Annotated in this window: 51 protein-coding genes and 2 tRNA genes; 30 read left to right on the top strand and 23 right to left on the bottom strand. The window is 70.6% G+C overall.

Annotated elements, in window-relative coordinates:
• Positions 1-592 precede the first annotated feature (592 nt).
• From ACFQ6X_RS28525 to ACFQ6X_RS28505, 5 genes are read left to right on the top strand one after another with little or no spacing between them, the layout of a single operon-like run.
• On the top strand, positions 593-2,638 hold the full coding sequence (locus ACFQ6X_RS28525; protein ID WP_383185539.1) for an ATP-binding protein: 2,046 nt from the start codon (positions 593-595) through the stop codon (positions 2,636-2,638).
• Positions 2,635-3,069: a roadblock/LC7 domain-containing protein gene (locus ACFQ6X_RS28520; protein WP_329205269.1), complete on the top strand. Its 435-nt coding sequence runs from the start codon at positions 2,635-2,637 to the stop codon at positions 3,067-3,069. The genes ACFQ6X_RS28525 and ACFQ6X_RS28520 overlap by 4 nt, the downstream gene beginning before the upstream one ends.
• Before the next feature lie 2 nt (positions 3,070-3,071).
• Positions 3,072-3,443, top strand: coding sequence for a DUF742 domain-containing protein (locus tag ACFQ6X_RS28515; protein ID WP_099175472.1), 372 nt, complete (start codon positions 3,072-3,074; stop codon positions 3,441-3,443).
• On the top strand, positions 3,421-4,041 hold the full coding sequence (locus ACFQ6X_RS28510) for an ATP/GTP-binding protein (RefSeq protein ID WP_383185537.1): 621 nt from the start codon (positions 3,421-3,423) through the stop codon (positions 4,039-4,041). Before ACFQ6X_RS28515 ends, ACFQ6X_RS28510 begins: the two co-directional genes overlap by 23 nt.
• Positions 4,038-4,619 carry a GAF domain-containing protein gene (locus ACFQ6X_RS28505; RefSeq protein ID WP_383185535.1) on the top strand — a complete coding sequence of 194 codons (582 nt, stop codon included), beginning with the start codon at positions 4,038-4,040 and terminating at the stop codon, positions 4,617-4,619. The genes ACFQ6X_RS28510 and ACFQ6X_RS28505 overlap by 4 nt, the downstream gene beginning before the upstream one ends.
• Before the next feature lie 9 nt (positions 4,620-4,628).
• Here ACFQ6X_RS28505 and ACFQ6X_RS28500 read toward each other — a convergent pair whose 3' ends face one another.
• Positions 4,629-5,654 (bottom strand): LacI family DNA-binding transcriptional regulator, encoded by a 1,026-nt coding sequence (locus tag ACFQ6X_RS28500; protein WP_383185534.1) that lies wholly within the window; start codon positions 5,652-5,654, stop codon positions 4,629-4,631.
• 243 nt (positions 5,655-5,897) lie between these two features.
• Between ACFQ6X_RS28500 and ACFQ6X_RS28495 the strand changes: the two genes are divergently transcribed.
• From ACFQ6X_RS28495 to ACFQ6X_RS28485, 3 genes are read left to right on the top strand one after another with little or no spacing between them, the layout of a single operon-like run.
• A complete protein-coding gene (locus ACFQ6X_RS28495) occupies positions 5,898-6,761 on the top strand; it encodes an ABC transporter permease (protein WP_329205264.1) in 864 nt (287 codons plus the stop codon).
• Positions 6,762-6,786: 25 nt separating this feature from the next.
• Positions 6,787-7,806: an ABC transporter substrate-binding protein gene (locus tag ACFQ6X_RS28490; RefSeq protein ID WP_383185532.1), complete on the top strand. Its 1,020-nt coding sequence runs from the start codon at positions 6,787-6,789 to the stop codon at positions 7,804-7,806.
• Positions 7,803-8,636 (top strand): ABC transporter ATP-binding protein, encoded by an 834-nt coding sequence (locus ACFQ6X_RS28485; protein WP_383185530.1) that lies wholly within the window; start codon positions 7,803-7,805, stop codon positions 8,634-8,636. The genes ACFQ6X_RS28490 and ACFQ6X_RS28485 overlap by 4 nt, the downstream gene beginning before the upstream one ends.
• A 74-nt stretch (positions 8,637-8,710) precedes the next feature.
• Here ACFQ6X_RS28485 and ACFQ6X_RS28480 read toward each other — a convergent pair whose 3' ends face one another.
• Positions 8,711-9,430 carry a TetR/AcrR family transcriptional regulator gene (locus tag ACFQ6X_RS28480; protein WP_383185528.1) on the bottom strand — a complete coding sequence of 240 codons (720 nt, stop codon included), beginning with the start codon at positions 9,428-9,430 and terminating at the stop codon, positions 8,711-8,713.
• 149 nt (positions 9,431-9,579) lie between these two features.
• On the opposite strand from ACFQ6X_RS28480, the gene ACFQ6X_RS28475 reads away from it, so the two are divergent.
• Positions 9,580-10,527: an NAD-dependent epimerase/dehydratase family protein gene (locus ACFQ6X_RS28475; RefSeq protein ID WP_383185526.1), complete on the top strand. Its 948-nt coding sequence runs from the start codon at positions 9,580-9,582 to the stop codon at positions 10,525-10,527.
• Positions 10,528-10,583: 56 nt separating this feature from the next.
• Here the strand turns inward: ACFQ6X_RS28475 and ACFQ6X_RS28470 are convergent, their stop codons facing one another.
• Both ACFQ6X_RS28470 and ACFQ6X_RS28465 read right to left on the bottom strand, forming a co-directional pair.
• Complete coding sequence (locus ACFQ6X_RS28470; RefSeq protein ID WP_383185524.1) at positions 10,584-11,441, bottom strand: sugar phosphate isomerase/epimerase family protein; 858 nt, start codon at positions 11,439-11,441, stop codon at positions 10,584-10,586.
• A gap of 4 nt (positions 11,442-11,445) precedes the next feature.
• Complete coding sequence (locus tag ACFQ6X_RS28465; protein WP_383185522.1) at positions 11,446-14,943, bottom strand: ThuA domain-containing protein; 3,498 nt, start codon at positions 14,941-14,943, stop codon at positions 11,446-11,448.
• Between the two features lie 198 nt (positions 14,944-15,141).
• Here ACFQ6X_RS28465 and ACFQ6X_RS28460 point away from each other — a divergent pair, with 198 nt between their 5' ends.
• Positions 15,142-15,513 carry an MmcQ/YjbR family DNA-binding protein gene (locus ACFQ6X_RS28460; RefSeq protein ID WP_383185520.1) on the top strand — a complete coding sequence of 124 codons (372 nt, stop codon included), beginning with the start codon at positions 15,142-15,144 and terminating at the stop codon, positions 15,511-15,513.
• A gap of 7 nt (positions 15,514-15,520) precedes the next feature.
• On the opposite strand, the gene ACFQ6X_RS28455 is transcribed toward ACFQ6X_RS28460, so the two are convergent.
• On the bottom strand, positions 15,521-16,420 hold the full coding sequence (locus tag ACFQ6X_RS28455) for a transketolase family protein (RefSeq protein WP_383185518.1): 900 nt from the start codon (positions 16,418-16,420) through the stop codon (positions 15,521-15,523).
• 62 nt (positions 16,421-16,482) lie between these two features.
• On the bottom strand, positions 16,483-17,187 hold the full coding sequence (locus ACFQ6X_RS28450) for a transketolase (protein WP_383185516.1): 705 nt from the start codon (positions 17,185-17,187) through the stop codon (positions 16,483-16,485).
• A gap of 128 nt (positions 17,188-17,315) precedes the next feature.
• On the opposite strand from ACFQ6X_RS28450, the gene ACFQ6X_RS28445 reads away from it, so the two are divergent.
• Positions 17,316-17,389 (top strand) — tRNA-Pro (locus ACFQ6X_RS28445).
• 121 nt (positions 17,390-17,510) lie between these two features.
• Here ACFQ6X_RS28445 and ACFQ6X_RS28440 read toward each other — a convergent pair.
• Positions 17,511-17,921, bottom strand: a complete 411-nt coding sequence (locus ACFQ6X_RS28440; RefSeq protein ID WP_383185514.1) for an ATP-binding protein — start codon at positions 17,919-17,921, stop codon at positions 17,511-17,513.
• A gap of 143 nt (positions 17,922-18,064) precedes the next feature.
• A complete protein-coding gene (locus tag ACFQ6X_RS28435) occupies positions 18,065-18,421 on the bottom strand; it encodes a hypothetical protein (protein ID WP_383185512.1) in 357 nt (118 codons plus the stop codon).
• Between the two features lie 269 nt (positions 18,422-18,690).
• On the opposite strand from ACFQ6X_RS28435, the gene ACFQ6X_RS28430 reads away from it, so the two are divergent.
• Together ACFQ6X_RS28430 and ACFQ6X_RS28425 are read left to right on the top strand one after the other, a co-directional pair.
• Complete coding sequence (locus tag ACFQ6X_RS28430; RefSeq protein WP_383185510.1) at positions 18,691-18,846, top strand: hypothetical protein; 156 nt, start codon at positions 18,691-18,693, stop codon at positions 18,844-18,846.
• Positions 18,847-19,005: 159 nt separating this feature from the next.
• Complete coding sequence (locus ACFQ6X_RS28425) at positions 19,006-20,010, top strand: YdcF family protein (protein WP_383185508.1); 1,005 nt, start codon at positions 19,006-19,008, stop codon at positions 20,008-20,010.
• A 104-nt stretch (positions 20,011-20,114) separates the two neighbouring features.
• Here the strand turns inward: ACFQ6X_RS28425 and ACFQ6X_RS28420 are convergent, their stop codons facing one another.
• The gene (locus tag ACFQ6X_RS28420) at positions 20,115-21,014 is read right to left on the bottom strand and encodes a DUF2510 domain-containing protein (RefSeq protein ID WP_383185506.1); all 900 of its coding nucleotides are present in this window, start codon (positions 21,012-21,014) and stop codon (positions 20,115-20,117) included.
• Between the two features lie 553 nt (positions 21,015-21,567).
• Between ACFQ6X_RS28420 and ACFQ6X_RS28415 the strand changes: the two genes are divergently transcribed.
• From ACFQ6X_RS28415 to ACFQ6X_RS28385, 7 genes are all read left to right on the top strand, one after another.
• A complete protein-coding gene (locus ACFQ6X_RS28415; RefSeq protein WP_383185504.1) occupies positions 21,568-22,851 on the top strand; it encodes an ATP-binding protein in 1,284 nt (427 codons plus the stop codon).
• Positions 22,848-23,252, top strand: a complete 405-nt coding sequence (locus tag ACFQ6X_RS28410; protein WP_329205238.1) for a roadblock/LC7 domain-containing protein — start codon at positions 22,848-22,850, stop codon at positions 23,250-23,252. Before ACFQ6X_RS28415 ends, ACFQ6X_RS28410 begins: the two co-directional genes overlap by 4 nt.
• Entirely contained in the window at positions 23,249-23,635 is a 387-nt protein-coding gene (locus tag ACFQ6X_RS28405; RefSeq protein ID WP_383185502.1) for a DUF742 domain-containing protein, read from the top strand. The genes ACFQ6X_RS28410 and ACFQ6X_RS28405 overlap by 4 nt, the downstream gene beginning before the upstream one ends.
• Positions 23,616-24,209, top strand: a complete 594-nt coding sequence (locus ACFQ6X_RS28400; RefSeq protein WP_383185501.1) for an ATP/GTP-binding protein — start codon at positions 23,616-23,618, stop codon at positions 24,207-24,209. The genes ACFQ6X_RS28405 and ACFQ6X_RS28400 overlap by 20 nt, the downstream gene beginning before the upstream one ends.
• Positions 24,206-25,663 (top strand): cytochrome P450, encoded by a 1,458-nt coding sequence (locus ACFQ6X_RS28395; RefSeq protein WP_383185499.1) that lies wholly within the window; start codon positions 24,206-24,208, stop codon positions 25,661-25,663. Before ACFQ6X_RS28400 ends, ACFQ6X_RS28395 begins: the two co-directional genes overlap by 4 nt.
• Complete coding sequence (locus tag ACFQ6X_RS28390; protein ID WP_383185497.1) at positions 25,660-26,757, top strand: cytochrome P450; 1,098 nt, start codon at positions 25,660-25,662, stop codon at positions 26,755-26,757. The genes ACFQ6X_RS28395 and ACFQ6X_RS28390 overlap by 4 nt, the downstream gene beginning before the upstream one ends.
• Positions 26,758-26,918: 161 nt before the next feature.
• On the top strand, positions 26,919-27,641 hold the full coding sequence (locus ACFQ6X_RS28385; protein ID WP_383185495.1) for a FadR/GntR family transcriptional regulator: 723 nt from the start codon (positions 26,919-26,921) through the stop codon (positions 27,639-27,641).
• An 87-nt stretch (positions 27,642-27,728) separates the two neighbouring features.
• On the opposite strand, the gene ACFQ6X_RS28380 is transcribed toward ACFQ6X_RS28385, so the two are convergent.
• A complete protein-coding gene (locus ACFQ6X_RS28380; protein ID WP_383185493.1) occupies positions 27,729-28,922 on the bottom strand; it encodes a PP2C family protein-serine/threonine phosphatase in 1,194 nt (397 codons plus the stop codon).
• Positions 28,923-29,179: 257 nt separating this feature from the next.
• Between ACFQ6X_RS28380 and ACFQ6X_RS28375 the strand changes: the two genes are divergently transcribed.
• From ACFQ6X_RS28375 to ACFQ6X_RS28365, 3 genes are read left to right on the top strand one after another with little or no spacing between them, the layout of a single operon-like run.
• Positions 29,180-29,947: a (Fe-S)-binding protein gene (locus ACFQ6X_RS28375; protein ID WP_383185491.1), complete on the top strand. Its 768-nt coding sequence runs from the start codon at positions 29,180-29,182 to the stop codon at positions 29,945-29,947.
• Positions 29,944-31,488, top strand: a complete 1,545-nt coding sequence (locus ACFQ6X_RS28370; protein ID WP_383185489.1) for a lactate utilization protein B — start codon at positions 29,944-29,946, stop codon at positions 31,486-31,488. Before ACFQ6X_RS28375 ends, ACFQ6X_RS28370 begins: the two co-directional genes overlap by 4 nt.
• Positions 31,485-32,120, top strand: coding sequence for a lactate utilization protein C (locus ACFQ6X_RS28365; protein ID WP_383185488.1), 636 nt, complete (start codon positions 31,485-31,487; stop codon positions 32,118-32,120). Before ACFQ6X_RS28370 ends, ACFQ6X_RS28365 begins: the two co-directional genes overlap by 4 nt.
• Here ACFQ6X_RS28365 and ACFQ6X_RS28360 read toward each other — a convergent pair.
• The 6 genes from ACFQ6X_RS28360 to ACFQ6X_RS28335 all read right to left on the bottom strand — a co-directional run bounded on the left by ACFQ6X_RS28360 (position 32,117) and on the right by ACFQ6X_RS28335 (position 39,619).
• Complete coding sequence (locus ACFQ6X_RS28360) at positions 32,117-34,021, bottom strand: DUF2264 domain-containing protein (protein ID WP_383185486.1); 1,905 nt, start codon at positions 34,019-34,021, stop codon at positions 32,117-32,119. The two genes, ACFQ6X_RS28365 and ACFQ6X_RS28360, sit on opposite strands and share 4 nt — an antisense overlap.
• Positions 34,018-35,046: a hydroxyacid dehydrogenase gene (locus ACFQ6X_RS28355; RefSeq protein ID WP_383185484.1), complete on the bottom strand. Its 1,029-nt coding sequence runs from the start codon at positions 35,044-35,046 to the stop codon at positions 34,018-34,020. Before ACFQ6X_RS28355 ends, ACFQ6X_RS28360 begins: the two co-directional genes overlap by 4 nt.
• A gap of 37 nt (positions 35,047-35,083) precedes the next feature.
• On the bottom strand, positions 35,084-35,959 hold the full coding sequence (locus ACFQ6X_RS28350) for a carbohydrate ABC transporter permease (protein ID WP_329205216.1): 876 nt from the start codon (positions 35,957-35,959) through the stop codon (positions 35,084-35,086).
• Positions 35,956-36,957, bottom strand: coding sequence for a carbohydrate ABC transporter permease (locus ACFQ6X_RS28345; protein ID WP_383185482.1), 1,002 nt, complete (start codon positions 36,955-36,957; stop codon positions 35,956-35,958). Before ACFQ6X_RS28345 ends, ACFQ6X_RS28350 begins: the two co-directional genes overlap by 4 nt.
• A 46-nt stretch (positions 36,958-37,003) precedes the next feature.
• Positions 37,004-38,368 (bottom strand): ABC transporter substrate-binding protein, encoded by a 1,365-nt coding sequence (locus ACFQ6X_RS28340; protein WP_383185480.1) that lies wholly within the window; start codon positions 38,366-38,368, stop codon positions 37,004-37,006.
• Positions 38,369-38,470: 102 nt separating this feature from the next.
• Positions 38,471-39,619: a substrate-binding domain-containing protein gene (locus ACFQ6X_RS28335; protein WP_383185478.1), complete on the bottom strand. Its 1,149-nt coding sequence runs from the start codon at positions 39,617-39,619 to the stop codon at positions 38,471-38,473.
• 156 nt (positions 39,620-39,775) lie between these two features.
• Here ACFQ6X_RS28335 and ACFQ6X_RS28330 point away from each other — a divergent pair, with 156 nt between their 5' ends.
• The gene (locus ACFQ6X_RS28330; RefSeq protein ID WP_383185476.1) at positions 39,776-40,579 is read left to right on the top strand and encodes a sulfite exporter TauE/SafE family protein; all 804 of its coding nucleotides are present in this window, start codon (positions 39,776-39,778) and stop codon (positions 40,577-40,579) included.
• A 26-nt stretch (positions 40,580-40,605) separates the two neighbouring features.
• Here the strand turns inward: ACFQ6X_RS28330 and ACFQ6X_RS28325 are convergent, their stop codons facing one another.
• Positions 40,606-42,135 carry an amino acid permease gene (locus ACFQ6X_RS28325; protein WP_383185474.1) on the bottom strand — a complete coding sequence of 510 codons (1,530 nt, stop codon included), beginning with the start codon at positions 42,133-42,135 and terminating at the stop codon, positions 40,606-40,608.
• A gap of 75 nt (positions 42,136-42,210) precedes the next feature.
• On the bottom strand, positions 42,211-43,218 hold the full coding sequence (locus ACFQ6X_RS28320; RefSeq protein WP_383185472.1) for a hypothetical protein: 1,008 nt from the start codon (positions 43,216-43,218) through the stop codon (positions 42,211-42,213).
• 370 nt (positions 43,219-43,588) lie between these two features.
• On the opposite strand from ACFQ6X_RS28320, the gene ACFQ6X_RS28315 reads away from it, so the two are divergent.
• The 3 genes from ACFQ6X_RS28315 to ACFQ6X_RS28305 are packed head-to-tail and all read left to right on the top strand — an operon-like array spanning position 43,589 to position 47,660.
• Positions 43,589-45,022 carry an FGGY family carbohydrate kinase gene (locus tag ACFQ6X_RS28315; protein WP_383185470.1) on the top strand — a complete coding sequence of 478 codons (1,434 nt, stop codon included), beginning with the start codon at positions 43,589-43,591 and terminating at the stop codon, positions 45,020-45,022.
• Entirely contained in the window at positions 45,019-46,440 is a 1,422-nt protein-coding gene (locus tag ACFQ6X_RS28310) for an NAD(P)/FAD-dependent oxidoreductase (RefSeq protein ID WP_383185468.1), read from the top strand. The genes ACFQ6X_RS28315 and ACFQ6X_RS28310 overlap by 4 nt, the downstream gene beginning before the upstream one ends.
• Complete coding sequence (locus ACFQ6X_RS28305; RefSeq protein ID WP_383185466.1) at positions 46,437-47,660, top strand: FAD-dependent oxidoreductase; 1,224 nt, start codon at positions 46,437-46,439, stop codon at positions 47,658-47,660. The genes ACFQ6X_RS28310 and ACFQ6X_RS28305 overlap by 4 nt, the downstream gene beginning before the upstream one ends.
• Before the next feature lie 15 nt (positions 47,661-47,675).
• Here ACFQ6X_RS28305 and ACFQ6X_RS28300 read toward each other — a convergent pair whose 3' ends face one another.
• The 3 genes from ACFQ6X_RS28300 to ACFQ6X_RS28290 form a co-directional block, all read right to left on the bottom strand.
• On the bottom strand, positions 47,676-48,071 hold the full coding sequence (locus ACFQ6X_RS28300; protein ID WP_383185464.1) for a hypothetical protein: 396 nt from the start codon (positions 48,069-48,071) through the stop codon (positions 47,676-47,678).
• A 62-nt stretch (positions 48,072-48,133) separates the two neighbouring features.
• Complete coding sequence (locus ACFQ6X_RS28295) at positions 48,134-48,556, bottom strand: DUF350 domain-containing protein (protein ID WP_329205196.1); 423 nt, start codon at positions 48,554-48,556, stop codon at positions 48,134-48,136.
• Positions 48,557-48,652: 96 nt separating this feature from the next.
• Positions 48,653-49,207 carry a DUF309 domain-containing protein gene (locus tag ACFQ6X_RS28290; RefSeq protein WP_383185462.1) on the bottom strand — a complete coding sequence of 185 codons (555 nt, stop codon included), beginning with the start codon at positions 49,205-49,207 and terminating at the stop codon, positions 48,653-48,655.
• 106 nt (positions 49,208-49,313) lie between these two features.
• On the opposite strand from ACFQ6X_RS28290, the gene ACFQ6X_RS28285 reads away from it, so the two are divergent.
• Complete coding sequence (locus ACFQ6X_RS28285; RefSeq protein ID WP_383185461.1) at positions 49,314-51,971, top strand: ATP-binding protein; 2,658 nt, start codon at positions 49,314-49,316, stop codon at positions 51,969-51,971.
• A gap of 50 nt (positions 51,972-52,021) precedes the next feature.
• A tRNA-Pro gene (locus ACFQ6X_RS28280) sits at positions 52,022-52,095 on the top strand.
• Between the two features lie 96 nt (positions 52,096-52,191).
• Here ACFQ6X_RS28280 and ACFQ6X_RS28275 read toward each other — a convergent pair.
• Positions 52,192-53,184, bottom strand: a complete 993-nt coding sequence (locus tag ACFQ6X_RS28275) for a tyrosine-type recombinase/integrase (RefSeq protein WP_383185459.1) — start codon at positions 53,182-53,184, stop codon at positions 52,192-52,194.
• Positions 53,185-53,402: 218 nt separating this feature from the next.
• On the bottom strand, positions 53,403-53,927 hold the full coding sequence (locus ACFQ6X_RS28270) for a PadR family transcriptional regulator (RefSeq protein ID WP_383185457.1): 525 nt from the start codon (positions 53,925-53,927) through the stop codon (positions 53,403-53,405).
• 110 nt (positions 53,928-54,037) lie between these two features.
• Here ACFQ6X_RS28270 and ACFQ6X_RS28265 point away from each other — a divergent pair, with 110 nt between their 5' ends.
• Positions 54,038-55,426: an MATE family efflux transporter gene (locus ACFQ6X_RS28265; RefSeq protein WP_383185455.1), complete on the top strand. Its 1,389-nt coding sequence runs from the start codon at positions 54,038-54,040 to the stop codon at positions 55,424-55,426.
• Positions 55,427-55,491 lie beyond the last annotated feature (65 nt).

Below are 55,491 nucleotides of genomic sequence, written 5' to 3'. Positions count from 1 at the left end.
AGGTGGTGCGGGAGGTGTCGGCCCGTGCCATGCGCGGCCGTCGGCCGGGGGGACCCGGCCGACGGCCGACCGAGATCCACGTCCCGTGGCCGGAGGGTCGCCGCGGCGCTCCGGTGGGGGTGCCGTGCTTCCGGATTCCGGCATGACACTCCTTCTCCGCTCGTAGCCATGAGCCGGAGCGTGGCGCAGGACCTGAAGCCCCGTCGAATGATCGACGGGGCTTCAGGCGTGTCCCGGACGACTCCCGGACGCCCGGCGGTGCGGCAGACATGGGTGCCCGGTCACGTGTGTGGTCCGACCACGTATCCCGCCGGTCGAATAGGGGAGCGGGTTTCGAGGCCGGGACCGGGCGTGTTCGCGGATGGATATCGGCCGCACGTGCGAGCCCTCATACCAGAGCGGGATGCCTGACGGGCAAGTTCGACAACTGCACGGCGGACACGGGCGATACGCGACTACCGTGTGTTGCCGGTGATCAACGGTGGGCTCATATCGGTCGGGCCTGTCCAGCCGTTGACCCAGGCCTGCCCGACCACCGTAGGTGTCACCACATGAATGCCGATTCCTGGTGCCCCACGTACCGAGGACGATGATGTCTCAACTTCGCGCACCCACCGCGCGACCGGAACGCCGCGAGGGCGGACGGCACGGCCGTCCGGGTGGCCGTTCGGGTAGCCGATCGCACTCGGCCGCGAGCAGGCCGCGCGCCGCGCAGCCCGCCCCCGACGCCCGCATGCGACCACAGCTGCTGCGGACGGCCGTGCTGCCCGCCGTCGCCGCCGTGCTGAGCGGGGCAGCGGCCGTCATCTTCACCATCCGGTCCTCCGGCGTGCGCCCGTCCGGCAGTCTCCTGGCGGCGCTCGGCGGATCCGGGGCGCTGGCCGTCGCCGCCGTGGCGGCGGCCTTCCTCGGCGCGAACCGCGTCGTCACCGGGGTCCTCGACCGCTGCCTCGCACTCCGGCGCGCCAGCGCGCAGAGCGACGCCGATCTGCAGCGGCTCGTGGAGCAGCTCCGCAACGGCGAACCCGTGCCCGCCCGGCGGACGCCGTCCCCCGCCGCTCCCGACGCCGACGCCTTCGACCTGCTCGCCCAGGAACTCGGCCGCTCGCAGGACGGGGCCGTCGCGGCCGTCGTCCAGGCTTCGCAGCTCTTCAACAGCACGGGGAACGAACAGAAGGTCGAGGTCTTCGTCAACCTGGCCAGACGACTGCAGTCCCTCGTGCACCGGGAGATCCAGATCCTCGACGAGCTGGAACACGAGGTCGAGGACCCCGACCTGCTCAAGGGCCTCTTCCACGTCGACCACCTCGCCACCCGTATCCGCAGGCACGCCGAGAACCTCGCGGTTCTCGGCGGCGCCGTTTCGCGGCGCCAGTGGAGCAATCCGGTGACCATGACCGAGGTGCTGCGCTCGGCGATCGCGGAGGTCGAGCAGTACCCGCGGGTCAAACTGGTGCCGCCCATCGACGGCACCCTGCGCGGACACGCTGTCGCCGACGTGATCCACCTGCTGGCCGAACTCGTGGAGAACGCCACCGTGTTCTCCGCCCCGCACACCCAGGTCCTGCTCCGCGCCCAGCGGGTCACCGCGGGGCTCGCCCTGGAGGTCGAGGACCGCGGGCTGGGCATGCCGGGCCCCGAGCAGAAGCGGATGAACGCGCTGCTCGCCGACCCCGACCAGGTCAATGTCGCCCACCTGCTCCAGGACGGCAGGATCGGGCTGTTCGTCGTCGCGTCCCTGGCCCGCAGACACGGAATCGCCGTACGCCTGCAGAGCAACATCTACGGCGGCACGCAGGCGGTACTCGTGCTGCCGCAGGTACTTCTTGGCATCGACGACGAGACCGCGGCGCGGGAAGGCGGCGCCCCGGTTCCGCCGCTCGGAGCCGTACACCGGCCCCCCGCCCAGGACGCGGCCCCGCTGCCCCCGGCGGCGGCCCAGCACCCACTGCCACAGGCCGCCCAGGCCGCCCAGCCCCCACTGCCCCAGGCGGCTCCGGCCCCACCGCGGCTGGACCAGCCGCCCCGGCAGACACGGCGCGCAGGAGAGGGGCCTCCGCTGCCGCTCCGTGCCGAGCGGGTCGACGGCCCGAATCCCGCCGCGTCCCCGCCCGGCACAAGCCCCTTGCGGGACAGCGACGCACATACCGGAGTGGCGGCCCCGCACCGGGACCGCGCGGTGGCGGCCACGCGTGCCCCCGGTGCCGTCGGCGATGCACCGGGCCGTCCCCAACTCCCCAGGCGCAGCAACCAGGAGCACCTGGTGCCGCAACTGAGGGAGGCCCCCGTCCCCCGTACCGAGGACGAGGACGTCCTGCACGACCCGGGCCTGATGGCCGCCTTCCGGCGCGGGGTCGACCTCGCCGAGGCCCAGTCGGCCGAGGACCCCGAGCCCGTACCCGCCCACGACCCCGCCGACGGCTCCCCGCCGCGCGCGACGCCGGACACCCGGCCCGTGACGACGCCAGGTCACTTCCCGTCCGTCGGTGCGCAGCGGACCCACGCCCCTGCCCCGCTGCCGGTCCGCGGCCTCACGGCGACGCAGGCCGGTGCCGAACCGCCCGCGGAGGGCTTCCTGGGCCTCCAACTGCCCGATTCGGATCCACGAACCGAGAACACCTTCAAGGAGTCACCATGACGAGCGACATGCCGTCCGGTCAGGTCTCGGACCTCGACTGGCTGCTGAGCGGGCTGGTCCAGCGCGTGCCCTACACGCGCAGCGCGGTCCTGCTCTCGGCCGACGGCCTGGTGAAATCCGTCCACGGCATGGACGCCGACAGCGCCGACCACATGGCGGCCCTGGCCGCGGGTCTGTACTCCCTCGGCCGCAGCGCCGGCGCCCGGTTCGGTGACAACGGCGATGTGCGGCAGGTCGTGGTCGAGCTCGACTCGACGCTCCTGTTCGTCTCGACCGCCGGATCCGGAACCTGTCTCGCCGTCCTCTCCGGCCGTGAGGCGGATGCCGCCGTGCTCGGCTACGAGATGGCCATGCTGGTCAAGAGCGTCCGCCCGTACCTGGCGACCCCGCTCCGGCAGACCGCCGGGGCACCGTTCACCCCGGGGCTGTGAGAGTGCCGGCCCCGCAGGACGGGCCGTTGCTCGACGACGCGGCCGGCCGGCTCATCCGCCCGTACACCGTGAGCAACGGCCGCACGCGGCCGACCACCGTGCTCGATCTGCTGTCCCTGGTGATGGCGACGGGGAGCGAGCCGCAGGTACACCTCGGCCCCGAGCACACCGTGGCGCTGGAGCTGTGCGGCGGCCCGACCTCCGTGGCCGAGATCGCCGCGCATCTCCGGCTGCCCGCCGTCATCACCAAGGTGCTCCTGTCCGACCTGGTCGACTGCGGCGCGGTCACCGCGCACGCCCCCGCATTCCATGACATGCCCACCGACCGATCCCTGCTGGAGGCAGTGCTCGATGGTCTACGACGACAGCTCTGACAGCACCCGAGGCTCCGAATACTTTCCCGTGGCCCTCAAGGTCCTGGTCGCGGGGGGTTTCGGCGTCGGCAAGACGACGTTCGTGGGCGCCGTCAGCGAGATCGCGCCGCTGAGCACCGAGGAGTTACTGACCCAGGTCAGCGTGGGGACCGACAATCTCGAGGGCATCGAGTCCAAGACGGCCACCACGGTGGCCATGGACTTCGGCCGGATCACGCTGTCCGACCAGCATGTGCTCTACCTCTTCGGCACGCCCGGCCAGGAGCGGTTCTGGTTCATGTGGGACGAACTCTCCAAGGGCGCGCTGGGAGCTGTCGTGCTGGCCGACACACGCCGGCTCGCCGAGTGCTTCGCCGCTGTCGACTTCTTCGAGCGGCGAGGCATCGGATTCGTCGTCGCGGTCAACGAGTTCGACGGTGCCTACCGCTACGAACCCGACGAGGTGCGGTCCGCACTCGACCTCGGACCCGAGGTGCCGGTTGTGCTCTGCGACGCCAGGATCGCCAGCTCGGGCACCGGGGCGCTCGTCACCCTGGTCCAGCACCTCATCAACGCCACCGCCCCGGCGCCGCTCTCCGGTTTCGGGGCCCGTACGTGATCCCTTACGGGACCGAACGGCCGCTGCTCACACCGGTCGACCGGGACGGGCCCGCCAGGGTCGCACGGCTGCGCAGGCTCGGGCTGGGGGAGCGCACAGACACGACGTTCGACAGCTTCGACGCCTTCGCCGACAGGGTGGCCGAAGTGACAGCGACGCCGTTCTCGATGGTCAACTTCATCGATGAGAACCGGCAGTTCTTCGCCGGGCTGCACACCCCGGCCGGCAACGGAAAGGGGTCCGGCCTCGGTGCGGTCGCAGCAGGCAGTGGCCGCAGGATCCGCCATCTCGCCAGGGACCACGGCTACTGCCCGCACGTCCTCGTACGGCGCAAGGCCCTCGTGCTGGAGGACGTCTGCGACTACCCGCGCTTCGCCGGCAATCCGGTCGTCGACGACATGGGGATCCGCTCCTACCTCGGAGCTCCGCTGATCGACCGCACGGGGATCGCGCTCGGCACGGTCTGCGCCGTCGACACCGTGCCGCGCCCCTGGGGCCGGGCGGGGCTGGACACCATCAAGCTGCTGGCGCGCGAACTCGTCGGTCAGATCGACCGCAGGGAGGGCGCCCGCGGCTGAACCGGCCGGTCACCCCGCCGGCGGCCGGCCCGTACTGGCACGCAGGACGACCTCGCCCTCGACGCGGACCACCCGCGAACGGTGCTGCCAGCCCCCCGGTTCGCGCAGCGCCAGCGCGATCACGCTCTCGCCCATCGCGGTGAGCGGCAGCGCCACCGTCGTGAGCGGCGGCGACAGTTCCCGTACGAGGGGGATGTCGTCGAACCCCGCCAACGACACGTCCCCCGGTACCTCCAGCCCCTCCTCCCGGAGCGCGGCCAGCGCACCGACGGCCATCACATCGGTCACCGCGAACACACACGTCGGCCTCGGCCCTTCGCGGGCGAGCAGCCGGCGCGCGGCCTCATGGCCGCCCTCCCGGGTGAACGCGCCCTCCACGACCACCTCGAGAGCGATACCCGCCTCCGCGAGCCCCTCCCGGAATCCCGCGAGCCGGTCGGAGACCGTCGTCAGCGACGGAGGTCCGGTGAGCACCGCGAAACTCCTGTGCCCGAGCGCCACCAGCGACCGTGCGAGCGCGGCCGCACCCGCACGGTTCTCCGGCTGCACGGTGTCCACCCGCAGACTGCGGTGCCGGCTGACCACGGCGACCCGGCCGCCGACGCGTACGTAGGGTGCCAGTTCGGCGTCCATGGCGCGCTCCCACGCCCGGTCCTGGAAGCCGGAGCCGATCAGCAGGATCGCCCGGGCCCGCTGGGCCCGCAGCATGGACACGTACGCGATCTCCCGGGACGGTTCACGGAAGGTCGAGGCCAGCATCACCAGGAGGCCCTGCTCGGCAGCCGCCCGCATCACGCCGCTGGCCACCCCGGCGAAGTACGGGTCGCTGACGTCGTGACAGATGACGCCCACCGTACGGTTGCTGCCGGCGCCGGCCAGAACCTGGGCGTGGGCGTTCGGGATGTAGCCGAGCCGGCCGGCCGCGGAGCGCACCCGCTCCCGCAGGTCGTCACGGACCCGGGTGGTGCCGTTGAGCGCACGCGACGCGGTGGCGAGCGAGACCCCGGCCTCGCGGGCCACGGCGTCGAGGGTCACATGCGCCGTTCGTACGCGGTCCGGCGGAACCGGCCGGTCCGGTGCTTCCCGTTCACTCAACTCGACCCCCGAGGGTGCGGTGGTGGCAGAGCCCCGAACTTCGGGACGACCTATTGACCCTGCGCGCCATGAGTCATTAGCGTGGCCAGACCTTACCAGAAAGCGCTTTCTGAAAGCGCCTTCTCAGGCACCTGAAAATTACCCGGCAATCCCCAACCCGCCTACGAATGCAGGGAGTTTGCAGTGAGCCAGAGCGCTTTGGCCAAGAGCCCCGCAGAGATCGCGGGAGTCACCCGGCGAGCGGGGCCCTCCGTGGGGGAGCGGCTCGCCCGCGCGGCCGAGCAGAGCTGGCGTCCGGTCGCGCTGCTGCTGGCGTGCTTCGCCGTCTGGTGGGTGATCGCGGCGGCCGAGCTCGTGGAGCCGTATCTCGTACCGTCACCCGGCGCGACGCTCGACGTGCTGACCGGCAAGACGAGTTACCTGTGGCAGCACACCTGGGTGACCACCTACGAGACGCTGCTCGGCTTCCTCATCGCGGTGGCTGTCGGCGTACTGGCTGCCGTGATCATGGTCTACTCGTCGACCGTCGAGCGGACGCTCTATCCGATCCTGCTCTTCGCGCAGGTCGTCCCCAAGATCGCGATCGCCCCGCTGTTCGTCGTCTGGCTGGGATTCGGTATCGCGCCGAAGATCCTCATCGCTGTCCTCATCGCCTTCTTCCCTGTGGTGATCTCCATGGTCACCGGGCTCAAGGCGGTCGACCCGGAGATGCTCCAGCTGTCGGCGACCATGGGCGCCAAACCCTGGCAGACCTTCGTGAAGATCCGCTTCCCGGCCTCGCTGCCGCACCTCTTCTCGGGGCTCAAGGTCGCGGTCACGCTGGCCGTGACCGGCGCGGTCGTCGGCGAGTTCGTCGGCGCCAACGAAGGACTCGGCTACGTCATCCTCCAGGCCAACGGCAATCTCGACACCCCGATGCTGTTCGCCGGGCTGCTCGTGATGTCCCTGATCGGCGTCGTGCTCTTCGTCGCCGTCGAGATCGCCGAGAAACTCCTGCTCCCGTGGCACGCCAGCCGCAGGGAAACCTCTGCCACCACCTCGTACTGACCTCGTCGTGAGAAGGGCCAAGCCCATGCATGCGCGCAGACTCCTGATCGGTGTCGTCCCCCTTGTCCTGATGGTCACCGCCTGCGGCGGGAACGATCCGGCGACCACCACCAGCGACTCCGGCAAGAAGCTCGACCAGGTCACGCTGACACTCAACTGGTATCCGTACGGCGAGCACGCGCCGTTCTACTACGGCAAGCAGCAGAAGATCTTCGAGAAGCACGGCATCGACCTGAAGATCCAGGCCGGCCAGGGTTCGCAGAAGACGGTGCAGGCGACCGCCGCCGGGCAGACCGACTTCGGCTGGGCCGACACCCCTGCCCTGCTCGCCGGGGTCGACAGCGGCGTCAAGGTGAAGAGCCTCGGTGTCTTCCTCCAGACCACCCCCGCCTCGGTGCAGTCCTTCGACGCCAAGGGCATCAAGACGCCCGCGGATCTGAAGGGCACAACCATCGCCGGCACCGCGGGTGACGCACTGTCGAAGACCTTCCCGATCTTCCTGAAGAAGAACGGGCTGAGCGATTCGGACGTCAAGGTCCAGAACACCGACCCGGCGGGCAAGATCGCCGCGGTGATCTCCGGGAAGACCGACGGTCTGCTCGGATATGCGAGCGACCAGGGCCCCACCATGCAGCACAAGGCCGCCAAGCCCGTGTCCTATCTGCGCTTCTCCGAGCACGGGCTGAACTTCTACTCCAACGGCCTGCTCGCCGGTCAGAAGATCCTCGCGTCCCAGCCCGATCTCGCCAAGCGCATGGTGCAGGCGGTCAGCGAGTCCTGGGCCGCGGCGGAGAAGGCTCCGGAGCCCGCCGTCAGCTCGATGGAGGGTGCCTCGGAGCAACTGCCGCCGAAGACCGTCCTGGCGGAGCAGTTCGCCACGACGCTCACCCTGCTGCACACCGCCTCGACCCAGGGCAAGGCGCCCGGAGTCAACACCGACGCCGACTGGCAGCAGACCGTCGACGTCTTCGCCGAGGCGGGAATGGTCAGCAAGCCCAAGGCCGTGTCGGACTACTGGGACCAGAAGTCGGCGCTGAAGGGATGACGATGTCGAAGGAGGACGCGAGGACGCGACAGCGGGCGACCGACGGAGCCGCGCAGGGCACCCCTGCCGTCGGACTGACCGACGTCTCGGTCAGGTTCCGCGGCAGGGACCGCGACGTCACGGCGGTCCAGGGGGTGTCGCTCGATGTGGCGCCGGGCGAGTTCGTCGCCGTCGTGGGCCCCTCGGGATGCGGCAAGTCGACCCTGCTCAAGCTGGTCGCCGGACTGCTGAGCCCGTCCGCGGGTGACGTCCGGGTCGGCGGGGAGCAGGTCAAGGGGCCGCGCCACGACATCGGTTACGTGTTCCAGCGCGCCGCTCTCCTCGAATGGCGCTCCGCGCTCCGCAACATCCTGCTCCAGGCCGAGATCAGGAAGATGGCTCCGGCCGTGGCACGCGAGCGGGCGGACGACCTGATCCGGATGACGGGCCTCGGCGGCTTCGAGAACGCGTACCCCCACGAGCTGTCCGGGGGGATGCAGCAACGGGTGGCCCTGTGCCGGGCCCTGCTCCACGAACCGCCGGTGCTGCTGATGGACGAACCGTTCGGCGCGCTGGACGCACTGACGCGCGAGCAGATGAACATGGAGCTCAACCGGATCTGGCGGGAGACCGGAACCACCGTGATCCTGGTGACGCACTCGATCTCCGAGGCGGTCTACCTGGCCGACAGAGTGGTGGTGATGAGTCCGCGTCCGGGCACCGTCGCCGAGATCATCGAGGTGGGTCTGCCCGCCGAGCGCGAGTACAGCGAGACCCTCGGGCGCCCGGAGTTCCACGCGGCGGCCACGCACATCCGCGATCTGCTGGGCGCGGCCTCGGCGCACGACTGACACGGAGCGCCGGGCCGGGGGAGCACCCTGGTCCGGCGCCCGCACGTGCCTGCGGCCCTGCCCCGGACACCGGTTCAGGACAGCGCGAACGCGTCCGCCAGCACACCCATCTGCGCGGTGAGCAGGGTGTCGCCGTGATGCCCCATACCGGCGAACTGGCCCGCCGCCTCCAGTCCCACCGAGCCGTGCAGCTGGGCCCATACGAGCACGGCGCCCGCCAGCGCGCGCGCAGGCGTGTCCCCGGCCGCGTCCGCCGCGTACTCGGCGACCCAGGCGCCCACCGCCTCGTCGGTCGCGAGCCAGGCCGCCATCTCCGCCACCAGCGCGGTCACCTCCGCCCCCGGATCCCCTTCCGCGAAGACCGCCAGGAACGGCCCGAGGACCGCGCGTGCCCGGTCCCGCGTGTCGTCCGGGGCCACATAGCCGGGTACCGGTGCGCCCTGGATCAGCAGATAGCGGTGCGGCTCGGCCACCGCCCAGGCCCGGTAGGCCGTGGCGAGCGTCCGCAGCCGCTCGCGCGGGCCCTGCGCGGCGGCCGAGGCCTCGGCCGCCGCGCCTGCGACGGCCGTCGCGGCGTCGTCGTACGCATCCCTGATCAGGGCGCTCAGCAGATCGTCACGGCTGGCGAAGTACCGGTAGAGCGCCGGGCCCGACAGTCCCATCTCCTTGGCGATGCGGGTCAGTGCGAGCGCGCCGACACCTGACTCGGCCAGCTGCCGCAGGGCCGTTTCCTTGATCTCCGACCGGGTCTGCTCCCGGTACCTCGCGCGCGGGCCCTGCTGGGCTGAGGCCATCCCCGGCTCCTCGATCCTCGTCGACTGCTATCTGCACTCACGTTCGTTACGGAGTCTAACAAGAGGGATTGTGATTCATCATCGCAGGAGTTACAGTCTCTAACAGTTGCAAGAAGTCGTAGCAGTCCATCGAGGCGAAGGAGCCCACCATGACCGCCGTATCCGACCTCCACACCGTGCTCGGCGCCGGACCGGCCGGCAGCGCACTGGCCCGCGAGCTCGTCACGCGGGGCCACCGGGTCCGGCTGGTCGACCGGTCCGGGACGGGCCCCGAGACGGAGGGCGTCGACCGGTTCGCCGCCGACGTGGCCACCGCGCGAGGCGCCCGCGCCGCCGTGGAGGGCGCGGCCGTCGTCTACCACTGCGTCAACGTCGGCTACCACCTCCAGGTCGAGGTCATGCCGCGGATCCAGGAAGCCGTCGTCGCCGCCGTCGAGGCGACCGGCGCCCGCCTGGTCGTTCTCGACACGCTCTACCCCTACGGACGGACGCACGGAGCCGTGATGACCGAGGACACCCCGTGGAACGCGACCACCCGCAAGGGCGTGATGCGCGCCGAGCTGGACGCCCGCTACCTCGCGGCGCACGACGAGGGCCGTATCCGTGTCGTGCTGGGCCGGTCCGCCGACTTCGTGGGCCCCGGCGTCCTCAACTCCACGCTGGGCGGCGCCGTCTTCCCCGCCGCGCTCACCGGGGGAGAGGTCCCGGCACTCGGCGACATCGATCTGCCGCACAGCTACACGTACATCGGGGATGTCGCCGCGGGACTCGCCACCCTCGGCGAGAATCCGGACGGTGACGGACGGGTCTGGCACCTGCCCACCGCTCCGGCGCTCACGACCCGGCAGATCCTCGCCATGACCGAGGAGCGCGTCGGCCGCCCCCTGAACATCACGGTCGTCGGCGAACCCCGTCCGTTCGGCCCGTTCGACGAGGTCTTCATGGCGGAGTACGCCGAGATGTTCTACCAGCACACCGAGGGGCAGACGCTCGACTCCTCGGCGATCGAGGAGGCGTACGGGCTGGTCCCGACGCCGCTCCCGGAAGCCCTGGACGCCACCCTCGCCTGGTACGGGGAGCTGCTCGCCGCTCACTGAGAACGCGGACCGGCCCCGGGGGTGAACGCTCCCCCCGGGCCGGTCCGCGCCGCGCCTCAGTACCGCAGTCGCGACAGATACGTATAGCTGGCAAGAGCCGAGGCGAACGGGTCAGCCGGCGCGTCGTGCTCCACCAGCCACTGCTTCACCCCGCCCCGCCGCGCCGTGTCGAACATCGCCGGGAAGTCCAGCACGCCCGACCCGACATCCTCGAAGCCCCCGTCGGGCGCCATGTCCTTCACATGGAGTGCGGGGAAACGCCTGGGATGGCGTACGAAGAGCTCACCGGGAGCCGAGGCCCCGCCGTTCGCCGCCCAGTACAGGTCCAGCTCGAATCCGACCAGTTCGGGATCGGTCTCGGCGAGCAGGATGTCGTACAGGCTCACCCCGTCCACGACCTCGTGATCGCTGCCGTGATTGTGGTAGAGCAGCTTCAGACCGGCCTCGCGCGCGACCTGTCCCACTCTGTTGAACTCCCGGGCCACTTCCCGGTATCCGGCCGGCGAGTGCAGGGATCCCGGCAGGCTGGGCACCACGATCCACCGGCCGCCGAGCGTGTGGATGTCCTCCAGCGCCTGCGGCAGCCCCGCTCCCTTCACGATGTCGTACGCGACGTGTTCGAGGACTGCCTCGAGCCCGGTCCCGTCGAGCATGCGGCGGATGTCAGCCGCACTGTTGCCGTGCCGCCCGCTCACCCCGACCGTGGCGTAGCCGATCTCGGCGAGCCGCTCCAGGGTGCCCCCGAAGTCCGTGGCCAGCGGTGTACGCATCGTGTACAGGTGCATACCGATGCCGGACGGGGGGATCCGCCTGCGGCAGCCGGACGGTGCGGCCGACGCCGTCCCCGTACCCACTGCCGCGGCTGCGGCGACGCCCAGGGCCGAACCGAGAAACGCTCTCCGTGTGCCGTTCATGCCGTCACTGACCTCCACTCACGTCGATCCGGACCGATCCGGTGCTGGTGTCGCCCTTGTCGTCGGTCACCGTCAGATGGGCGGTGTACGCACCCGCGCGGGCATAGGTGTGCGTGGCGGTCGCGCCCTCCGGGGTGGCCGGATCCGTGTTGTCGCCGAAGTCCCAGTGGTACGAGGCGATCGTGCGCCCGCTCACCGGCTGGACCACACTGCTCAGCGACACCGCGAGCGGCGCGCCACCGCCGGCAGGGGCCGCCTTCACACCGACCTTCGTACCGGGCTTCTTCTCCACGCCGGAGCCGTTGAAATGCAGCCAGTCGACCGCGAACAGATCGGCCTTCTCGCTGCTCCACCCGGGGTTGGTGAACACCGCGTAGAGCTTGGTGCTGCTGCCCGGGTTCGCGAGGGCCGTCGTCGGCGACACGACCGTGCCCCAGCCGCCGGTGTTCGGGACGGTCACCGAGCCGAGGAGCCGGCCGTCCGGTGAACCGGCCCGGAATTCGACCGTCCCGCCGAGACCGCCGGAAGCCGCACCGACCGTCACCGACGTGATGTTCTTGAGGTTCACGGGATCGAAGGCGACCCAGTCACCGTCCTCGATCTCCGTCAGCCGCTTGCCGCCCGAGGCGTCAGCGCGGTCGGCGACCACCACTCCGTCGTGCGTGCCTCCGGTCGACGTGAAGTGTTCGGCCTCCCGGAACGCGGTGCGCAGCGTCAGTGAGGTCGAGCCGGTGAGCGCGGGGGCGTCCGGGGCACCCTTGTCCGTGTACTGCGCGGTGATCCCGTAATAGAGGTTCTGGCCCGGGCCGTGGCTGTCACCGGCATCCGTGACGATCTCCCCCGTGCACCCCGTGTAGTTGTCGAGAGGGTGCAGATGCGTGTCGTGGCCGAGCTGGGACTGCACCACGACCCGTGAGCAGTCGATCGGCGCGTCCCGGCCGTCCTCCTTGTCCTTCACCTTCACGGTGAAGGGAATGGTGTCACCGAAGCTGAACATCCCGCCGTCCGGCGGCTGTTGGATCATCACCTGCGGTCTGTTGTTGCCGACGGTGATGTCCTGGACCGCGAGCGCCGTCAGACCGCCCGGCCCGGTGACCGTGAGGCGCGCCGTGAACAGGCCCTTGGACCGGTAGGTGTACGAGGGGTTCGCCTCCGTCGAGTCGGTGCTGCCGTTGCCGTCGAAGTCCCAGGCGTACGTGACCGGTTGCTCGCCCGGGAGTCCGGATCCGGCGCTGGAGAACGCGACGGTCAGGGGTGCGGAGCCGTTGTCCCGGTCGGTGGTGATCTTCGCGTCGGGCAGTCGGCCGTCACCGACGTAGTCGATGCGGTAGATGCCCGCGCCCTCGTTGCTGCCGCCACGGCCCGTACCGCTGCCGAGCCCGAAGTCGATGACGTACAGCGCCCCGTCCGGGCCGAAGTCGGCGTCGAACGGCTGGTTCCACTCCATGTCCGCGAAGACGCCGTTGATGGACTGGAGATCGCCGGCCGCCACAGGGGCGAACCTGGGATCCGAGAACGTCTGTCCCTCCCGCTGGAAGGAGAAGGTCTTGAACCAGCGGCGGGTCAGCTCGTAGTTGAGCCACTTCCCCTCGAAGTACTCGGGGAACTTGGTGCGGTAGGTGTTCTTCGGGTCGTAGTCGTAGACGGGACCGCTCATCGGGCCGCCGCCCCCGGTGCCGAGCTCCGGGAATTCGGCGGACGCGGAGTAGGCGTACCAGACGGTGGCCGGCTGGGCGGGTGGCAGTTCGCGCAGACCCGTGTTGTTCGGCGAGTCGTTGACGAGCGCGTCGCAGTCGAAGGCCGGACCCGAAGTCTTCGTCGTGAAGTCGTAGTCGTTGAAAGGGGTGTTGTTACCCGTGCAGTACGGCCAGCCGAAGTTCCCCGCCTCGGTGATCCGGGTGTACTCGACCGTCCCCTCGGGTCCCCGTCCCGCGACGGCCTGCCTGGCGTCGGGGCCGTAGTCCGCGACCATCAGCGCACCACTCAGCGGGTCCGTCGTGATCCGGAACGGATTGCGCATGCCCATCGCGTAGATCTCCGGGCGGGTCCTGTCCGTGCCCGGTGCGAAGAGGTTGCCCTGGGGCACGGTGTACGTGCCGTCGTCCTGCGGAGTGATCCGGAGAACCTTGCCCCGCAGGTCGTTCGTGTTGCCGGAGGTGCCCTGTGCGTCCCAGGCGCGGCGCCCCTCGCCCTCGTCGATGGGCGCGAAGCCGTCGGAGGCGAACGGGTCCGTGTTGTCGCCCGTCGCCGCGTACAGATTGCCTGCCTTGTCGAAGGTCAGGGAGCCGGCCATGTGGGAGTTGGCCCTGCCCTCGCCGCGCAAGGTCGGAATGGTCAGCAGGCGCTTCTCGGACGCGGGATCGACGGTGTTCCCGGAGACGGTGAAGCGGGAGAGGTTGAGCCGTTTCTCGGTCTTGTCGGAATGCAGCAGATAGAGCCAGTTGTTCTCGGCGAACCCAGGGTCAAGGGTGAGGCCGAGGAGTCCGTCCGACTGGCTGGTCATCTCCGGTGTGTATGCGAAGTCCAGTGCCGTGGACACCTTCATGGTCTCCTGGTCGATGACCTTGAGCTTTCCGGTGCGCTGGGCGAAGAACACCCGCCGGTCGGGGGCTACGGCCAGCTCGAACGGGTCGGCGAGATCGCTGGTGGCCAGCGGAGTGCGCTGGAACGAGCCCGTCCGGGTGGCCGTGCAGTCGCCCTCCTTGGCACCCGCGGCCCATTCGATGCCGCCCAGCAGATGCTTGACGAAGCCCTCCTCCTGGAAGGCCGAGGCCGCATGGCCGCCCGCGGTGAACCAGGAGCGGCCGCCGTCGTAGTTCTGGCACCAGGACCACGGATGGTCCACACCCTCGTCGAGGCCGTCGATGCCGTCGCGCACCTTGATCTGCGCGAGTGTGTGCACCTTGGAGGTCGGATTGGTGCGCCAGTTGTACCACTCCTCGGTACGTTCCCAGAGGTCGGGAAGGTCCTTGGTGGACGGGTGCGCGTGGTCGAGGACCTTGACGCGGCCGGTCTGCACCGCCGGGTGCTGGTCGAAGATGGCGCCGACGAGACCCTCGTACCAGTCCCAGTCGCGCTCACTGGCGGACGCGGCGTGCAGACCGACCCAGCCGCCACCCGCCCGGATGTACTTCTGCAGGGCGGCGCGCTCATCGGCGGTCAGCAAGTCACCCTTCTCCGGCGTGGAGTTGGTGTTGTTGAACACGATCGCCTGGAAGCGGGCGAGATCCGTGTCGTTGAAGACGGCCGAGTCGTCCGTCGCCTCGACCTCGAATCCGTTCTCGGCGCCGAGTTTTCTGACCGCTTCGATCCCGGCGGGAATCGAGTCATGGGTGAAGTTCGTGACCTCGGAGTACACCAGGACACGGAACGGCGCTGCCTGGGCTCTTGGTGGCGACGCCACGAGAAGGCCGAGGATCAGCGCCAGAAGCGCGGTGAGGGCGATGAGGGGCGGGGGGAGGGTGCGGGACGCGGGACTGCTCCGTAACGGGCGGCTGCTCATTGGGCGCTCCCTGTGCGGTTGAAGCCGACTGTGGGGTGTAGAAAGCGCTTTCTGGAGTGCGTTGTTCAGAGTAGGTTCACGTCTTCGGCGGGGTCAATGGGTCGGCAGCGCTCGGTGGGACTTCCCGTGATTGTCGGTGCCGGGCGCTACGGTCGGATCGACCGCAGCCGCTGGAACTCACCGGATCGGGGACCGTCGATGCCCACCACCGCCGACGACGTACGCACCATCGCGCTGGCCCTGCCCGACACGGCCGAGAAGCTCGCCTGGGGGCAGCCCACCTTCCGGGTGGCGGGCAAGATCTTCGCCGCGCTCGGCGACGACGACACGACCATGGGTGTGAAGTGCCCGGTCGAGGACAGGGCCGAGCTGATCGCCTCCGAGCCGGAGAAGTTCTTCGTCCGCAAGGGCCACGACGACAACTACGCCTGGCTGCGGGTGCGGCTCGCCGCCCTGGAGGACGCGGTCGAGCTGACCGCCGTCCTCACCGACTCCTGGCGGCAGGCCGCCCCGCGCAAGCTGCTCGACGCCCACCCGGAGCTGAGCGTTCCGCCCGCTGCCGGCGGCTGAGGGGTACTCAGGAGGACAGGAACTCCGTGATCCGCTGCCGCAGGCCGCGAGGATCCAGGCCGTGCGCCGCCAGGTGTTCCGCCTGCTGTCCGTACCTGCGCAGTTCGGCCCGGCCCACCCCGAGCCCGAGGACGCGGTGGGGCAGATCGACGAGTGCGTCGCCCGCCGCGGCCGTGGACGTACCCGCCAGGTAGGGCTCGACGACCACGACGTCGGCGGTGGGGCCCGCGCCGGCCGCCCGGCGCAGTCCCGCCGCGTCGAAGGGCCGCACCGTGGTCGCGTACAGCACGGTCACATCCAGGTCCTGCGTCGCCGCGAGCACGTTGTCGAGCATCGGTCCCACGGCGATCACCACGCCGCCCGTTCCTTCCCGGACCGTGCCGAAGCCGGTCCCGCCGACGGGGCGGCCCTTCCCGTTGGACTGGAGGGAGAGACGCACGTACACGCGGCCGTCCGCCGCGACCGCCTGCCGCACGAGCGCCTCGGCCTCGTCCGGGTGGCCCGGCACGTGCACCGTCCAGCCGTCGAGCGTGTCCAGGAGGGCGATGTCGCCCGGCGACATATGGGTGAAGCCCCCGGCCGGCCAGTCGTACGAGGCCCCGGCGCTGACCAGTACGCCACCGACCCCCTGGTGCCCCAGGTCCAGCTTCACCTGTTCGAAGGGCCGCTCCACGAGGAAGCTGGCGAACGTGTGCATGAGCGGCCGCATCCCGGTCAGGGCCATTCCGGCTCCTGCCCCGATGAGCAGCTGTTCCCTGATCCCTACGTTGATCACCCGGTCCGGGTGCGTCCGCTCGGCCCGGTCGAAGCCGTCCCGGCTGATCTCGGCGAGCACCAGGGCGAGGCGGGGGTCCTCGTCCAGCAGTCGCGAGGTGGTGGCGATGAACCGGTCACGCATGGTGTCCATGGAAGTGTCTCCGTTGTCCTGTCTCGGCGTCGTCCTGCTCGGGGCGGCGCGGGGCGGGGCGTTCAGTGCTTGGGCGTCACGCGGGCGATCACGGCGTGCGGCCTGCCGGGATGCGGCGCGGTGAAGGCGTCGTACAGCGCCTCGTGGTCCCGGCCGTCCACGCTCAGGACCGACCAGCCGGCGGCCTCGAACCGTGCGGCGATGCCCCCGGGCCTGGCGTGGGAGGCGGAGGCGTTGTCGATCACCAGGGTGTGGAGCTGTTCGAGGCCGGCCGGGCCCGCGTAGGCGATCGCCTCGTGATTGCTGCCCTCGTCCAGCTCGGCGTCCCCGGTCAGGACCCAGACGCGCGGGTCGGTCAGGCCCTGCGCCCGGAGCCCCAGCACGCTGCCCACGGCCAGGGGGAGCCCGTGTCCGAGGGACCCGCTGCCGATCTCGGCCCCCGGCACCAGCAGCCGGTCGGGGTGGTGCCCGAGCGGTGAGTCGTACGACCCGAAGCCGGGGAGGAGCTCCTCGCCGAAGAAGCCGCGTGCGGCCAGCACGGCGTAGTACGCCATCGGCCCGTGGCCCTTCGAGAGCAGGAGCCGGTCGCGGTCGGGGGCGTCGACGGTGCCGGGTGAGACCCGCAGCACCCGGTCGTACAGCACCCAGAGGGCGTCGAGTGTGGAGGTCGCGGCGGGCCCGTGCTTCTCGTCACCCGTCATCAGGCTCATCAGCCGGTTCAGGTCGCTGTACCCGTGGACCGGCGCGGCGGCAGTCGTGTTCGTCATGCCGCCAAGCGTTGAACATCAAGCATGGTTGAGGTCAAGGGACGGAAACGGTTCGTGACCACCCGTCCAAGTGCGGTATTGTTCTCATGCGCGTTCGGCCAGGGGAAAAGACCAGGTCAGACGGGCAACGGGACGTGGCGCAGCTTGGTAGCGCACTTGACTGGGGGTCAAGGGGTCGCAGGTTCAAATCCTGTCGTCCCGACTCGAAAGAGTCGCAGGTCAGAGGCCGTATCGGAGTGATTCCGGTGCGGTCTTTCGGCTTTCCGGGACCGTTTGCGGACCGGGCCTCCGTGGTGCACCTCGACGTGGATCGACGGGTCGGGTCAACGGCTGAGGACGGCACGTACGCACTTGCCGCCGTGCCCGGAGAAATTGACGGTGACCGTGCGGGCGAGAGCGCGGACCAGGGGCCAGCCGAATCCGCCTCCGCCCCCGACCAGGTCCGGCGGGCGCTCGCGGGGTGGTGCGTGGCTGGGGTCCCGCACGACGATCTCCAGCGTGACCGGGTCTGCGGTCAGGCTCATCGCGGTGAGACCCCCCGCATGCCGTAGCGCGTTCGTCACCAGCTCGGAGACCACCAGAGCCGCGTTGTCGACGCACTCCTGGGTGGGGGCGGGCGACAGCTCCGAGAAGAACTCGCGCATGTCGTCGCGCGCTTGTGCGGCCGTGGCCGGACACGTGGTGCGCCGGGCGGGTTCGGTTCCCCGTTCCCTCGTGATGTGCGGCCGACTCATGTTCTGAACCTCCTTCGCTACAACGCTTTGCTCCGGTGAATTGCTCCTGCCCCGATCGCGAGGGGGCTAACTCATCCGGTGTCGGCTCGGGAGACTCACGTGTGGCGGTGACCGAGGTGGTGGCCGGCGAACCGGGCGCGCTGTCAGTGGACCTGGACCTCACCCAGGAACCAGCCGTTGACGGCCGCGAGACCGATGCGGAACAGCCCGCCGTGCTCGGGGAAGACCGATCCGGCGCCGACGACCTTGCCGCCGTTCAGATGGATGTAGTTGCCGAACCGCTCGGGTTGTTCCTTCTCCCACGTGAAGTCGGCGGAGAAGACACTCGCGCGGCTCCCGGAGTCGGCGAGTTGCTCGGCGATGTGATCGGCCCACACAGCATGCGGCACCACCTCTCCGGTGATGGTGGTGCCGTTGACGACCAGAGTGATCGGCAGGGAGAGCCCCTCCGTCTCCACTCGGTCGGTCAGCCTCTTCAGCAGGGGATCAACATCGCTCATGCCCGGAACAATAGCCCCGCGCCGGCACCGCGGCCCACCCCGGAAACAAGCTCGGGACCGTGCCGCACAGGGCCCGCGAAGTGTGCGTGCATGGGTGGCCGGGAGCAGGGCACACGGGGGGAGCACGACAAACGTCCTGCAGCCGCCGATCCCGCGACGGCCAGGACTCCACCTGGCACCGGTTGCGCGGCTGGCAGGAACAGGGTGCTGCGGGCCTGTCGAGTGCAGAGCCCGTACGCACCGAAGCAGACGTGAAGATCGGAATCGAAATGATTGTACTTGGCGTCATATTGCTCCTCATCGGCATGCTCGTCGGTGTCTCGTTGCTGACGACGGTCGGTGGCGTCCTCGTGGTCGTCGGTGCGGTCCTGTGGATCCTCGGCGCGAGCGGACGCGCGGTCGGCGGGCGCAAGCACTACTTCTAGAGCCCACCCGCTGCGAGGGCCGGGGCCGGCGGAGTTGTCCATCCGCCGGCCCCGCAGTGCCGACCGGCCCGTTCGACCTCTACGGTGACCCGCGCGGATCAGCGCCTTTGCCGCCCTGCCGGCCCCGGTACCGCCTTCGCGCCCGCCTACCATGTGCGCATGGTGGTCTACGCTCCCGCGGTCCTGTTCTTCCTTGCCTTCTGCGTCGGAGTACTGCGAGACCGCCGCCGGTTCAGCAACGCCGTGTTCCTGGGCCTCGCAGGAGTGTTCGCGCTGTCCGCCTGGCTGGTCGAACTCATTCGGGAGGACGAGCAGTTGGGCAGATCAGTTGTCGTCGGGCTCCTCGGCCTCGCGACGCTGGGCATCATCGTCCTCTCCGGATTTCTGGTGTCCAACGGTGTGACCATGATCCGCAAAGAGGGGCGAAGTCCGGCGAACCTTCTGTCACTGCTGGGAGGAATCGTCCTGGTGGGGCTGCTCGCGCTGCTGGTTGCCGCGTGGGTCCTTCACACCCGCACGTTGCTGATCGTGGCGGGGACGGCCGTCGCCCTGGCGGGATACGTCGGGTTCCTCTTCCTCTGCTTCATCTCTTACGCGTTCCTCTACGGGCGTCTCCACATTCGCCGAAAGGCCGACTACGTGGTGGTTCTCGGCTCGGGACTCGTGGGCGGTTCCTCGGTGCCCCCGCTGCTGGCCGGCCGTCTCGAACGGGCCCGTGCCGTCCACGCCAGGCTCTCCGTGCGAGGGAGGCAGCCGGTGCTTCTCACCTCCGGCGGTCAGGGGCCGGACGAGGACCTGCCGGAGGCGCACGCGATGGCCGACTACCTGGTGGAGCGCGGGTTTCCGGCTGAACTGGTCGAACGTGAGGACCGCTCGGCATCGACCGAGGAGAACCTCAGGTTCAGTAAATCGATTATGGAGAAGGCGAATCCGGACTACCGCTGCGTGATCGTCACGAACAACTACCACGTGTTCCGTGCGGCGATGACCTCGCGGCGGGTCGGAGTGAGAGGCCACGTGGTGGGCTCTGCGACAGCCTCGTACTTCTGGCCCAGCGCGATGATCCGTGAGTTCGTCGCGATCTTTCTCGCCTACCGGCGCACCAACCTCGGTATCTGCCTCGCCCTTCTCCTCGGCGGCGCGATCATCTGGTGGATCCGATGAACCCTGGCGGACGGAAGGGCCCGGTGTCCCCACTCTTCGAAGGCGTGCCGCAGAGGCCGTACCGGAAGGATCCGGTACGGCCTCTGCGTTGTTGAGGGCCCTTCTCAGGCCGTCTGACCGGAGCCGGAACCCGTTCCCGTCGCGGCCTTGATGCCCTTGGTGATGTCATCCATGACCGAGACCTTCGGCGCCTTGGCGTTGACGTCGAATCCGGAGCGGACCAGGACGATCATGTCCTTGATGTTCGGGGAGGGGAACGCGAGCGACTGCACGTACCCGTCGTCGCCGTTCTTCGTCACCACCTTCCAGCGCACCAGGTAGCCCTTCTGGCCGGCCACCGTGACCGCCTCGGACTTGAGCTGCTGGTGCGAGGTGATCCCGCCGTAGATCTCCTCGCCGTACGACTCCTCGGAGTTGGCCTGGATGTCCTTCTCCGCTGCGGCCTTCGCCGTCGTCGCCGCGTTCTTGAGGGCCTGTGCGGGGGCGGAGAACACGCCGCCGCGCACGCACTTCTGGCTCTCGTCGCCGGGGCAGGTGTACTCCCCGGTGGTCACTCCGGCACCGACCGGACCGGACTGGCCGGCCCATCCGTCGGGTACGGGGATGCTGATCCCGCTGGCCAGGTCGGTCGCGTAGCCCTCCTCGGTCGGGACCTGCTCGCGGGGGTTCTGCCCGCTGCCGCCGTCCTCGCCTTCCTCGCCGCCACCGGGTGCGCCCGGGCGGTCCGGGTTGCCCGAAGGTGCGGGTGCGGGGGACGTGGCGGAGGTCCCGGCCCGGTCGCCGGAGTCGTCCCCCAGCAGATAGGCGCCGCCGCCGACGGCAGCGAGCACGACGACACCGGCGGCGATGCCGGCGCCGATGCGTATCCGGCGGCGCCGGACGGCCGCTGGCGGTATGCGGAGCTGGTCGGTCCACCGGCTTCCGTCCCACCAGCGTTCCTGGCGGGGGCCGATTCCTGAGTACCCGGGGTCTGCATGCCAGCCGGGCGGGGTCGTCTGGGTCACGAGGAGCACCGTAGGCGCACCGGGTGAGAATCGTATGAAACCCACAGGGTGGCCGTGGTCACTTCTCGCGGGCGGAGTGTCCGGTGAGCGAGCCCGCGGCACCGTTCACCGCCGGGCGGCTTCGGGCGTGCGCGACGGGGCGTCTCATCGCCTCGTCCGACATGTGGCGCAGTGTGGCGAGTTGAACCCCTACTGTGATCGTTCCTTCGATGTTTTTGCTCAGTCTTGTTGCGGTCCATGCCGTGGGGTGAGCATCCTTGGACGTAGTCACGAAGCGTTCCGGAGACGTTGCTCCGAGTGGCTGGCGACCCCGCGTCGCACTCACCGCCCGTTGGACACGCCGCCCAGGAAGATGCCGTGATGGCCCGCCCCGAGGTATTCCGCCTGCCCCCGACCGGGCATCGCCGGAACGACCCGGCGGGATCTCGCCCCGGCCCCTGCGCCGTTGGTGCCGACGCCCGAGAACTGCCCTGCAGCGCCGCGGCATTCGCCGTCGCGCAGGGCGCGGGAGACGGCCACTTACCCCATCCGCCCGCCTCCGCCCGAGGAACTGATGACACTGTCTCTGCCTGCCGTGACCGCCTGGCTTCTGGCCGCGGCCATGATGGCCACCGGGATCCTGGCGCTGCGTTACCGCAACTCCGCCGCCCTTCGCGCCGAGCGCATCGCCTTCCTCGAACGCACCCTGCGTGCTCATGAAGAAGAGACCCGGCACCTGCTCGAACGGCGGCTGCCCGCTCTGAAGGACGTTCTGTCGCAGGGCAGGCCGGGTGAGATACCCGGGCCGCTGCACCCCGAACTGGCCGGTTCGCCGTTCGCCCGCACCCACGACGGAGTGCTCGCCCTCTACCGGGACGTGGCGGCCGACGCCGAACAGTCCTCCCAGGGACTCCTGCTGGCGGTGGCCCGCAAACTCCAGGGGCTGGCCAACAACCAGCAGATGAAGATCACCGAGATGAACCAGCGCCACGACGCGCCGGAGTTCCTCCAGGATCTGATGGACATCGACCACACCAACGCCCAGATCCTGCGCCGCGCCGTGGGCATGGCCGTGATCTGCAAGGCCTGGCCGGGACGCCAGCACAACGCGACGCCGCTGCACGACGTCGTACGCGGAGCGGTCGGCCGGATCCTGGACTACCGGCGTGTGCACATCGTGCGGATCGAGGACTCCCGCGCGGTGTCGGGCAGAGCCGTCGAGGCGCTCGTCGTGACGCTCGCCGAACTGCTGGAGAACGCGACGCGTTCGTCGAACCCCAGCACCCCCGTCCAGGTCCACGTCCAGCTCACCCACGGCGGAGTCGCCGTCGTGATCGAGGACGCCGGTGTCGGACTGAACGCCGCCGAGCGCGAGAAGGCAGCCCGTCTGCTGCACGACGAGGCGCTCGGCGTCGCCGGTCTCGGCAGCCCGCCGCGTTTCGGTCTGGCCGCCTGCGGCTCCTTGGCCCGGCGCTACGGCTTCGCGGTGTCCGTGGACTCCGCGTCGGCCTTCGGCGGGGTACGGGCCGTCGTGAACATCCCGTCCGCGCTGCTCACCGACGCCCCGCCCGCATCGAGCCCCGAACCGGCCCGAGCCGTCCCGGCGCCCGCCGTGCCCCGGCAGGCCGGTGAACCGGTGGCGGCGGCGCCGCCGAGGGCGACCACGGCCGGCGGCCTGCCCAAACGGACCAGGCAGCCCGCCGCCCGGGCGGCAACTCCGGCGCCCGCGGACCCCGCTCGGGCGACCGCACGCCGCAGCCCGCGCGAGGCCGCCGCCCCGCTCGACGCCTTCCTCCGCGGCAGCCACGCCGCAGCCCACGACCACCGCCCGACCAGCGAGGGGACCCCCGAGGCATGACTCAGAACCGCGACGCCTGGATGCTCAAACAAGTACTCGACCAGCCCGAGGTGTACGACGCGATCCTGGTCGCCGCCGACGGTCTGGTGATGGCCTTCTCCCCGGGACTCGACCGGGACGAGGCCGACCGCATAGCCGCCGCGCTCTCCGGCGTGCAGGCCACCAGCAGCGCCACCGCGATGTTCTGCCGCGCCCCCGCCGACTCCTGGCGGCAGAGTCTGGTCGAGTTCGACGGGGGCTTCGTCATCACCATCCACGCGGGGGACTCGACCTATCTGTCGGTCGCGACCTCGGGCGCCGCCGATGTCGGGCAGGTCGCCTACCGGATGCACGAGGTGGTCGACCAGCTCGGCCGGGAGATGGGCAGTTCACCGCGCCAGGACGTCGGCAGCCCGACGTGACCCCGCGGCGCAGGCGCGATCTGGTGCGCTCGTTCGTCCTCACCCAGGGACGGGCGCGCCCCACCCGCAACACCCATGTCCTGGACGTGATCACGATGGTGACCACCGTCCCGGGCAGGTCGGTCGCAGGCCTGCTGCCGGAACAGCTGGCAGTGGTCGAGCTGTGTCGCGGCGGCTATCTGTCCGTCATCGAGGTCGCGGGCCATCTGGGCCAGCCGCTCACCATCACACGCGTCGTCCTCGGCGACCTGCTCGACTCCGGGCACGTCGTCACCCGTACAGCCCGGACCGCCGACGCGCAGTCCCCGGAATCCGGCGACGCGGCGGCTCCCACCACCGCACACATCTTGGAGAAGTTGCTGCATGGCCTCCAGGCTCTTTGACGGCATCTACGTCCGCGACACGGTGCAGCTGACCGCCAAACTCATGGTCGTCGGCCCCTTCGGCGTGGGCAAGACCACCCTGATCGGTGCCGTCAGCGAGATCGAGCCCCTGCGCACCGAGGAACTCATGACGCAGGCCGGTGCGACGGTCGACGACAACAGCGGTGTCCCGCAGAAGACCACCACGACCGTCGCCCTGGACTTCGGCAGGGTGACGCTCGCGGACGATCTCGCCCTGTACCTCTTCGGTACGCCGGGCCAGCAGCGCTTCGCCCGGATCTGGCAGGACCTCGCCCGCGGCGCCTACGGCGCGCTCGTCCTCGGGGACTCCCGGTACCTCGACCAGTCCTTCGAGGCGCTGGCCCTGGTGGAGAGCTACCGGCTGCCGTACATCGTCGCGCTCAACCGGTTCCCCGACACTCCGGCGTACCCGGAGGAGGAACTGCGCGAAGCCCTCGACCTGGACCCCGGAACGCCCCTGATCATGTGCGACGCCCGAGACCGCGAATCCGCGAAGAACGCGCTCATCGAGCTCGTCCGCCATCTGTTCGCCCGCCACCAGGAGATGTCGTGACAACGCTGCCCACCGGCCCGGGATCACCGCCGCCGGGCTGTCCTGCCCACCGGGGCGTGCCCGGTCAGGACACCGCGTCCGGACTGCCCGCCCTCTACGGGGCGGAGTTCGCCGCCGATCCGCACGCCACGTACGAACGGCTGAGGAAGGAGGGCGTGGCGCACCCGGTCGAACTGGCCCCCGGCGTCGAGGCCGTCCTCATCACCGGTTACGAGACCGCACTCGAAGTACTGCGCAGCCCGTACTTCAGCAAGGACGCACGCCGCTGGACCGCGCTCGCCGAGGGCAAGGTCCCGGCCGACAACCAGGTCGTACCGATGATGGGCTGGCGGCCCAGCCTCTGGTTCGCCGACGGGGAACGCCATCTGCGGCTGCGCGCCTCGGTCGACGACGCCCTGGGCCGGGTCAACCCCCATCAGCTGCGGGCCTATGTGCAGCGCAGCGCCGGACAGCTCATCGACCGGTTCGAGCACGAGGGCAGGGCCGACCTCGTCTCCCGGTACGCCGACCCGATCCCCGCACTCGTCTTCGCCCAGCTGTTCGGCTGCCCGGACGAACTCACCAGCAGGATGGCGGCGGCCTGTGTGCGGATGATGGACGCGGAACCCGCGGTCGCCCAGGCGGGCGGCGGCGAACTCGCCATGTGTCTCGGCGAGTTGATCGCGATGAAGCGAGCCAGCCCCGGTGCGGACGTGACCACCTGGCTGCTGGACCACCCCTCCGCGCTCTCGGACGAGGAGATGATCCACCAGCTCGTCGTCCTGATCGGCGCGGGTACGGTGCCCCAGTCCGCGTGGATCGCGACCGGCACGATGATGCTGCTCGCCGACGACCGCTTCGCCAGCGACCTGACGGGCGGCAGCCTCACCGTCGCCGACGCGCTCAACGAAGTGCTGTGGCTCCACTCCCCGCTGTCCAACTTCTCCTTCGTCTACGCGGTCCACGACCACACGCTCCGCGACCGGAGCACCGGTGCCGAGACCGCGATCCGGGCCGGTGTCCCCGTGCTGATCAGCCACGCCGCCGCGAACACCGACCCGGTGCTGGACATCGGGGCGGGGCAGCGGGCGGCGAACACCTCGCACCTCGCCTTCGGCGCCGGACCGCACGCCTGCCCCGCCAGGGACACGGCCGGGGTCATCGCCGAAGTCGCCGTGGAGATGCTTCTGGACCGGCTTCCCGACATGGTCCTCGAAGTGGACTCCGCCGAACTCACCTGGCGCCCCGGTCCGTTCCACCGCTCGCTCACCGCTCTGCCGGTGCGCTTCGACGCTGTCCGTGCGACCTCCACCCAACCGCCCGTCGCTGCAGTAGGAGAACCGACATGGAACCCCGAACCTGTCCCGTCCTCGACCCGACCGGCGCAGACCTCCACGCGGAAGCCGCCCGTCTCCGCACCCAGGGGTCTGCGACGCTGGTGGAACTCCCTGGTGGGGTCACGGCCTGGTCGGTGACGCGGCACGACACCATCAAGGAACTGGCCGCCGACCGCAGGGTCTCGCGCGACCCCCGCAGCCACTGGCCCGCCCTCGACGGCGTACCCCAGGACTGGGCCCTGAACGTCTGGGTGCGGGTGGTGAGCGCCTTCACCTCCTACGGCTCCGACCACCGCCGGCTGCGCAATCTCATCGCCACGGCGTTCACCCCGCGCCGTACCGAAGCACTGCGCCCCCGGGTGCAGGACCTCGTCGACCGGCTGATCAAGGACCTGAGCGAAACGGCCCCGGGGGAGACCGTCGACCTCCGCGCCCGGTTCGCCTACGTCATCCCCACCGAGGTCATCTGCGACCTGTTCGGCGTCCCGGCCGACATGCGGCCCTGGATGCGCCGGGTCATCGACGCGGCACTCAACACGGGGGCGACGCCCGAGCAGGCGGCCGCGGACTACGGTGACCTGTTCGGCTGCATGGCCGCCCTGATCGCGGCCAAACGTGCCGAGCCGGGCGAGGACATGACGAGCGATCTGATCGCGGCCCGCGACGGGGAGGCGAAGCTCGACGAGGAACAGCTCGTCTCCACCCTGATCCTCATGATCGGCGCCGGCTCGGAGACGGCGGTCAACCTCATATCCAAGGCCACCCTCGCCCTGGTGACGCACCCGGACCAGCTCGCCCTGCTGCGGTCCGGCGCGGTCGGCTGGGACGATGTGGTGGAGGAGACCCTCCGCCTCGAAGCGCCGATCATGCACATGCCTCTGCGGTACGCCGTCGAGGACATCGACCTGGGAGACGTCCGGATCGGCAAGGGTGACGCGATCCTGCTCGCCTTCGGCGCCGCCGGCCGTGACCCCGCTCTCCACGGCGACAGCGCCTGCGAGTTCGACGCGGCGCGGGACTCCTCCGACCACCTCGCCTTCGGCCACGGTGTCCACTACTGCCTGGGAGCCCCGCTCGGCCGGATGGAGGCGGACATCGCGCTCCGGGCGCTGTTCGCCGCGTTCCCGGACATCGCGCTCGCCGTGCCCGAGGACCGCCTCGTCCCCCAGGCATCGTTCATCGCCAACGGCCACCGGGAGCTGCCGGTGGTGCTGCGGCCCGCTACGGCCTGACCCGGTGCGCCCGTAGCTCCGGCCGGGGCTACGGGCGCACGGGTGTCGCAGGCCGCCGGAGCCGCGTGCGGCGCTCCCGCCGGCGCTCGGTCTTTGGTCCGACCACACGCCCTGTGTGACATAGTCGGATCATGCGTATCGCCCGGAGCAGGGAGTAGCGGATGCCCGTCGAGTGGCAACCCGTACGGCAGTCCCGCACCCACGAACTCGTCCTCCAGAGCATCGAGGAGCGCGTCTTCGCCGGAGAGCTCAAGGCGGGCGACCGCCTCCCGCCCGAGCGGGAGCTGGCACCGGTGCTCGGAGTCAGCCGCTCCGCTCTGCGTGAGGCACTCCGGGTGCTGGAGACCATCGGCGTACTGGTCGCGCAGCCGGGCCGGGGTCCGGATTCCGGGGCCCGGATCGTGCGGAACCCGGACGACGCCCTGGGGCGTCTGCTGCGCCTGCACTTCGCCCTCGGCAGCTACAGCCTGCACGACGTGCTCGAGGCGCGCGTCGTACTGGAGCGCTCCAGCTGGGAGGCTGCCGCGCGGTACGCCCCGGCCGAGGATCTGGACGAGGCCGAGCAGCTCCTCGTAGGCATGGGAGATCCGGAGGTGGGCGTGGCCGAGTTCAACGACCTCGACACCCGCTTCCACGTGCTGATCGCCGGGAGTTCGGGCAACGCGCTGACGTCGACGCTCACCTCCGCGGTGCGCGAGTCCGTACGTCCGCTGATCCTCCGGGCGCTCGAGGAGGCCGAGGACTGGCCGGCCACCGCGGGCGCACTCAACGCGCAGCACACGCGGCTGCTCGCGCTGGTACGCGAGGGGCGGGGCGCCGAGGCGGCGGACCTGGTCGAGGAACACATCCGTGGCCTGCACGGGACGCTGGTCGACGAGGCATAGCCCCGCACGGGGGAGCGGGGGCGGTGTGCGACGAGCACCGCCCCCGCTCCCGTCCGTAGGTCCGCCCGGTGAGCTGGCCGTTGCGGTTCAGGGGTGCGGGGCAGGTCTGGTTCGCGTTGCTCGTACCGGACCGCCGTGCCAGTCCAGTACCAGGACCGTCGCGTCGTCCTTGAGGTTGCCGTAGCAGGCGTCCAGCACCGCGCAGGTCAGGCTCCGTACGACCTCTCGCGGATGCAGCGCGCCGGTGTCGTGAACGACCGAGGGCAGGTCGACGGCGGCCGCACTGCGGTCCTGCATGCCGTCGGTGAGCAGGACCAGGCGGTCACCGGGACGCAGTTGGAGCTCCTGGAGGTGATAGCCGGTGGGGGCCGCCACGCCGAAGGGCATGTCGACGGCGAGCTCGATCTCCTCGACGGTGCCGTCGCGCAGCCGCAGGGGGCGGGGGTGGCCGGCGTTGACCAGTTCGCACAGGCCCGTGCCGAGATCGACGCACAGCAGCTGCCCGGTGGCCAGGCCACGGCTGTGACTGAGCATGGCCCGGTGGGCGTGATGGGCCTGCTCGATGGCGTCACAGCCGCTGCGGCGAGCCTGTCGCAGCGCTCCGACCAGCAAGGTGGCCAGCAGGGCGGAGTTGGTGTCGTGGCCCATCGCATCGGTGATGGACAGGTGCAGGGTGTCGCGGTCGAGGGTGTAGTCGTAGGTGTCGCCACCGATGTCGTCGGCCGGGATCAGCCCGGCGGCGAGGGTGAACTCTGCCGCCTCGCAGCAGGGCGCCGAGGGAAGCAGCTGATGCTGGATCTCCGCTGCCAGACTGGTCCGGGTGGTGCGCCGGCCCAAGTGGTACAGATCGGTGAAGCGGCGGTCCGTGACGATGATGTAGGCCAGTGCGTGGGCCGCGTCGCGGACCTGTCGGAGCACGGTGTCGTCGCAGGCCTGCAACGTCACCTCCAGGACACCGATGCGGTCACCCCGGTTGGTGACCGGCGTGATGACACGACGGCCTCCCTGCCCGTCCGTTTCCACGTGCTGGCGCTGGCTCCGCAGGACACGGTCGTAGACGCTCCCCCGCAACGTGATCGGCTCGCCGGGGTCCTCGGCTGCGTCGCCGGCGGCGGCCAGGCGTACCAGCCGTTCGCCGATGAGGTCGACGAACAGGAAGGACACGCACTGCGCTCCGAACCGCTTCTGCAGGTCGAGGGCCACCACCTCGACGGACTCACCGGGCGGGGCGGCCTCAGCAGCGGCCAGCAGTTCGCCCAGTTCCAGATCTGTGCCCTCCACAGCAACCTCCCATTTCGGCTGCCGAACCTCCTGCCCCACATCCCAGCAACCTCACCTCCTGAGCTCGTTCTGCCTGGTCAGGGCGGAGGGTCAGGCCCGTTCAGCGGGTCCCGGTCGCCTCAAACGGTGCGGGGAACCCGTTGCGGCGCACCACTCCCGCCGAGGACTTTCCAGCTCGTTGTTTTCCCACGCGCCCCACGGTTCCCCATGAGGACCGAGGCTAGTATGGTCGGACCATAAACGACCGGGGAGGCCCCATGCGCATCGGACTCTTCGCCACCTGTCTGGGAGACACGCTCTTCCCCGAGGCGGTGAAATCCACCGCGGTACTGCTCGCCCGCCTGGGCCACGACGTGGTGTTCCCGCCGGACCAGACGTGCTGCGGCCAGATGCACGTCAACACCGGCTATCAGCGCGAACCCGTCCCGCTGGTGCGCAGGTTCGCCGAGCAGTTCGGGGACGCGTCCATCGACGCGGTCGTCATGCCGTCCGGATCGTGCGCCGGCTCCGTACGGCACCAGCACGAGATCGTCGCCGAGCGGTACGGGGACGCCGCGCTGCGCGCCGGAGTCCATGCCGTCAAGTCCAAGACGTACGAGCTGTCGGAGTTCCTCGTCGACGTCCTCGGCGTCTCCCAGGTCGGCGCGTACTTCCCGCACCGCGTGACGTACCACCCCACCTGCCACTCCCTGCGGATGCTCCGGGTCGGCGACAAGCCGCTGAAGCTCCTGCGCGCCGTCGAGGGGATCGATCTGGTCGAGCTCCCCGAAGCCGACTCCTGCTGCGGCTTCGGCGGCACCTTCGCCGTCAAGAACGCCGAGACGTCCACCGCGATGCTTCAGGACAAGATGCGCAACATCGCCACGACGGACGCCGCCGTGTGCACCGCCGGAGACTCCTCCTGCCTGATGCACATCGGCGGCGGACTCTCCCGCATCCGGTCCGGTACGCGCACCCTGCACCTCGCCCAGATCCTCGGATCCACCCGTACCGCGCCGTACGCCCTGACGGAGGCCGCCCGATGAGTACGTTCCTCGGCATGCCCGCCACACCGCCCCGGTCCCCGTACGGAACGGGAAACCTGCGCGGCGACCGGAAGTTCCCCGAGGCCGCCCACGACGAGCTGCGCAACGAACAGCTGCGCCGCAACCTCGGCAAGGCCACCCGCACCATCCGCACGAAGCGGCTCGGCGTCACCGGCGAACTCCCCGACTGGGAGCAGCTGCGCGACGCCGGATCCGCCATCAAGACCGACACGATGAACCGGCTCCCCGAACTCCTGGAGCAGCTGGAGCGGAAGGTCACCGAGCACGGCGGAACCGTCCACTGGGCGCGCGACGGAGCCGAGGCCAACGAGATCGTCGCCCGGCTGGTCCGGGCGACGGGCAGCAGCGACGTCATCAAGGTCAAGTCGATGGCCACCCAGGAGATCGGCCTCAACGAGCACCTCGAATCCCTCGGCATCACCCCGTACGAGACCGACCTGGCCGAACTCATCGTGCAGCTCGCCGACGACAAGCCCTCGCACATCCTGGTGCCCGCGATCCACCGCAACCGCGACGAGATCCGGCAGATCTTCCTCGACGAGATCCCCGGCGTCGACCCGGACCTCGACAACGTCCCCGCGCACCTCGCCGCCGCTGCCCGCGCCTATCTGCGCGAGAAGTTCATGACGACCAAGGTGGCCGTCTCCGGAGCCAACTTCGGCATCGCCGAGACCGGCACGCTGTCCGTGGTCGAGTCGGAGGGCAACGGCCGGATGTGCCTGACGCTTCCCGACACCCTCATCACCGTGATGGGCATCGAGAAGGTCCTGCCGCGCTACCAGGACCTGGAAGTCTTCCTGCAGTTGCTGCCGCGCTCCTCGACGGGCGAGCGGATGAACCCGTACACGTCGATGTGGACCGGCGTCACCCCCGGCGACGGGCCGCAGGACTTCCACCTGGTTTTCCTCGACAACGGCCGCACCGCCGCGCTCGCCGACACGATCGGCCGCGAGGCCCTCAACTGCATCCGCTGCTCGGCCTGTCTCAACGTCTGCCCCGTGTACGAGCGCACCGGCGGCCATGCCTACGGATCGACGTACCCCGGACCGATCGGGGCGGTCCTCACCCCGCAGCTCGCCGGGATGGACGCGGCCAAGGACGACCCCAACAGCTCGCTGCCGTACGCCTCCAGTCTCTGCGGCGCCTGCTTCGACGCCTGCCCCGTCAAGATCGACATCCCGTCGATGCTCGTCGAGCTGCGCCACCAGCACACCGAACAGTCCGGAACCACCGCGGAGAAGCTGGCCATGAAGGCCGCCGCCGGCGTGATGAAGCGGCCGATGCTCTTCACCGCCGCGCAGAAGGCCGCCGCTCTCGGCCGGATCGCCGGCGGACGCGACGGCACGATCTCCCACCTCCCCGCTCCGCTCAGCGGCTGGAGCGACAGCCGCGACACCCCGGCCCCGCCCAAGCAGACCTTCCGTTCCTGGCTGGCATCGGCCGAGGGCGCGGCAACGATGAGCGCCGCCGCAGAAGAGGGCGCCCGGCACACCGCCGACGACCACGAGGAGGACCGGTGACGACGACCGCCCGCGACACGGTGCTCGGCCGGATCAGGGACGCCCTGGCCCTCGCACCCGCGCCCGACACCACCGTTCCCCGCGACTACCGCACCGGTCGCACCCTCCCCGACGAGGAACGCCTCGCCCTGCTGACCCACCGGCTCGTCGACTACAAGGCGAAGGTGTACCCCTGTACGGGCGACCGCACCGCCGAAGTGATCGCCGACGTGCTGCGCGAACGCGGAGCCCGGCGGATCGGAGTGCCGGCCGGGCTCGACGAGCAGTGGCTCACCGCCTACGACGGCGAGGTGCGGCAGGACTCCGCCGACATCCCCGCCCCGAGCCTCGACGCACTGGACGGTGTGGTGACCGCCTCGGCCGTCAGCTGTGCGGAGACGGGCACCATCTTCCTGGACGGTTCGGCCGACCAGGGCCGGCGGGCCCTGTCCCTGGTCCCCGATCTGCACGTGTGCGTCGTCGACCTGTCCTCGGTCGTCGTGGGCGTCCCGGAGGCGGTGGCCCGACTGGTGCCGGAGCGGCCGACGACCCTGATCAGCGGTCCGTCGGCCACCTCCGACATCGAGCTGGAGCGGGTGGAGGGCGTACACGGCCCCCGCACCCTCGCGGTGGTGATCCGCACCGACGTCTAGGAGGTGTGGGTGACCTCCAGCGGCGCGAAACCGATACGGGTCGTCGCCCCGTCGTCCGTCCAGCGGACCGTGACCGTCCCACCGTCCACGTCGACCCCGCTCACCACCGAGGCGAGCGGGGCGGCCTCCGGTTCGGCCGTGAGGCAGGCCAGGGCCGCCAGCACCACGGTCCCCTCCACCTCCGCCGCGAGCCGGGGCAGCACCGCCCACCGCGTGAACGCGGTGCCCTGCGGCGCCCGGACCTCCTCCTGCTCCGCCCAGCCGTGCAGCCCGTGCAGCGTCGAGCGCACCTCGCCCCCGGGGTCAGTCGCCCAGCCGGTCTGCTCCGCCAGCGACCCGGCAGGAGCGCCCAGGATCCGGTGGACCCGCAGCTCGTACCTGCCCCGGACGACCGTGACGCTCTCCACCCGCAGCCCCGGCATCGTCGGCGAGCCCGCCGGGAAGACCGGGCAGTGCCAGGAGGCGGCCCAGCCCCAGTCGCCCCCGTGCCCGGCGCCCATCGGGTGGATGCGGAAGCGGCTGCTGCGGATCCCCGCGACCCGCACCGACAGATGGTTGTCCGCCGTGTTCTCCGCCGCCGTCGGACCGGTGACGGTCGAGTAGGCGAGCCGCGCGTAGTGCGGGTCCGACCAGGCCGCCGACTCGCCCTCGTGCGGCCGGACATGGTCGCTGCCGTGGTTGTGCAGCCGGACGATGCCGTCCGCCTGTGTCGACTGGACCAGCAGCCCCGGCGACGGCAGTGACAGCACCCGGTCGGGGCCCTCGCTCGGGGCGGGCTCCTCGGTCGCCGCCCACAGCGGATGCTCCGCCGGGGCGAGCAGCGCGACGAACGCCTTCGACGCCCAGTACGGCGACGCGGGACCCGAGTACACCTGGAGCGTCGCGTCGTGCGGACCGTGCCAGCCCAGGTTCAGCAGACCGTCGTCCGCCGCCGCACCCCGCTCCAGGAAGTACCGCAGCGAGCCGCTGATCAGCCGCCGCGAGACGCCCGGCGCCAGAGGGGTGTGCCCGGACACCGCACCCATCCCGACGGCCGCGCCCGCCGCGAAGCGGTAGGTGAGGGAGCGTCCGAAGTGCAGCGGGGCACCGTCCGCGCCGAACATCAGCGAGAAGCTCTCCAGATGCTCGCTCAGCCGTGCGCCGTAGCGGGTGGCGAGTTCCGTGTCGCCCGAAAGATACGCGTCCAGTACCGGATACAGGTGCAGCGCCCAGCCGTTGTAGTGGTCGAAGGCCCGCCCGTCCCCGTCGGCGTACCAGCCCTCACCGCGGTACCAGACCTCCAGCAGGTCCAGCGCCCGCTGCCGCGCCCGCGCCGTCTCCGCGTCGCCCCGGCCGACCGACTCCAGGAAACCGGCGACGGAGTAGGGGAACAGGTACCAGTTGTTGGGGGCGGGAGTATGCCGCAGGGCGCCGCGCAGCCACTCCTCCGTCCGGTCCTGGGTGCCCGGGTCGAGCCGGTCCCACAGCCACGGCCGGGTCAGCCGGAGCCCGATCGCCACGGACGCGGACTCGACCATCGGCTGGCCGAAGACCGTGTGGTCGAGGATCAGGGGCCAGGACTCGGCGTCGTCGCGTCCCGCCGTACGCGTACCCGCACCGAGGCCGTCGGCGTACCGCTCCAGCCAGTTGTGCGGATCCTTGCCGTCCGCCCCGGCGACCCGGAACGCGGCGGCGAGGAACGTCCGGGCGTAGCCCTCCAGGCCGTCTGAGCGCACTCCGGAGCGGGACGGGCGCCCCGGCAGGTCGAGCAGGGCCCGGCCGGGGGTGGCCCACTTCCAGGCGGCGTGCAGCAGGCCGTCGGCCGCCGCTTCCCAGTGCGCCCGGGTGTAGCCGGTGTGCGGGCTTGACTCACGGTCCTCGGCGGGGAGTTCGAAGGGGTACGGGGACGAGGTGGAGGTCATGCGAGGAATGCCAGCCTTTCGCGTCGTACGGGATGGGCGAATCCGTCGCCCGCGGCCCAGCGCGCGACCTCACCGACGGCCAGATCTGCCAGCCGGCGCAGCTCGTTGCCCTGGGAACCGGCGAGATGCGGGGTGATGGTCGCGTTGTCGAGGTCCCACAGCGGATGACCGGCCGGCAGCGGGTCGGGATCGGTGACGTCGAGCACCGCCCGGATCCGGTCCGTACGCAGTACGTCGGTGAGCGCGTCCTGGTCGACGACCGCGCCCCGGGAGGTGTTGATCAGGACTCCGTCGGGCCGCATGGAGGTGAGGAGTTCGCGGCTGACGAGCCCGGTGGTCGCGGGCAGCAGCGGGGTGTGGACGCTGACCACGTCGCTCTCCGCGAAGAGTCCGGCGAGCGTGACGGGGCGGACCCCGAGCTCGGCCGCCTCGCCGTCGGAGACGTACGGATCGTGGAGCAGCACCCTCAGGTCGTAGGGGCGCAGCAGTTCGATCACCCGGCGGCCGATCAGGGAGGCGGACAGAATGCCCACCGTACGGCCGTAGTTGCCCACCTCGGGCGGGGTGGCGAGCCAGGCGTCGCGGTGACGGGAGGCCCGGAAGTCCCGGGCCCGCTCCAGCACCCGCTTCCCGGAGAGCAGGATCATCGCGAGGGTGTACTCCGCGACCGGCAGCGCGTTGGCCGCCGCGGCCGACGACACCGCGATGCCCCGGTCCCAGCAGGCCTCGGTGACATGACCGCGTACGGTGCCCGCCGTGTGCACGACGGCCCGGAGTGCGGGCGCCGCCGCCAGGACGTCCGCGTCGATGGGCGGGCAGCCCCAGCCGGTGACCAGGATCTCCGCATCCGCGAGCGCGGCGCGCGCCGGAGCGGTGGCGAAGTCGTCGATGACGGGCAGCGGCGCGAGGGTGCACACCGCGGAGAGCGCCGCCATGGAGCCGGGGGAGAGCACGGCGGCCGCGGCCGACGGACTCATGGCGAGCGCGGCGCGCGGCCGGCGGTGGGCGGGGGAAGTGCTGGGCATGGTTCTCCTGTGCGGTGGTCCGGTCGGGGCGGCACGGCTACTTGACGGCGCCCGCCGTCAGACCGGACCGCCAGAAGCGCTGGAGCAGGGCGAAGGCGAGGATCAGCGGCAGCACCGCGAGCAGCGAACCCATGATGACGACCGGGTAGTACTCGGGGGAGACGGACGCGGAACTGTTCCAGGTGTAGAGGCCGAGACTGACCGGATACAGGTCCTGGTCGGAGAGCATCACCATGGGCAGGAAGAAGTTGTTCCAGATCGCGGTGAGCTGGAAGAGGAAGACGGTCACCAGGCCCGGTCCGAGCATGCGCAGCGCCACCCGGAAGTACGCGGTCAGTTCGCCCGCGCCGTCCATCCGCGCCGCTTCCAGCACCTCGTCGGGCACGTACCCCTGGCTGAAGATCCGGCCGAGGTAGACACCGAACGGGTTGAACAGGACCGGGATGAAGACCGCCCAGTACGTGTTGACCAGACCGGTGCCGGACGCCATCAGATAGAGCGGCAGCGCCAGCACGGTCTGAGGCACCATCACCGCGGCGAGCACGAGACCGAACAGCTTCTCCTTGTGGGCGAAGCGGTACTTGTCGAAGGCGTACCCGCAGGCGATGCTCACGAGTGCGCCGAGGGCCGCGCCCAGGACCGCGTAGAGCAGGCTGTTGCCGTACCAGCGCCCGTACAGCCCGCCGTCCATGGCGAACAGGTCCTTGACGTTCTGCACGAGGGAGAAGTTGCCCAGCGACAAGATGTTGCTGCTGAACAGCGCGTTGCGGTCCTTGGTCGAAGCGAGCACCAGCCACAGCACCGGCAGCAGGGTGTACGCCACCGAGACGCCGACCACGAGGTTGACGACGGAACGCCCGAGGAGCCTGGGCCGCAGCGGTGCGGCGGTGCGAGGTGCGGTCGACGCGCTCATCGGGTGTTCTCCTCTGCGGCGTTGGCGCGGTTGGTCCAGCGGGTGACGCCGTAGGAGAGGGCGATCGTGCACACGAGCAGGACGACGGAGGCGGCTGCCGCGAGACCGTAGTTGTTGCGGGTGAAGGCGGCGTCGTAGATGTACATGCTGGGCGAGAAACGAGAGTTGATCATCGGTGTGGACTGGCTGAGCAGCATCGGCTCGGTGAAGAGCTGCAGCGCGAAGATGAGGGTGAACATCGCCACCATCACGACCGACGAACGCACCAGCGGAGCCTTGACCTGGAGAGCCGTGCGGACCGGGCCCGCGCCGTCGACGACCGACGCCTCGATCACCTCGCGGGGGACGGCCTGCAGCGCCGCGTAGAACACGACCATGTTGTAGCCGAGGTTGCTCCACAGCGCGATGTTCACGATGGACGGGAGCACGGTGTGCACCCCGAGGAAGTCGACGGTGATGTCGGCCTTGCCGAGGAGTTCGATCACCGGACTGATGCCCGGGGTGTACAGGTACAGCCAGATCAGCGCGGCGATGATGCCGGGCACCGCGTGCGGCAGGAACAGGGCGAGCTGGGCCGTGCCCCGCAGGCGCACCACGCCGGAGTCCAGCAGCAGTGCCAGGGCGAGGGCCCCGATCACCATGAGCGGGATGTAGACCAGGCAGTACAGGGCGACGATGCCGAGACCGCCGAGGAACGTCGGGTCGGTGATGACGGCGGTGTAGTTGCGGAGCCCGGCGAAGACCGTGCGTTCCGGGCCGAAGCCGAGTCCGGGCTGGTCGTCGCTGAAGAAGCTCAGATGGACGGCGGTGGCGACCGGGATCAGGAAGACGGTCACCAGAAGGATGAAGAACGGCGTCATCAGGGCGCCGCAGGCACCGAGTTCACGCCGTCGGGCGGACCTGCGTGCCATCGGCGCGGGTGCGGCGGCGGCCGGCCTCTTCGGTGAGGGCCGGACGGTGGTGTCCGCCGGGGCGGATACGGGGGTGGCGCTGGTCATGGGTGTCACCTGCCTCTCTGCTGCTAACGGGGTTGCGGATCGCCGGTCAGGTGGAGTGCAGGGTGGTGGAGAGGCCCAGTGCCTTCAGGTCCGGCATGGTGCCCTCCTGCGCCGCCCTGACCGCTCCGAGGATGGAGCCCTGGCCTCCGCTCGCCCGCGCCAGCCCGTCCTTCATGATCTTGCCGGTGGCTGTCATCCGGGGGCCCCAGACCCAGCCGGCGCGAATCTTGTGGGCCTCCTGCTCGAAGAGGGTGTAGATGTCCTGGCCGCCGTAGTAGGTGCGGTCGAAGGCCTTGCGGCCCACCTCGACCAGGCCGGGCGCGGCGGGGTACTGGCTGCTGGCCCCGCTGGAGAGCCGGGCCCGCAGGGCGTCCGGGTGCGAGACCTGCCACTCGATGAACTCCATCGCGGCCTCGGGGTCCGCGCTGTCCTTGGTGATCGCGAAGGTCGAGCCGCCATGGGTGCCCACACCGGGGTCGGCCGGATCCCACTGGGGGATCGGCGCCAGCGCCCACTGGCCCTTCTGGCCAGGGCGGGCCTTCATCTGCGCACCGGCGTCCCACGCGCCGCTCAGCCGGCTGAGCACCAGGCCGTTGCCGATCTGGACGTCGCTGTGCCGGCTCTCCACCGCGTTCATGAAGACCAGGTCCTGGTCGGTCAGCCGCTGCCAGAAGGCGGCCACGCGACGGGTCGGCGCGTCGGCCAGCGAGACGTTCCAGGCGCCGCCCGCCGTGTCGAACCACTGGGCGCCCGCCTGCCACGCGAAGGCGGCGAGATGGGTGTCGCCGTCGGTCGGGAAGAGCGCCATCCTGCGGTCACCGCCCTTGCGGCGTACGGTCCTTGCCGCGTCCTCGAAGTCCTCCCAGGTGCGCGGGGCGGTCAGCCCGTACCGCTCGAAGAGGTCGGTGCGGTAGTGCAGCACCATCGGCTCTATGTCGAGCGGAACGCTGAAGACCCGCTTCTCGAAGGTGGTCAGCCCCAGTGCCTGCGGCAGCAGTTCGGCGCGCAGCCTGTCGCTCACCAGGTCCGTGATGTCGCGGCAGACTCCGTCGATGGCGAAGCCGGGGACCTGGGGGTATTCGATGGTGGCGATGTCCGGGGCGTTGCCTGCCCGGGCCGCGTTGCTGAGCTTGGCGTAACCGCCCTGGGCCCCCGAGGGGACCTGCTGGAAATCGACCTGAAGGGTGTCGTGCCCGCGGTTGAACGCGTCCACGACCTCCTGACTGCCCCGCAGCGCGGACCAGAAGGTGATCCGCTTCTTCCTGCCGGTCCTGCTGCTTACGGTCCTGCCGGTACTGCTCGTGCCGCCCGATCGTGGCTCCTCGCCGCCGCTGCAGGCGCTGAGCGCACCTGTCAGGGGCAGCGCGGCGATCGTGGCGAGTACGGATCGACGGCTCTGTCGACCAGGCATGGGTGCCTCCCGCGGCTCCTGATTCAAGACACGGGGAATACTGATCGGCTGACCGATAGCGGTCAATAGATCGATCAGAAGAAGCTTGAAGCGGTCAAACGCTCACTGCTTCGGGGTGGGGAGCGCTTGTGCCGATCCGCGTACTTTGAGCGCGGGGAGCAACTCCACCCTGCGCACCGGACCCGTCGTACCCTCCGGGTGCGCCAGCCGGTGCAGCAGCAGTTCGGCTGCCGCCCGTCCGATGTCGGCCCGGGGCGGAGCCACCGCGGTCAGCGGCGTACTGCCCAGCGAGGAGACCACATCGTCGTACGCCACGACCGAACAGTCCTGCGGCACCCGTACGCCGCACTCCGCCAGTCGCTGCACCTGCATCAGCGCGTCCTCGTCACCGTGCAGGACGGCGCCCGTGACCCCGCGCTCCCGCAGCAGCGCGGCCAGGTCCGGAGCCGGCTCCTCCGGTGCGGCGGGGGAGGGGGAGTCGGTCCGAACCCCGGGGCCGGGACCCGCGTTCGAGGAACTGAGCACCACCGACCAGTCGTCCACCTCCGGGCGGGCGGCCGCGATCTCGGCGAACGCCGTCCGGATCGAGCGAGCGGTGGGGCTGTCGTTCCGGGCGGCCAGGACGATCCGGCGGTGGCCCAGCGACACCAGATGATCGACGGCGAGATGCACCCCGTACCAGTGATCGGAACAGACCGAGTCCAGGGCGTGCAGCGCGCTGCCCGGCCGCGGCCGCCGCTCCATCAGAACGGTCGGCACACCCACCTCGGCGAGCCAGCCGTAGTCCGCCTCCTCGCCGACGGCGCTGCGCCACCGGGGGGCGATCAGCAGCCCGCGCGCCCCGCCCGCCAGGGCCCGTTCCACCTGCGGCCGTTCGGCCCCGGCCGACTGCGGCGCGATGTGCAGGGCGATCCGCATCCCCGCCGCCTCCAGGGCGGTACGGGCACCGTGCAGGGTCTCGTACAGGTACGAATGCCGCTCGGGCACCACCAGGGCGATGGGACCGCCGTCCGCGGCAGGCTCCCCGGTCCGTGCGACCGGGAGCGCCGTCGTCTCCGCGGCGTCCCCCACCGGGCGGGCCACCCCGTGGCCGCGCCGCAGCCTGCCCGCCCGGGCCAGCTCCTCCACGTCCCGCCGGAGCGTGACCACCGAGACGTCCAACTCGGCGGCGAGCGTGGTCACCTTGACGGCACCACGTGCGTGCACCACCGCGAGTATCCGCTTCCGCCTCAGTTCAACCGGCTCCCGCATGCTGCTGGCCCCCTTGCCGTACCGCTGCGCGTTGTTCGTTTGAGCGTTTCCGTGAGCGCTTCGCTGGCAGCATAGCGAGCGATCTGCCGTCCCGGTGGTTCACGGGATGGACCGATGATCCGAAAGAAAACCGGTGTATCTATCATCTGATCCGCAATGGACACCATCACCCTGTGGCAACTGGCCGTGCTCGCGGCGGCATCCATGCTGGTCGGCTTCTCCAAGACAGCCGTCAGCGGTGCCAACACGATCAGCCTCGCGGTCTTCGCGGCCGTGCTCCCGGCCCGCGAATCGACCGGAGTGCTGCTCCCGATCCTCATCGCGGGCGACATCCTCGCCGTGCTCATCTACCGTCGGCACGCACACTGGCCCACGCTGCTGCGGCTCTTCCCGGCCGTCGCCGTGGGCGTGGTGGCAGGCACCGTCTTCATGCTGTGGGCCGATGACGACGCCGTGGCCCGATCGATCGGCGCGATCCTGCTCTTCATGGCGGGTGTCACCCTCTGGCGCCGGCGCACCGCGGCCCGGGCCGAAGAGGCTCCGGAACGGCAGGCCACGGAACAGTCGGACACGGAACGGCCGGACGAGGACAAGCCGTCGCTTGCCGGGCGGGCCAAGGCCCGGTCCTACGGGGTGCTCGGCGGTTTCACGACCATGGTCGCCAACGCGGGCGGCCCCGTGATGTCGCTCTATCTGCTCTCCGCGGGATTCCGGAAGCTCGGATTCCTGGGAACCTCGGCGTCGTTCTTCCTGATCGTCAACACGTCCAAGGTGCCCTTCAGCGTGGGCCTCGGGCTCATCGACGCGCAGTCCCTGCTGCTCGACGCCGCCCTGGTCCTGTTCGTCATCCCCGGCGCGTACCTCGGCCGCGCCTGCGTGGGCCGGATCAACCAGAAGCTCTTCGAACAGATCGTGATCGGCGCCACCGTGCTGGGCGGCCTCCAGCTACTGCTGCGCTGAAGGCCGACCGGCGGTGAACGAGGCGGTCAGACGATGCTCTCGGCGATCTCCGCCTCCTCGCGGGCGTTCCCGTACGCGGCGGGAGTGCTGTACGAGCGGCGTGCGACGAACCACCACACGGTCGCCAGCACCAGCACGGCGACCAGGGCGATCGACGCGTAGTTCATCGAGTCGACGGTCACCGGCGAGGACTGCGGCAACAGGAACAGAACGCTCACGATGGCGACCCACACCACGGCGATCCAGCCGATCGGCTTGGACCAGCGGCCCAGATGCCACGGCCCGCGCTCGAACCTGTCGCCGGCGCGCAGCTTGAGGTAGATCGGGATGGCGTACGCGGGAGTGATGCCGATGACGTTGATGGCGGTCACCGCGCCGTACGCGGTCGTCGAGTACAGCGAGGGCAGCGCGAGCAGAGCGGCGACGCACACCGACAGCCACACCGCGGGCACCGGCGTCTGGGTGCGGGAGCTCACCTTGCGCCACAGGGCCGAGCCCGGCAGCGCGTTGTCACGGCTGAACGCGAAGACCATCCGGCTCGCGGCGGCGACCTCGGCGTTGCCGCAGAACAGCTGCGCCGCGATCACGATCAGCAGCATGGCGGTGGCGCCCGCCGTGCCCAGCGCGTCGATCAGGATCTGCGCGGGCGGCACCCCGGTGGCACTGTTCTGGGTGCCCGCGTAGTCCTGGATGGCGAAGGTCAGGCCGGCCAGCAGTACGAAACCGGCGACCCAGGAGACCCAGATCGCCCGGACGATGCCCTTGGCGGCCGACACGGACGCGTTGGACGTCTCCTCGGAGAGATGGGCGGAGGCGTCGTAGCCGCAGAAGGTGTACTGGGCCAGAAGCAGACCGATCGCCGCGACGTAGAGCGGGTTCTCCCAGCCGGTGTCATTGACGAACTCGGTGAAGACGAACGACGGCGACTGGTGGTGGGAGGGCACGATCGCCAGCACCGTCACGATGACGGCCACACCGCCCAGGTGCCACCACACACTGATCGAGTTGAGCACACTGACCAGGCGGACACCGAAGAGGTTCAGTACGGCGTGCAGCAGCAGGATGCAGAGGAAGATCACCATCGTGGACCCGGGGGTGGGGTCGAACCCCCACTGCAGATTGAACAGCGCACCCGTGAACAGCGCGGCGCCGTAGTCGATGCCGGCGATCGCTCCCAGCAGGCCGAGCAGGTTCAGCCAGCCGGTGTACCAGCCCCACTTGCGGCCACCGAGCCGGTCGGCCATGTAGTACAGCGCCCCCGACGTCGGATACGCGCTGGTGACCTCGGCAAGGGCCATGCCCACGCACAGGACGAACAGGCCGACACCGGCCCAGCCCCAGAGCATCACCGACGGGCCGCCGGTGGACATGCCGAAGCCGTACAGGGTCATGCAGCCGGACAGGATCGAGATGACGGAGAAGCTGATGGCGAAGTTGCCGAAACCTCCCATGCGGCGGGCCAGAACCGGCTGGTAGCCGAGCTCGCGGAGCCGCTGCTCCTCGTCCTTCTGTGGAGCGGCCTCCGGGCTGGAGGGGGCCGACGCGGATATGGACATGGGGAAGAACCTCCGTGAGGGGACGGTGGGTGACGAGAGGGAAGACAGGAGGGGGGAGGGGGACGGGGCCCGTGGTCAGCTGTGCGGTCTTCGTCCGGGCTCGCCCTCGGCGGCGAGACACCGGCCGCGGGCCCGCAGGAACACGTCCTGTGCCCCGGCCGGACCGTCGGGCGTCCGGGTGCGGTACGCCCACGGGATCGAGGTGTAGTACGGGCCGAGCGCGCGGAACACCGGTGCCGCGTCGGCGAACTGGAGCGAACCCCACAGTGCGTGGGCCAGATGGTTCAGGTCGAGCAGGGACTGCACGGCCGGGTCGGTCCGGGCGAACCAGATCTGCAGCGCGCGGCGTGCGTCGCGTTCACCGTCCTCGGTGACCCAGTGCAGGTCCAGAGCCTTCTCGTTGCCGTGCTCGCGCCGGTAGCGCTCCACACGCACATACAGCGGAAGGACATGGAGGGGGGAGCCGTCCGGGGCCGAGGAGGCGGCCCACTGGACGAAGTTGACGGCCTCCGAGAGCGTGCCGCCGGCCTGCCGGGCGTACACGAACTGCAGCATCCGGTGATAGGCCTCGCGATTGAACGGGTCCCGCTTGTCCGCCTCGGCCAGCAGGCCCCAGGGCCCGGGGAAGAGCATGGGCCCCGGCGGAAGCATCCGGTGCTCGTCGAGGCGCTGGCGTTCGTCGAGCTGGGACAGCGCGAGCAGGCAGACCCAGGGCACCGGGTCCGCCGGTGAGGCGTGCGCCGCCGAGCGGCAGCCCTCCCAGGCCTCCTGCCACAGCTCCTGCGCGCGCGGGTGCTTCTCGCGGTGCGCGCGCACCGCGCGTTCCACGACCACCCGGGCGTGCATCACGGTCGCCGCCACACTCCGCGGCTCCTCGGTCAGCCAGGCGTCGACAGCGTCGGAGCCTGCGGCAACGGTCGCGAGAACCTGGGTGCGCTGGGTCCACAACGCCCAGTCCGGCGTGCTCTCCAGCAGATTGCGCATGGACAGCCAGCGTCCGGTACGCAGGTCCTGTAACGCTCCACGCAGTTCGTGGTCGTGTCCCGCGGGGTGGTAGACGGGCCGGAACTCACTGGGTCCCATCTGCTCGCCCCGCCGCGGTACGGCCTGTGGGAGCGGGGCGGGGTGCCGGGCAAAGCGGCACGGGGCATGGTCTGCTCGTCATGAATCCTCAAGGACGTGGGGGGTTGGGCAACTCTGGTCATGAACTGCCGCGAAGCGTCCGGTCGGTTGCTCGGCGGTGAGTTTAGAGCGCGTCGTACCGATCATCGGGCGACTTTGCGGATCTTACTCAAGTAGCGCCCCTGCACAGGACGTTGATCGCAATCGGCTCGTATGGACGGGATGTCCTGACGTGCTTGACGCGAGCCGTGGTCTGCACAACTGTGGGCGGCAGGAACGGATGATCACGCTCCCGCCCGGCCTCCGGGCGGCCCGCACGACTGGAGTGTCGATGACAGGCCCGGTACTCGCCATCGACCAGGGAACGTCCGGAACGAAGGCGCTGGTGATCTGCCCCGAGCGGGGCGTGATCGGTTCCGGTTCCGCCCCGGTGCGGCCGCGGTACGGGGCGGGCGGAGTCGTCGAGGCCGATCCCGCCGAGCTGCTCGGCTCGGTCCTCGACGCGGGCAGTCAGGCGGTGCACGAGGCCGGCGAACCCGTGGCGGCCGTCGGCCTGGCGAACCAGGGGGAGACGGTCCTCGCCTGGGACGCCGGCACCGGCCGACCGCTCACCGACGCCGTCGTGTGGCAGGACCGGCGGGCGGCGGACTTGTGCGCCGGGCTCGCCGCGCACGACGAGGAGTTGAGGCAGCTCACCGGCCTGCCTCTCGATCCGTACTTCGCCGCGCCCAAGATGGCCTGGATACGCCGTGAGCTGACCCGCGAAGGGGTCGTCACCACCAGTGACACCTGGCTCGTCCACCAGTTGACCGGGGCCTTCGTCACGGACGCCGCCACCGCGGGACGCACCCAGCTGCTCGACCTCCACGACGTCGGCTGGTCACCCGCCGCCCTGGAGATCTTCGGCCTGTCCGACGAGCGGCTCCCCACCGTCGTCGACTGCGCAGGTCCGGTCGGCACCACCACCTGCTTCGGCGGCGAGATCCCCCTGACCGGACTCGTCGTCGACCAGCAGGCGGCGCTGCTGGCCCAGAACGCCCTGGAACCGGGCAACGCCAAATGCACCTACGGCACCGGGGCCTTCCTCCTCGCGCAGACCGGCTCCAGGCCGCGCGCCAGCTCCAGCGGCCTGGTCAGCTGTGTGGCCTGGCGCCTCGGGGGACGTACGGACTACTGCCTCGACGGGCAGGTCTACACGGCCGCGTCCGCCGTGCGCTGGCTCACCGACCTGGGCGTGATCTCGGGCGCCGCCGACCTCGACCCGGTGGGATCCTCCGTCCCGGGCACGGGCGGTGTCACCTTCGTGCCCGCGCTCGCGGGCCTCGCCGCCCCGTGGTGGCGCGGCGACCTGCGCGGCTCCGTGACCGGGCTCGGCCTCGACACCACGGCGGGCCACCTGGTACGCGCCCTGTGCGAAGGCATCGCGGCCCAGGTGGTCGCCCTGGCCGATGCCGCGGCAGCCGATCTGGGCGCACCGCTGACCGCCCTGCGGGTCGACGGCGGCCTGACCCGCTCCACCCTGCTCATGCAGACCCAGGCGGACCTCCTGCAACGGCCCGTCGAGGTCTCGGCCCTCCCCGACCTCACCGCGCTCGGAGCGGGTGCGATGGCCCGGCTCGGACTCGACCCGCACCTGCCGCTGCGTCAGGCAGTACCGGAGTGGAAGCCGTCCGCCGTGTACGAACCAGGCATCGGCCCGGACGAGGCGGCCGCACGCCTCGACGGATTCCGCGCTGCGGTGGACACCCTGCTCGAGCGCTCATGACGGTCACGATCACCCGGGCGGGGGAGCCGGCCCCGGCCGGCGGCGCGGACGGCACGTACGACGTCACCGTCGTCGGAGCGGGCGTCGTCGGCACGGCCATCGCACGCGAGCTGGCCGGATATCACCTGCGTACCGCCCTGGTGGACGCCTCCGACGACATCGGCAACGGCACCTCGAAGGCCAACACGGCAATCCTGCACACCGGTTTCGACGCCGTGCCCGACTCGCTGGAAGCCCGCCTCGTGCGCGAGGGGCATCACCGGCTCACCGCGTACGCGGCGGAGACAGGCATTCCCGTCGAGCGCGTCGGCGCCCTCCTCGTCGCCTGGGACGAGGACCAACTCGCCCTGCTGCCCCGCCTGCTGGCCAAGGCCGGCCGCAACGGCTACCACGCGGCACGCATCATCGGCGCGGACGAACTCGGGGAACGCGAACCACATCTGGGACCGGGCGCCCTCGGCGCGCTCGAGGTCCCCGACGAGAGCATCATCTGCCCCTGGACCACACCGCTCGCCTTCGCCACCCAGGCCGTCCGCGCGGGGGTCCACCTGCATCTGAACTGCCGGGTGCTGGACATCGCCGACGAGCCGGGCATCCACGCGCTCACCACCTCGCGCGGGACGTTGCGCACCCGGTACCTGGTCAACGCCGCCGGGCTGTACGCCGACGAGATCGACCGGCTCCTCGGGCACGAGGTCTTCACCGTGACCCCGCGCCGCGGCCAGCTCATCGTCTTCGACAAGCTCGCCCGTGAACTCGTCGGCCACATCCTCCTGCCGGTGCCGACCGCGGCCGGCAAGGGCGTCCTGGTGGCACCGACCGTGTTCGGCAACGTGCTCCTGGGCCCCACCTCCGAGGAGCTCGACGACAAGACGGCCACCGGATCCACCGCTGACGGCCTGCACCTCCTGCGGGAGAAGGGCCGCCGGATCCTGCCCGCGCTCGTCGACGAGGAGATCACCGCCGTCTACGCGGGACTGCGGGCAGCCACCGGGCAGGAGGACTACCGGATCCAGGAGTACCCCGACCGGCGGTATGTCGCCGTCGGCGGCATCCGGTCCACCGGACTCACCGCGTCCATGGCGATCGCCGCCCATGTCACCGGGCTCCTCGCCCGGACCGGACTCGAACTCGGCGCACCGCGCCGCCTCCCGCCGGTCACCGTGCCCAACCTGGGCGAGGCCTTCCCCCGGCCCTACCGCCGGGCCGACCTGATCGCGAAGGACCCGGCGTACGGCACACTCGTCTGCCACTGCGAGCACGTCACCCTCGGCGAGATCCGCGACGCGCTGTCCTCCACCGTCCCACCGCGGTGCCCGGACGGCCTGCAGCGCCGTACCCGCGCGGGTGGCGGCCGGTGCCAGGGCTTCTACTGCGGCGCAGCCGTCCGCGCCCTGATCGAGGAGGCACACGCGTGACCCGGAGCGAACGGACCGTCGACGTCCTGATCGTGGGGGCGGGCCCCGCCGGCCTGGCCGCCGGGGCCGAACTCGCCGCAGCCGGCGCGGGCCGGATCGAGATCCTGGAGCGCGAGCAGGAAGCGGGCGGGATCCCCCGCCACTGCCACCACGGTGGATTCGGCGGGCGCTTCACCTGGGGAGGGGCGGACGGACCCGCGTACGCCCGGCAGAGCGTGGCCGCGGCGGTACGCGCGGGCGCAGGCCTGCGCACCGGTGTGACCGTCACGGGCTGGGCGGGGCCCCGCACCGTCGAGACCACCGGACCCGGCGGGCTCGAACGGATCACCGCCGGGGCCGTCGTCCTCGCCACCGGCGCCCGCGAACGTCCCCGGTCCGCGCGCCTCGTCCCCGGCAGCCGCCCTCCCGGCGTCCACACCACCGGCGAACTCCAGCAGGCGGTCCACCTGTACGGGCAGCGGATCGGCACCCGGGCGGTCGTCATCGGCGACGAGCCCGTCGCGTACGCGGCCGTCGACACCCTGCGTGCGGCCGGGGTCCATGTCGTCGCCGTGGTCACGGACCGGCCCGCCGCACCCCTGCGTGTCCGGCAACGCACCCCGCTGCTCACCGGCGCCACCGTCACCGGCCTCACGGGCAGGACCAGGCTGTCCGGGGTGTCCCTGCGTCACGACGACGGCCGCACCACGACCTTGCGCTGCGACACCGTCGTGTTCAGCGGTGACTTCGTCCCGGACCACGAGCTCGCCCGGCGCGGCGGGATCATTCTCGACCCCGGCACGCGAGGACCTGCGTACGACGCGGCGTACCGCACCTCGCGGCCGGGCGTGTTCGCCGTCGGGAACCTCCTGCACGCGGTGGAGCGCGCGGGAGTCGCGGCGGACGAGGGCAGGGCCGTGGCCGTGTCCGTGCTGCACCGCCTGTCCGGTACCGATGAGCCCCCAGGAGGCGGGCGCCCCCTGGTGGTGGACGCGCCCCTGCGATGGGTCGCACCCAACCTGACGGGCCCCGGCGGGGCGCGCCCGCTCAAGGACCGGTTCGTCCTGCGTACCGCGCGACGGCTGTCCGGGCCGCTGCTGGTCGTCAGCCAGGACGGGCGCGAACTCCACCGGCAGCGGCTGCTGTTGCCCGCAGTCCCCGGGCGGCCGTTCCATCTGGCCGCCGGCTGGCTGGACCGGGTCGACCCGCACGGTTCGCCGGTACGGATCACCGCGCTGTGAGGCGCCGGCCCGGCGTCAGGGGATGAGCAGCCAGTCGGCACCGATCGCCGCTGCCAGGCCGATGCCCAGCAGCCAGCTGCCGAGACGCGTGCGCCCGTTCCTGCTCAGTTCGATCACCACGCCGCAGAGAATGAGCGCCAGCCCGTACACCCCGACGACCAGGACGGAGGAACGGCTCGCGATGCGCAGGGCGAGGACGACGGCCATCGCGGCCATGCCGACCGAGGAGAGAACGATGCGCAGCTGCCGCGCCTGACGCGGCGTCAGTCTCCGCTCGCCGGAGGCGGACGCGGCTATGCCCTCGTCCGTGCCCTCGTCGTGGCCGTCGTGCCCGTCGTTTCCGTCGGTGTGCTCGTCCTGCTGCTCATCGGGCTGCGGGGCCTGTTGCTGGTCCTGGTCAGAAGTGCTCATGAGGCCGGATCGTAATGGCTGAGCAGGGCTGTGTTCGCGGGACCGGGGCAACACCGGCGTGATCAGGCAATGGAGGCCGACACGATGGCCGACACCGCCAGGTTGCAGGACGCCGTCACCCAGACCGCCGGGTGCGGCTCCCGCTCGACCAGCGTGGCCCCCAGCTTCCCGGGCGTGACCAGGTCGACCACGAGGAACGCCGCGGCCATCATGATCAGGCCGAGCAGCCCGAACGCGGCCGTCGACGCCAGGCCCTTGCCGAAGTCGTCGTACGTCGTCCAGATCGACGTGAACACGATGCCGCCGATGCCCAGCAGAGCCGAGCTGAGCAGCAGCGCCGCGTTGCGGTTGCGCTCCTCCCATATCTGGCGGCCCAGCTTTCCGGGCGTCAGGGCGTCGATGAGGAATATGCCGAGAACGAGCAGTACGACGCCGAGGGCCCCGTAAGCAGTGGCACGGCCGAGGCCGTTGATGATGTCGGTCATCGGGGCGTCCGTCTCCTGAGCAAGCGGTCGAAGGGCGGCTGTCGACCGAGTGATCAACACGCCGTCAAGAAAGAGCAAAACCTATCGCACGGGTTGTCACCCACCGGCCCGGCCCCCCGACCGCAGCCGAGGCGCCTCCGCCGCCGCGTCCACGACGCGCGCGCCCCCGGTCCCGGCGTCCCCCGCTCCGGTGTCCGCGGCCCCCGACCCGGGACCGGGCGGATCCACCCGACCGGCCAGCTCCCGCGCCCAGTCGACCAGCCGGTCCACACCGATGCCGTACGGCTCCGCGTCCCGGAAGTCCGCGACCGCGGCCGCGCCACGCCTCAACAGCCGGGCCCCGCCCGCGGCGTTGCCCCGCGCGGAATGCGTCAGCCCCACGGCCATCTGCGCAAGACCGCGCCACAGCTCCCGCTCCGCCTCGGGACCCGACTTCCACGCGTCCTCGAACACCTCGTGCGCATGGAACGGCATCCCGGCGTCCAGGAGCCGCTGCGCCTCCCGCACGGTCTCGTCGGGGGAGCGGACCACCCCCTCCGGCTGCCGCTCGACCCCCGGAGTGCCGTACGGCAGAGGGCGCCCCAGCCCGTCCCGGGGGCGCGCATTGCGCGCCCGGCCTTCGGCGTCACGGTCCCTGCGAGATTCGTCCACGTCCTGATTGTGCCCCGCACCTGCGGTTGACCGTGTGAACCCTGTCCGTAGGCACCCGCGCACGACTAGGCTCACAACCTTCGCAACCACCTTGGGAAGGGGAGGCATGAAGCCGTCCCGGCCGTTGTACGAGCGCGAACCGGAACTCGCCGCTGCCGCACAGGCGGTGGACGCACTCTGCGGCGCGCAGGCAGCCGGCGGTCTGCTCGTCTTCAGCGGCGAAGCAGGCATCGGCAAGACCGCGCTGCTCGGTGAGATCCGCGCGATGGCGGACGACCGCTGCACCGTCTGGCAGGCACGCGGCGGTGAGACCGTGACGTCGGTGCCCTTCCACGTCGTACGCCAGCTCCTGCAGCCCGCGCTCGACCAGCTGCCCGCCGACGAGACCAGGGCCCTGTTCGGCGACTGGTTCGAGATCACGGCGCCCGCGCTGGGCCTCGCTGAACCGACCGGCCCGCAGCCCGACCCGCAAGGTGTCAGGGACGGCCTCGACTTCGTCGTCTCCCGGCTCGCCTCCAGGCTCAGCCACCGGCCGCTGCTCCTGATAGTGGACGACGCGCACTGGGCGGACGGCGAGTCCCTCGCCTGGCTCGCCGGCTTCACGGCCAGGCTGACCGAACTGCCGGTGCTGGTCGTCCAGGCCCACCGCCCGCAGGAGCTCGCCGACCGCAACTCCGACTGGGCGATGGCCCGTACACCCGAGGACAGCCGCCCCGAGGGCCCTTCGGCCCTGATCCGCGTGGCCCTTCGCGCACTCACCCCCGATGCCACGGCCGAGCTGGTCAGGGCCGGGCTGGGCGACCACGCCGACGACCCCTTCTGCCGCGAGGTGTGGGCCGTCACCGGCGGCAACCCCTACGAGGCGGTCGAGCTCGTCGCCAAGGCGCAGGACCGTGAACTGCCGCCGGTGGAAGAGTCCGCCGGGCTGCTGCGCGAGCTCGGCGCGTCGGCCCGCGGCAGCGGTCTCGTCGCCCGCCTCGAACGGCTGGGCACCAACGCCAACCGCTTCGCCTGGGCCGCGGCCGTACTGGGCACCGACATCTCCCAGGAACTCGCGGCGACCCTCGCCGGCATGAGTTCGGCGGAGGCCGCCGACTGCACGGCGCGGCTGCGCGACGCCCGCATCGTCAGCGGCTTCGACCCGCTGGAGTTCGTCCATCCCCTCATCGCCACCGCGGTCTACCGCTCCATCCCGCCGGCCACCCGCACCGCCATGCACGGACGGGCCGCCTGGGCCATCACCCAGGCCGGACTCGGTGCCGCGGCGGCCTCGCGCCACCTCCTGGAGGTCCACCCGGACGACGACCAGGAGCTGGTCGCCCAGCTCCGCGAAGCCGCCGGCCAGCACCTGGCGGTCGGCGCCCCGCAAGCGGCAAGGCGCTGCCTCGAACGGGCCCTCCAGGAGCCGCCGCGGCCCCACGACCGGGCCGCCCTGCTGTACGAACTGGGCTGCGCCACCCTGCTCAGTTCCCCTGCCACCACGGTGCAGCAACTGCGGGCCGCCCTCGATACGCCGGGGCTCGACGAGACACTGCGGGTCGACGCCACGTTCCGGCTCGCCGCCGCTCTCGCCCACAACAACCAGCTCAAGGACGCGGCGCTCTCCCTCGCCGCCGAGGCGTCCCGTACGGCCCCGGGCCCCGGCCTGATGCGGCTCCAGGCCGCGCACTTCCTGTGGGAGGGCATGCAGGCCACCGAGAACGACGGGCCCGCACGGTCGGCCCGCCTCGCCCGCAACGCCGACCACCTCAAGGGCCGCGACAACGCCGAGCGCGTCCTTCTCACCCTGCGCGCCTTCGACGCCATGCTCCGCGGCGAGAACGCCCAACTGGTCGTCGACCTCTGCGAACGCGCGCTCGTCGACGGCAGGCCGGCCCGGGGTCTCGGCTGGACCGACTCCGAATGGGGCTTCGAACTCCCCACGATGGTCGGCATCACCTACGCATTCACCGACCGGCTCGACCGGGCGGAGGAGCTCTTCGGCGAAGCCGTGCGCGCCTTCGAGATCTCCGGCTGGAGCGGCGCGCACCTCGCGTTCGCCCACACCCTGCTGGGTCTCGTCCACCGTCGGCGCGGCAGGCTCGCCGAGGCCGAGGGCTTCCTGCGCGAGGGACTGCGCCTCGCCGACCGTGTCGGCAGCGGGCTGCCGGTCCACTGGGACGCCGCCTGCCTGCTCATCGACACCCTTCTCGCCCGCAGCCGTACGGCGGAGGCGCGTCTGGTCGCCGACCGGTACGACTTCGGGCCGCCCTACCCCAGCGCCATGGTCCTGCCCGACGCCCCGTGCGTCCGCGGCCGGCTGCTGCTGGCCGAAGGCCGTACGAAGGACGCCGTCGCCGAACTCGAGGCGGCGGGCGCCGCCCTGGAGCCCCGCGGACGCTTCAACGGCATCTGGGCACCGTGGGCCGGCGACCTCGCCCGCGCCCTGGCCGACGACGACCCGGTCCGCGCCGCGCAGCTCGCCACCCGTGCCCGCGTCCACGCGGAACGCTTCGGCACGGACACCGCGATCGGTGAAGCGCTGCGATGCGTCGCGCTCTTCGCACCCGCGGAGGAGGCCGAACACCTGCTGGCCGAGGCCGTCCACCGCCTCGAGGCGTCGTCGTCCGCGTACGAGCACGCGCTGGCCCGTCTCGAGTACGGAATCGCGATCCGCTCCCCGCGGGAGCTCGCCCGGGCGCAGAAGCTGGCTGTCACGTGTGGCGCCGAGGCCCTGGCAACCCGCGCCCAGCAGGTGCGGACGTCGATCCGGTCCTCGGAGTGAGGTAATGTTTGCCCTGCGCGGCCACCCGGAACAACCGGGAGGAAACGCACCGGGACGTGGCGCAGCTTGGTAGCGCACTTGACTGGGGGTCAAGGGGTCGCAGGTTCAAATCCTGTCGTCCCGACTTGAGAAAGTCGAGGTCAGGGCCGGTTTCGGAGCAATCCGAAACCGGCCCTGACCGTTTTTGGGGACCAGCTGGGGACCAGCGTCCTTGACCGGGTCAGCGGGTCATGACGATGGGGCTCGGCTGCGAGCGTGGTGCGCGCAGCGCGTTGAAGTGGGCCGAGAGCGCCGCTCCGGCTGCTGTGATCTTGTGTACGTCGGGGTGCAGGTAGCGCTGGGTGGTGGTCAGGGAACCGTGGCCGGCGATCCTGCGAAGGACGTGTACGGGGACTCCGGCGTCGGCGAACCAGGTCAATGCGGTGTGCCGGAGGTCATGGCGGCGCAGATGTTCGTAGCCGAGCTTGGTGACTACGTCGTCCCAGTGTGTGGCGTCACGCAGGACGGCGGTGGAGATGCGTCCGCCTCGTGGGCCAGTGAACAGCAGGGCGTCGGGATCGGGGCCGGCCAACAGGATGCGCTGGGCGACGAGAGGGTGAATCTCCTCGGCGACGGGAACCTTGCGGGCCCGCTTGCCCTTGGTGCCCTTGTCGGTCAGTCCGCCGGGCGCGGGTGTGGTCTGGCGCCGCACGGTCCAGATCCACTGGGTCGTGTCGATGTCCCCGACGTGACAGCCTGAGATCTCTCCGATTCGTGCGGCGGTGCACGCGGCGAAGGTGACCACCTCTCCCCACCCCCGGTACTGGTCGTGGGATGCGGCGACGAGTGCGTCGGCCAGTGCGATGAGCGTCTCCCAGTTGGGGAGGGCCGGCGCGCGTGGGTCGAGCAGTTCGTCCTCGGCCAGCTTGTAGAGCTTTTGCCAGCCGCTGACCCGGGCGGGGTTCACCTTGATGATGCCGTCACGGACAGCCTGCTCCATCACGCGGACCAGGACGGCGATGGTGTTCTTCACTGTTGAGCGGCTGTGCTCGTCGGCGATCCAGTTCTGCTCGGTGCGGTCGACAACGCCGTTAGTGATCATCCGGACCGGGAGATGGCCCAGGGCGGGGACGACACGCGCACGCCGGCCCGCGAGATATGGGTCGAGTGTCTTCAGCTCCAGGCCGCGCAGGGCGCCGCCACCCTCGTCACGCTCCGCATGCTCATCCGCCACGCGACCAGCCGCTACCGCTGGGACAACCGCCCCACACGAAGGAGCGGGCCGTCACCGCGACCCTCCGGCTGATCGTTGCGGAGCTCGACCTGGAACTCCAGCAGGCCCGGGAAGAAATCGAGCAGTCCAGGAGCGTCACCCGCCTTCCTGCCCCGCGCCAGCGGACGTCTCGTCGTTTTGAGCCCCCTAGCGGGATGGGCGCCGCCACCGGTCCGCGCTCAGCCCTCCAGGCTGCCGATGGCTTCGGCCAGCCACTTCTTCTCCTCGGTGCCGGTGGCGCGAGCGATGCGCAGCATGCCCTGTCGGAAGAGGCTGGGCGCCTCCTCGGCTCGCACGGGCTCTCCATCGCGGTAGAAGAAGCTCGCCGGGGTGTCGAGGAAGGTCTGTCGACGACGCAGCACCGCAGCCTGCTCGGTACGGTCCGGGAGATGGTGCAGGAAGGCAAGCAGAGTGAAGAAGCGCTGCCCATCGGTGATTTCGGCCTCCTTGGGGTGCCGCAGTCGGGAGAGCAGTTCGGTGCGGCCCGCCTCGGTGAGGGACAGGATCCGGCGGGGCGCGGCACCGCTTCCAGGTTCGGTGCGCTGCTCGACCAGACCCGCTTTCGCGAGCCGGGAGATGGCCGGATAGAGCGCCCCGTCACTTACCGGGCGGATGTGGCCACTGAGGCCCTGGATGCGGGCTTTCACCTCGTATCCGTGCAGGGACTCCTCGAAGAGGAAACCCAGAATCGACAGCTCCAGCATGCCCCAAGCTCCTTCCTGCGCTTGTCGGTGCGCTTGCCCGTCCCGTTCCGCCATGCTACCTCTTTTCGCTGTACCTCGATTAGAGGTACAGCGAAAAGAGAGGTGCAGTCATGGGGGCAGCAGATCACCGGCACAGGCTGGTGTCGCTCGCGTATCCGGTCTACTTCGAGCTTCTCGCGGGGGTCACGGCCGGGATCATCAACATGGTCTGGGTGGCGCGGCTCGGTGGTGGCGCCGTCGCTGCGGTAGCTGTCGCCACGAATGTCGAGAACCTGCTGCTCGGCGTCATTCTCGTCGCCGGCTCGGGCACGACTGTGCTCGTCGCACGAGCCAGAGGAGCGGAGGATCCGGCAGCGATACGCTCCGCCGTGCGCGGCGGATGGGTCCTGTGGGTACTCGTCACACCTTTGGTAGCCATCGGCGGATACCTGTGCCGCGAACCGCTCGCCCAGCTCGTACTCGGCGGCAGCGGTGGCGACTCGCTGCCCCTCACCATTGGCTACATTTCGATCGCACTGCCAGGAATCGCGGTGTTCTTCGCCATCAACGTCGTCGACGGCATCCTCAAAGGTGCGGGCGATACCCGCACCCCGATGAAGCTGGCGATCCTCGCGAACGGACTGATTCTCGGGCTGGATCCCTTGTTCATCCTGGGATTCGACCTCGGGGTGCGTGGGGCGGCGATCGCCACAGTGCTTGGCCGGACGGCCGCGCTCATTTGCGGTTTCGTGGCGCTGCACCGCAACGGCGTACTGCGACAGGCAGCCCGGGCGGCCCCGAACCGGTCCGGTTCGCTCAGTTCAGATGCGCGCAGGACGGCTGCGACCGGGCTTCCCATGTCGGCCGACTTCGTCGTACGGATGGTGGGGGCGCTTGCACTCGTCGCCATCGTCGCCCGGATCGGCGTCACCGAGGTCGCCGCGTACGGGATCGCGACAAAGGCGACGTACGTCGCGACCATGGGCTTCTACGCGATACGCCAGGCTGCCGCCATCCACACCGCCCATCTGCTCGGTGTCGGACGCGACGAACGGCGGGCCATCGGACGACAGGTGTTGCTCCTCGCCGGATCGCTAGGCTCCACGGCTCTCCTGGCACTGCTCGCCGCCGGGCCGTGGGTCATGCGGGCCTTCGGTAGTGAGGGGGAGGTGGCCGGGGCGGGGGCACTCTATCTGCGCTGTCTGGGGCCGTACTTGGTGCTTCTCGCTTGTTTCATCGCGCCGGGCGGGGTGTTCGAGGGCAGCGGTGGCAGCCCGGCCCTCGCGCGGATCACCTCATGCGGCGTGGCACTCCAACTCGTGCTTGCATACGGCCTGTCGGGTTTGGGGCTGCCCGGCATCTGCCTGGCCATGGCGCTAGCCATGGCACTTCAGTGCGCAGCCATCGCCAGGATGTATCGGCGCACGGAATATCCGACAGCCACTGACTGCGACAACAGTCGGCTGAAGATCTCCGTCACAGAGCCCGACAGCCCTTTACCCGACAATCGACTTGCCTAATGAACGGCAAGGACATGCCAGGTGGACGGCGCGAAGGCGGAGCTCGGGCTGCGCAGCCCGAGCTC

Origin of the sequence: Streptomyces sp. NPDC056452 (assembly GCF_042796085.1) — a bacterium.
GTDB lineage: Bacteria > Actinomycetota > Actinomycetes > Streptomycetales > Streptomycetaceae > Streptomyces.
The sequence above is the reverse complement of the archived record's forward strand: the minus strand, read 5'-3'. Positions and strand labels throughout refer to the sequence as shown.

What these genes read in the sequence shown, in the direction of transcription:
- ACFQ6X_RS28465 (WP_383185522.1), bottom strand. Translation starts at nt 14,943, where the DNA reads ATGAGCAGCCGCCCGTTACGGAGCAGTCCCGCGTCCCGCACCCTCCCC.
- ACFQ6X_RS28470 (WP_383185524.1), bottom strand. Translation starts at nt 11,441, where the DNA reads ATGAACGGCACACGGAGAGCGTTTCTCGGTTCGGCCCTGGGCGTCGCC.
- ACFQ6X_RS28460 (WP_383185520.1), top strand. Translation starts at nt 15,142, where the DNA reads ATGCCCACCACCGCCGACGACGTACGCACCATCGCGCTGGCCCTGCCC.
- ACFQ6X_RS28430 (WP_383185510.1), top strand. Translation starts at nt 18,691, where the DNA reads ATGATTGTACTTGGCGTCATATTGCTCCTCATCGGCATGCTCGTCGGT.
- ACFQ6X_RS28410 (WP_329205238.1), top strand. Translation starts at nt 22,848, where the DNA reads ATGACTCAGAACCGCGACGCCTGGATGCTCAAACAAGTACTCGACCAG.
- ACFQ6X_RS28315 (WP_383185470.1), top strand. Translation starts at nt 43,589, where the DNA reads ATGACAGGCCCGGTACTCGCCATCGACCAGGGAACGTCCGGAACGAAG.
- ACFQ6X_RS28520 (WP_329205269.1), top strand. Translation starts at nt 2,635, where the DNA reads ATGACGAGCGACATGCCGTCCGGTCAGGTCTCGGACCTCGACTGGCTG.
- ACFQ6X_RS28300 (WP_383185464.1), bottom strand. Translation starts at nt 48,071, where the DNA reads ATGAGCACTTCTGACCAGGACCAGCAACAGGCCCCGCAGCCCGATGAG.
- ACFQ6X_RS28400 (WP_383185501.1), top strand. Translation starts at nt 23,616, where the DNA reads ATGGCCTCCAGGCTCTTTGACGGCATCTACGTCCGCGACACGGTGCAG.
- ACFQ6X_RS28385 (WP_383185495.1), top strand. Translation starts at nt 26,919, where the DNA reads ATGCCCGTCGAGTGGCAACCCGTACGGCAGTCCCGCACCCACGAACTC.
- ACFQ6X_RS28310 (WP_383185468.1), top strand. Translation starts at nt 45,019, where the DNA reads ATGACGGTCACGATCACCCGGGCGGGGGAGCCGGCCCCGGCCGGCGGC.
- ACFQ6X_RS28330 (WP_383185476.1), top strand. Translation starts at nt 39,776, where the DNA reads ATGGACACCATCACCCTGTGGCAACTGGCCGTGCTCGCGGCGGCATCC.
- ACFQ6X_RS28285 (WP_383185461.1), top strand. Translation starts at nt 49,314, where the DNA reads ATGAAGCCGTCCCGGCCGTTGTACGAGCGCGAACCGGAACTCGCCGCT.
- ACFQ6X_RS28480 (WP_383185528.1), bottom strand. Translation starts at nt 9,430, where the DNA reads ATGGCCTCAGCCCAGCAGGGCCCGCGCGCGAGGTACCGGGAGCAGACC.
- ACFQ6X_RS28335 (WP_383185478.1), bottom strand. Translation starts at nt 39,619, where the DNA reads ATGCGGGAGCCGGTTGAACTGAGGCGGAAGCGGATACTCGCGGTGGTG.
- ACFQ6X_RS28370 (WP_383185489.1), top strand. Translation starts at nt 29,944, where the DNA reads ATGAGTACGTTCCTCGGCATGCCCGCCACACCGCCCCGGTCCCCGTAC.
- ACFQ6X_RS28340 (WP_383185480.1), bottom strand. Translation starts at nt 38,368, where the DNA reads ATGCCTGGTCGACAGAGCCGTCGATCCGTACTCGCCACGATCGCCGCG.
- ACFQ6X_RS28525 (WP_383185539.1), top strand. Translation starts at nt 593, where the DNA reads ATGTCTCAACTTCGCGCACCCACCGCGCGACCGGAACGCCGCGAGGGC.
- ACFQ6X_RS28415 (WP_383185504.1), top strand. Translation starts at nt 21,568, where the DNA reads ATGACACTGTCTCTGCCTGCCGTGACCGCCTGGCTTCTGGCCGCGGCC.
- ACFQ6X_RS28320 (WP_383185472.1), bottom strand. Translation starts at nt 43,218, where the DNA reads ATGGGACCCAGTGAGTTCCGGCCCGTCTACCACCCCGCGGGACACGAC.
- ACFQ6X_RS28350 (WP_329205216.1), bottom strand. Translation starts at nt 35,959, where the DNA reads ATGAGCGCGTCGACCGCACCTCGCACCGCCGCACCGCTGCGGCCCAGG.
- ACFQ6X_RS28475 (WP_383185526.1), top strand. Translation starts at nt 9,580, where the DNA reads ATGACCGCCGTATCCGACCTCCACACCGTGCTCGGCGCCGGACCGGCC.
- ACFQ6X_RS28355 (WP_383185484.1), bottom strand. Translation starts at nt 35,046, where the DNA reads ATGCCCAGCACTTCCCCCGCCCACCGCCGGCCGCGCGCCGCGCTCGCC.
- ACFQ6X_RS28425 (WP_383185508.1), top strand. Translation starts at nt 19,006, where the DNA reads ATGGTGGTCTACGCTCCCGCGGTCCTGTTCTTCCTTGCCTTCTGCGTC.
- ACFQ6X_RS28295 (WP_329205196.1), bottom strand. Translation starts at nt 48,556, where the DNA reads ATGACCGACATCATCAACGGCCTCGGCCGTGCCACTGCTTACGGGGCC.
- ACFQ6X_RS28510 (WP_383185537.1), top strand. Translation starts at nt 3,421, where the DNA reads ATGGTCTACGACGACAGCTCTGACAGCACCCGAGGCTCCGAATACTTT.
- ACFQ6X_RS28435 (WP_383185512.1), bottom strand. Translation starts at nt 18,421, where the DNA reads ATGAGCGATGTTGATCCCCTGCTGAAGAGGCTGACCGACCGAGTGGAG.
- ACFQ6X_RS28265 (WP_383185455.1), top strand. Translation starts at nt 54,038, where the DNA reads ATGGGGGCAGCAGATCACCGGCACAGGCTGGTGTCGCTCGCGTATCCG.
- ACFQ6X_RS28270 (WP_383185457.1), bottom strand. Translation starts at nt 53,927, where the DNA reads ATGCTGGAGCTGTCGATTCTGGGTTTCCTCTTCGAGGAGTCCCTGCAC.
- ACFQ6X_RS28345 (WP_383185482.1), bottom strand. Translation starts at nt 36,957, where the DNA reads ATGACCAGCGCCACCCCCGTATCCGCCCCGGCGGACACCACCGTCCGG.
- ACFQ6X_RS28455 (WP_383185518.1), bottom strand. Translation starts at nt 16,420, where the DNA reads ATGGACACCATGCGTGACCGGTTCATCGCCACCACCTCGCGACTGCTG.
- ACFQ6X_RS28325 (WP_383185474.1), bottom strand. Translation starts at nt 42,135, where the DNA reads ATGTCCATATCCGCGTCGGCCCCCTCCAGCCCGGAGGCCGCTCCACAG.
- ACFQ6X_RS28485 (WP_383185530.1), top strand. Translation starts at nt 7,803, where the DNA reads ATGACGATGTCGAAGGAGGACGCGAGGACGCGACAGCGGGCGACCGAC.
- ACFQ6X_RS28375 (WP_383185491.1), top strand. Translation starts at nt 29,180, where the DNA reads ATGCGCATCGGACTCTTCGCCACCTGTCTGGGAGACACGCTCTTCCCC.
- ACFQ6X_RS28440 (WP_383185514.1), bottom strand. Translation starts at nt 17,921, where the DNA reads ATGAGTCGGCCGCACATCACGAGGGAACGGGGAACCGAACCCGCCCGG.
- ACFQ6X_RS28450 (WP_383185516.1), bottom strand. Translation starts at nt 17,187, where the DNA reads ATGACGAACACGACTGCCGCCGCGCCGGTCCACGGGTACAGCGACCTG.
- ACFQ6X_RS28360 (WP_383185486.1), bottom strand. Translation starts at nt 34,021, where the DNA reads ATGACCTCCACCTCGTCCCCGTACCCCTTCGAACTCCCCGCCGAGGAC.
- ACFQ6X_RS28490 (WP_383185532.1), top strand. Translation starts at nt 6,787, where the DNA reads ATGCATGCGCGCAGACTCCTGATCGGTGTCGTCCCCCTTGTCCTGATG.